Raw genomic sequence first — 57,671 nt, 5'->3', positions numbered from 1 at the left:
CGGGAGCACCTTGCGCATAATGGATCTCAGGAGCGGCTTGCCGCCCAGGAAAGCGTCGGGTAATTCGGGCCGCCACGGCGGCGTCCCCGGCACAACCAGTGAGGTCGGAAGAGGTGTGCACCGTATGAGTGGCGAGGAGCCTGCGACAAATCGCGGTTCGAATTCCGCGGCCGGTCGTGTTTCCGGTAGTGCATCCGGTCGCGGCCAGCGCTTCGCCCCGACCGAACACCTGGCCAGCGAGGCCATCGCCGCCTATGTCGACGGCGAGCTGCGCATGAATCCCTATCTGCGCGCCGCGGAGCATCTGGCCCGATGTTCCGAATGCGCGGCGGAGGTCGAGGCCCAGCAGCAGGCCCGCATTGCTTTGCGCCAGGCCGCCCAGAGCCATATTTCCGCACCGCACGATCTGCACGACACGCTGAGCCGGATTCCGCTCGCCGACCTCACCGGCAACAGCGTCGAGGATATGTCCCGCGGTGTGAGTTTCCTGGGCCTGCGGGCGGATTCGTTCCGTTTCGCCTCCCAGCCAGGCCGGGAATTGAGTTCCGACAGCAGACGATGGACCGGTTGGTGGCGGAAGTAGAGTTCTCCAGGTGACCACCGAATCGACGAACAGCGGATCACAATCCGAGGGTGAGCCCGCAGCCGGGTCTCCCGCGTCGGATTCGGCGGCCAATCGGGGGAACCTGAGGCCGTCGGATGCGCCGATACTGGGCCCGCGGCCGGTATACCGGCCCCACATCGATAAGCACACTGCGCGCGCCTTCCGCCGCCCCGGCGATCAGGCCGGATCGTTCGCCCCGCACACCCCCGGCGCCTCGCAGGCCCCGAAGGACGGGCCCGAGCTGATCAATCAGCCGCCCGCCGCGGTGCTGGCCGAGGCCTTCGGCCGTCCCGAGGGCTCGGACGAGCTGCTGCAGCGCGACCCGGACGCGACCACCGGCCCCGCGGCCGCCGCCGCGCCCGAGGATCCGTGGCGCAACCCGGACGCGGCCGCGCGGCTCGGCGCCCCCGCGGTGGGCACCCCCGCGGCCCCGCCGCTGCGCCCGGCCCCCAAGCTCACCGCCCGCGAGGTGCTGTTCGGCAGCCGGGTCGCCCCCGCCGCGCTGGCCATCCTCGGGGTGATCGCGCTGGTCATCGGCCTGGCGGGCGGTCTGGTCGGCCGGCTCACCGGCGAGGCCACCGACGTGCTCACCTCGAAGAAGGTCACGATCGGCCAGGACAACGGCGCGGGGAAGCCGCACAGCTCGGTGGCCAAGGTCGTCGACTCGGTGATGCCCTCGGTGGTCCAGATCCGCGAGACCGTGGGCGACAACGGCGCACTGGGCTCGGGCGTGATCATCGACGGCGGCGGGTACATCGTCACCAACAACCACGTGATCTCGATGGTCGCGATGGACAAGACCAACCGCGGCAAGATCCAGGTCACCTTCTCCGACGGCTCCGTCGTGCCCGGCGCGCTGGTCGGCCGCGATCCCAAGCGGGACCTGGCGGTGCTCAAGGTCGACAACGTCAAGAATCTCACCGTCGCCCAGCTGGGCAAGTCGGACGGTGTCCAGGTCGGCGACACCACGCTCGCGATCGGTTCGCCGCTGGGCCTGCAGAAGACCGTCACCGCGGGCATCGTCAGCGCCCTGCACCGCGCGATGGTCGAGACGCCCGAGGCCGGTGACGACACCGCCGGCGCCTTCGACGCCGTGCAGACCGACGCCGCGATCAACCACGGCAACTCCGGCGGTGCGCTGGTCGACGCCCAGGGCAGGCTCATCGGCATCAATACCGCCATCCGCAGTGAGAGCGGCGGATCGGTCGGCTTGGGCTTCGCGATCCCGGTCGACCTGGTGAAGCAGACCGCGGAGACGATCATCCACGGCGGCGTGATTGCCCATCCGTGGCTCGGGGTCAGCGCCAAGGACGGCACCGTCGAGAACGGCACGCTGAGCGGCGCGCAGATCGCCGACGTGGTGCCGGGCAGCCCGGCCGCCCGCGCGGGCCTGGCCGAGGGCGATGTGGTGGTGAAGGTGGGCGATCGCACGGTCACCGCCTCGGACGAGCTCACCGTCGCGGTGATGTCCCAGCAGATCGGCCAGTCCGTCGACTTCCAGGTGGTCCGCGGCGGCCGGCAGGTCACCATTCCGGTGACGCTGGGCTCCGATAAAGACGCACCCAAGCAACCCCAGTAGCCTGGTCTCATGTTCAATATCGGCTGGCCCGAGATGGTGATCCTGGTGGTCGCCGCCTTGATGATCCTCGGTCCGGAGCGTTTGCCGGGGGCGATCCGCTGGACCGCGCAGAGCCTGCGCCAGGTGCGCGACTATGCCAGCGGCGCTACCAGCCAGCTGCGCGGCGAACTCGGCCCCGAGCTGGATGAACTGCGTAAGCCGCTCGAAGAGCTGAACGAATTGCGCAAACCGCTGAGCGATTTGACCCGGCCGTTGAACGAGTTGCGAGGAATGACACCCCGTGGCATGGTGACAAAACATCTGCTCGGCGGCGACGATTCGGTGTTCTCCGGAAACTTCGACAAACCGACCAGTATGCCGTCGGAAGCCCAACCATCGGCCTATATGCCGCCGGAGCCACCGAAACCGCTGGCCCGCAACGAGAAACCCCCGATCGACTTCGACGCCACGTAACGATTTCGACTCCTGGAATCGGGCGCTTTTCGGCATTTCCGGAGGTAGGCGATGACTCCGGAGTTGCCAGGCGGAATTATTTCGTCAAGCGGTCTAGACGCATAAGGCTGTCGAGCTATCTAGACTGCGCTCATGTCGGCCGACGAGGTGGCACGGGTTTTCGCGATCGACGACAAGGTCGAGCGACTCAAGGCGGCCACCGACGGGGTCGCCCAGGCCCAGCAGACCATCAACGAACTCACGCGGATTCGGCGCGCGGTGATCCGGGACCTGCATGCCGAGGGCTGGACCTTTGCGAGAATCGGTGCGGCCGCGGGACTTTCGCGTGCACGCATCCACCAGGTGAGCACCCAGGGACCGGTGCCGGAGGGGTTGTTCTTCGGGCACGGCCCGCTCACCATCCTCACCCCGGATGTGCGCAGCACCACCCGCGCGGCGCCCCTGGTCGGCGCGCCCGACGCCGCGGCGCCGCATCGGCTGCAGGAACTGCTGCGGGAGTTGGGCTTCTCGGTCGGCGTGGAGCGCTTCCTGCCCGGTCGCGCGCTGGATCTGGACCGCGACGGGCTCATCGTCCTGGGCGGTGCGGAGCTGTCACCGAGCCTGCGTTATCTGTCCGCGGCCGATCCGCGGCTGCGCCGCACCGTCGCCCGCGCCGGACGGGTGCGCCGCGGCATCGAGGATCGCGCCGCGCGCCGGGTCTACCGGCCGGGCGGCACCGAACCCTACGACATCGCCTATCTGGCCCGCCTGCACCGCCCGGACAACCACGGCACGGTGCTCCTGATCGACGGCCTGCACCCGCCCGGCTCCCTGGGGGCCATCCGCCTGCTCGCCACCCGCCTGGCCACCCTGCACGAGCGTGCGGGCACCCATCCGTTCTCCGCCGTCGTCGGGGTCCGCTTCGACCGCAATACCGGCGAGCCGCTCGAGGCGGACCTGCTCACGCCCATCTACCGGCACGAAAGGTAGGCTCCCCCGCCTACCCCGCGACTTCAGCGTGCCGCTGCCTACCAGGAGACCTGCTCGTCGGGCCGGCGGATGACGGCCCGCTCCCGGTGGGCCCGTCCCGAGTTACCCATGTTCTTCCGAAATCAGTTGTCACGTACCGAAATCACACGAAGTCGGTCGTCGGGTACCGACGGCACGCAGCCGGTCGTCCGGCACCGACGATGGTCGATCGTCGAGCGCGCCAGTCGCGAACCGAACCAGCGAAACGGCGCTGTTTCAGGCGGCGACGATGGCGGGGCGGAGGGTGTTCATCGGGGGGCGGTCCTGGAGGGAGACGTCGGTGAGCAGGGCGGTGAACTCACCGCCGACCAGTGGGAATTGGGTCAGGGCCGCGCCGGAATCGCGGATTCCGCTGCGGCCGAGCATCGTTCCCATGATCTGACGGCTCATTACGCCCAGGTCCGACAGCGGGCGGTTGCGGTGGGTGCGCACGCCCAGGTTCACCTGGCCGATGGCGGACATGCCCAGCATGTCGTAGGTGTCCAGCAGCAGGCCGACCTCGACGCCGTAGCCGGGTGCGAAGGGCACTGCCGTCAGCAGCTCACGGGTGCCCGCGTACTCGCCGCCCAGCGGCTGCAGCACCCGGGACAGATCCGGGCAGAGCGCGGCCAGCAGCGGGCGCGCGACCAGCTCGGTCACGCGGCCGCCGCCGTTGTGGTCGACCGACTCCCCCTGCCGCAGCGGACGGCGGTAGTAGGCCTTCACCAGATGCATGCCCTCGACGGTCAGCAACGGGCCCAGCAGGCGGGGCACGAAGCCCGGATCCGGGTCGATCAGATCGGAATCGACGAAGGCGATCAGGTCACCGGAGGTGGCGGCCAGTGAACGCCACAGCACCTCCCCCTTGCCGGGGACCGGCTCGAGTTCCGGCACCGCCTGCTCGCGGGTGACCACGCGGGCTCCGGCCGCGCGGGCGCGCTCGGCGGTGGCGTCGGAGGATCCGGAATCCACCACCACCAGCTCGTCGACCAGCGTGCCGAGCAGCGGCAGGATGCTGGTCACCACGTCGGCGACGGTCTTCTCCTCGTTCAGGGCGGGCAGTACCACCGATACGGTGCGCCCGTCCTTGGCGGCGACGAGCTCGTCGACCGTCCATTCCGGGCGATCCCAAGTGTTGCTGGCCGCCCATAGTGTCGTATTGATCGGTTCGGGGTTGGTCGTCATGCCAGACCTCGCAGAGTTCGTGCGGGGGGACGGATGCCCTGAATCGCCGCGATCATGTCCACCACTCGCCGGGTCGCGGCGACCTCGTGGACTCGGAAAACCCGGGCGCCGGCCGCGGCGGCCCAGGCCGTTGCCGCCAGTGTGCCCTCCAATCGCTCGGATAGGCCGACACCAAGAGTCTCTCCGATGAAATCCTTATTGCTCAGCGCCATCAAGACCGGCCATCCGGTATTTACAAGAATGTCCACCGCGCGCAACAGTTCGAGCCCGTGGTACGTATTTTTTCCGAAATCGTGGGTCGGATCGATGAGTATCGAATCCTTTCCCACCCCGGCGGCCGCGGCATTTTCCGCCGCCAGCACCACCGTCTCGGTGACCTGCGCGACCACGTCGGAGTACCGGACGCGATGCGGGCGGGTGCGCGGCTGCGCCCCGCCGGTGTGGCTGCAGACGATGCCCGCTCCCAATTCGGCGGCCACTCCGGCCAGATCCGGATCCGCACCTGCCCAGGTGTCGTTGATCAGATCCGCGCCCTCGGCCACCGCGGCCCGCGCGACCTCGCCGCGCCAGGTGTCCACACTGATCAACAGCTCGGGGTAACGCTCCCGAATGGCCGCCACGAACGGCACCACCCGGCGGGACTCCTCGCGCGCGTCCACCTCGTCGCCGGGACCGGCCTTCACCCCGCCGATATCGACCAGGTCCGCACCCTGCGCGACCGCCCGGTCGACCGCCGCCAGCGCCGCGGTATCGGTGAAGGTGGCGCCTTGGTCGTAGAACGAATCCGGGGTGCGGTTCACGATCGCCATGACCAGGGCCCGATCGGTTGCCACCGATTTCCCGCACAACGTGGGCATCGGCGGCACAGCACTCATGCCCTCGACTCTACCGAGGGCACTCCCCGGCCTCCCCGCGCCGCTCCCCCGCCTCCCCGCGACTTCAGCGTGACGTTGCTTGCGACGCGGCCTGCTCGTCGGGCCGGCGGTTGATGGCCTGGTCAGGTTGGGCCCGTCCCCGATGGGTTACCCATGTACTCCCCCGCCTCCCCGCGACTTCAGCGTGACGTTGCTTGCGACGAGGCCTGCTCGTCGGGCCGACAGTTGATGGCCTGGTCAGGTTGGGCCCGTCCCCGATGAGTTACCCATGTTCATGCGAGATCAGTTGTTCCGGTGCCATCGCCTGGGAAAAGTGCCGCGACACTACGTCGGCGGCCGATTGTTGACAGCCGCTCGGCGTCAGGACCTGGGAACGCTGCCCGCCGCGACTTCGTCGGGATAGGCGGCGTAGAACGGGACGTAGCCCTCGGTGCGGCTCGCGAGCACGTAGAGGGTCGTGTCGGCGTCCGGGGTGTAGCCCTGCTTGCGGAGCTCGACCTTGCGGCTCTTGAAGGTGCTGGTGGTCTCCAGCTCCTCGACGACTCGCACCAGCAGGGGCACCGCATAGCCGGGTAGGCGGTCGTGCAGCCGGGCGGACAGAGCGCGGCCGTCGATGCTCGCGCCGGGGCGCAGCGTCACCGCGGCCATCCCGGCCTTGCCGTCGGCGCCGGGGATGTCCACGCCGTACACCACCGCCTGGGTGATCTCCTGCGCACCGTCGAAAGCGCCCTCGACCTCGGTGGTCGCTACGTTCTCGCCCTTCCAGCGGAAGGTGTCGCCGAGCCGGTCGACGAAGGCGATGTGATGCCAATGCTGGTCGCGCACCAGGTCTCCGGTGTCGAACCAGCAGTCGCCGTCGCGAAAGGCGTTGCGCACCAGCTTGGACTCGGTCGCGGACTTGTCGGTGTAACCGTCGAACGGCGCGCGGTCGGTCACCTTCGCCAGCAGCAGTCCGGTACCGCCCGAGGGCACCCGATGCGCCCGCCCGTCCGGGAAGCGGCGCGCGCGGCCCGTGACGTCGTCGACCTCCACGATCGCGTACGGCAGCGGGCCGAATCCGGCGGTGCGATCGACGCCGAAGGCGTTGATGAACGCGACGTTTCCCTCACTGGCGGCATAGAACTCGACGATCCGGCGGATGCCGAAGCGCTCCCGGAACTGGTCCCACAGCTCGGGCCGCAGCCCGTTGCCGACGGCCAGGCGCACGGAATGCTCTCGCTCGACGGACTTTTCGGGCTGATTGAGCAGATACCGGCAGAGCTCGCCGATGTAGATGAACGCGGTGGCCCGGGTCGCGACCACCTCGTTCCAGAAGCCCGAGGCCGAGAACTTCCGTCCCAGTGCGAAACTCGCCCGCGCGCCCAGCACCGAGCTCAGGGCCACCGTCAGCGCGTTGTTGTGGTACAGCGGCAGGCAGCAGTACAGGGTGTCGTCCTTGCGCAGGCGGACGCCGAGCCCACCGAGCCCGGCCATGCTCTTGGTCCAGCGCAGGTGCGTCATCACGCTGGCCTTGGGCAGGCCGGTGGTGCCCGAGGTGAAGATCAGGAAGGCCCGCTCGCGCGCGGTAACCTGTTCGCAGGCAGGCGGATTCGTGGTCGGCGCAGTACGCGCCAGCTCGGTCAGTTCCGCGGTGAACAGCAGGTTCACCGGGGGTTCGGGCAGCGAATCCAGCGCCTCGCGGCACTCCTCGCCGATCACGTTGACCGCGCTGCCGAGCAGCCCGAAACTGTGCGCGAGCACCCGATCGCGCTGGTGGTGATTGAGCAGCCCGACCGTCGCGCCCAGCTTCACCGTCGCCAGCACCACGAACAGCGTCTCGGGCCGGTTGGTCATCAGCACGCCGACCACGTCACCGCGGCCGGCACCGCGCTCGGCCAGGACCGAGGCATAGCGATTGACCTCTACGTTGGCCTCACCGTAGGTGTATTCGCGGCCCTCGAACCGCAGGAAGACGCGATCGGGCACGGCCGCGGCGGCCCGCTGGAAATGGAGCCCGACCGACACCTTGTCGTCGGGGCGCACCAGCATTCCGGCGGCGCCGCGCAGGAGTCCGGGCGCGTCTGCCGCCATTTCGGGCAGGTGACGGACCAGGTCCAGCAGGGACACGGTCGTCGAGGCGTTACTACTCACGGTCTCCTCCAGCGGAAGTCGCAGATCAGTCCGGCAGCCGGCGCAGCGCGTCGAACGCGTGCGCCAGATCGGCGGTCACGGTAACCCGGTCCAGGGCCGTTTTCCCGACGAACCCACCGGCGCGCAGTTCCCCGAGCCAGGCGAACAGCCCGCGGTAGTGGTCCATCGGATCCAGCACGACCAGCGGCTTGTTGTGCATGCCCAGATAGCCGCCGGTCCAGGTCTCGAAGAGCTCCTCCAGCGTGCCGATGCCGCCGGGCAGGGTCAGGAAGGCGTCGGCGCGGTCCTCCATGACCTGTTTGCGCTCGCGCATGGTGTCGGTGACGATCAGTTCGTCGGCGCCGACGTCGGCGACCTCGAGGTGCACGAGCTGTTTGGGAATGACCCCGATGGTGCGCGCCCCGCCGGCGCGGGCCGCGGTGGCGACCGCCCCCATCATCGACACGTGCCCGCCGCCGGAGACCAGGTGCCAACCCCGCCGGGCGATTTCGGTGCCGACCTGCGCGGCAAGCCGCAACTGCGCGCCGTCCTGGATGCTTGCCGAGCAGTAGACGCAGACCGCGTACGGACCGTTCGTCACCATTTGTCCTCCGTCCCGATGGCATCCTCGACGTGGCTCTCCGCCGCGTGCGCGACGATGTCGACAACCTCCTCCACACTGTCGGTGACGTGCAGCAGGCCCAGATCGGCGGGCGAGACCTTGCCCGAATCCAGCAGCGAATCGCGCAGCCAGTCCAGCAGGCCCGACCAGTAGCGGGTGCCGAACAGCACGATCGGGAACCGGGTGATCTTGTGCGTCTGCACCAGGGTCAGCGCCTCGAACAGCTCGTCGAGGGTGCCGAATCCGCCCGGTAGGCAGATGAACGCCTGCGAGTACTTCACGAACATCGTCTTGCGGGCGAAGAAGTAGCGGAAGTTGATGCCCAGATCCACCCACTCGTTCAGCCCCTGCTCCATCGGCAGTTCGATGCCCAGGCCGATCGAATACCCGCCCGCCTCGTGTGCGCCGCGATTGGCGGCCTCCATCACGCCGGGGCCGCCGCCGGTGATCACCGCGAATCCGGCACGCGAGAGCGCACCCCCGATTGCCCGCGCGGCCTGGTACTCGGGATGGTCGGCGGGGGTCCGAGCGGATCCGAAAACCGTGATGGCCCTCGGAATTTCGGCAAGCGCGCCGAAGCCCTCCACGAATTCGCTCTGAATGCGCAGCACTCGCCACGGATCGGTGTGCACCCAATCGGTGGGCTCGCGCCCGTCGAGCAGATGCTGATCGGTGGTTTCCGTGCCTCGCTTGCGATCCCCGCGCAGCATGATCGGGCCGCGGAACTTCGGCGTGGACTTCTGCACTCGGGACACTACGGGCTCGGCGTCGCTGGACATGCGCCCCACTGTAATGATCGACACTGAAGCATTTGCCTCCGCTTCGCTACGGCGGGTTGAAAACCTCTCGAGCTGTGGTCCTCACGCGCCCGTGAGGTACCCCCGCAGAATGTCGGTGACCGTGGTGATCTGGGCGGTGGGGACGTGTTCGTCGACGGTGTGGGCGAGGTTGGGGTCACCGGGGCCGAAGTTGACCGCCGGGATGCCACGGGCGGCGAAGCGGGAGACGTCGGTCCAGCCGTACTTGGCCCGCACACCGCCGCCACCGTGCGAATGCACCTGTTCGACAAGGCTTTTCGCAGCGGGCGCGGACAGGCCCGGCAGCGCGGCGGGCGCGCCGTCGGTGCGCTCGAACTTCAGGTCCAGGCCGGAAAACACCTGCCGCACATGCTCGGTCGCCTCGTCGAGCGAACGATCCGGTGCGAAGCGGAAATTCACGTCCACGGTGGCCTCGTCGGGCACGACGTTACCGGCCACGCCGCCGCCCACCCGCACCGCCGACAGGCCCTCGCGATAGACGCAGCCGTCGATGTCCACCTGGCGCGGGGTGTATTCACTCAGGCGCTCGAGCACCGGGGCCAGATCGTGAATCGCGTTCTCCCCCATCCAGGCTCGCGCGGTGTGCGCGCGGGTGCCGGACACCGTGAGCCGGACGCGCAGCGTGCCCTGACAGCCCGCCTCGATCCAGGCGCCCGACGGCTCGCCCAGGATGGCAAGGTCACCCTCGAGCCAGTCCGGCAGGTCGCGTTCGATGCGGCCCAGGCCGTTGAATTCGGCGGCGATCTCCTCGCAGTCGTAGAAGATCATCGTCAGGTCGCAGACCGGATCGGCGACCGTGGCGGCCAGATGCAGGAAGACCGCGTCGCCGGACTTCATGTCGACGCTGCCGCAGCCGCAGAGCATCTGCTCTCCCTCGCGCACCTCGTACCGGCTCGGCACGTTGCCCGCGATCGGCACCGTGTCCAGGTGCCCGGCCAGGATCACCCGGGTCGGCAGGCCGCGGTTGGTGCGCGCGAGCACGGTGTTACCGCTGCGCAGTACCTCGAAACCCGTCGTCTGCTCGCGCAGCGCCCCCGTCACCGCGTCGACTATCGCCGCCTCGTCCTTGGATTCGCTCGGGATGTCGACCAGAGCGGCGGTCAGGGAGATGGGGTCGGCGCGTAGATCGAGGGTCACCCGTACCACCCTAATTGTTTGTTTGGCTTACTTCCCTGTATCGAGCGGCCGGCTACTTTGGACGGACCCACGAATCCCCCGGACCAGCGGCGACCCATACACTCGGCGACGTGAGTACTCAGGGAGCATCCGCAGTTGGCCTGGCGACCGTGACCGTGAACGGCACCGTTCTCGACACCTGGTTTCCGTACCCGGAACTGGGCGAGTTCGAGACCACCGGCACCGAGAAGCTGAGCCCGGCCGATCCCGAATACGCGCATTTCGCCGAGCTGATCCGATACGACGAGGCGCGCCGTGTCGATGTCGTCGCGGTGCGCACCACGATCGCCGACCTGTCCGCCGCCCCCGCGGACGCGCACGAGGTGTACCTGCGGCTGCATCTGCTCTCGCACCGCCTCGTGGCCCCGCACGGCCTGAGCCTCGAGGGTCAGTTCGGGCTGCTCGCCAACGTCGTGTGGACCAACCACGGGCCGTGCGCGGTCGAGGAGTTCGAGCTGGTGCGCGCCAAGCTGCGCGCCCACGGCCAGGTCACCGTGTACAGCGTCGACAAGTTCCCGCGCATGGTCGACTACGTGCTGCCCGCGGGCGTGCGGATCGGCGATGCCGACCGGGTCCGCCTGGGCGCGCACCTGGCCGAGGGCACCACGGTCATGCACGAGGGCTTCGTCAACTTCAACGCCGGCACGCTCGGCGCATCGATGGTCGAGGGCCGCATCTCCGCCGGCGTCGTGGTGGGCAACGGCTCGGACGTCGGCGGCGGCGCCTCGATCATGGGCACCCTGTCCGGCGGCGGCAAGCAGGTCATCTCGATCGGCGAGCGCTGCCTGCTGGGCGCCAACGCGGGCCTGGGCATCTCCCTCGGCGACGACTGCATCGTCGAGGCGGGTCTGTACGTCACCGCGGGCACCAAGGTCGCCCTCCCCGACGGCCGCACCGCCAAGGCCTCGGAGCTGACCGGCCAGTCCAACCTGTTGTTCCGGCGGAACTCGCTCACGGGTGCGGTGGAGGTCGTGGGCCGCAAGGGCACCGGCGTCGAGCTGAACGCCGCCCTGCACGCGAACTGAGATCCCCCGCCCCGCACTGCATCCCAGTGGGATCCGCCGTGCGGGGCGTGGCTCGCTCGGTCAGCGTTGCGGGAATTGCGCCCACAGATCGGTCGGGTCTGCCGTGATCGGGCTTGTGGTCGCCCCCTGCACGACCCCGTCGTCGCGTCGCACGATCCAGTCGTTGCGTTCTATCTCCGGGCCGAGATCGCCGGCCAGCCAGCCGCAGTAGCCGGCGAAGATCCGGATTCCCTCTACAAGTGGGGTGATCCGCGCAGGGTCGGCATCCAGGTCGAGCAGGGCCAGGCGCCCGCCGAGGGAACGCAGCTCACCGTTGCCCTCGGCCCGAACACCGCTGCGGAGCACGGCAATGCACAGTGCCGCATCCCGTTTGACCGGGCCGCCCACGAAGAGCACCCCGGGCGCGGCGACCAGGTGATCCCAGTGCGGTAGAACGTCACACACGGCCGTATCGCTCGGCCGGTTGAGTTTGACGGCAAGGGTACCCGCGTCGTTGTGCTCGACGACGTAGAGAACGGTGCGCTCGAACTCGGGCTCGACGAGTCCCGGCGAGGCCACCAGCAGACATCCAGGCGCCACGCCGTGATCGCGCCCGGCCGCCGGTTCCGGTGGAGCCTCCGGTTCCGGTGGCCCGATGCCCGTGAAATACACCGTCTCTGCCCTCCCAAGCCGTCGGCGAAGATCATCGCGATGCTACACCGACGGAACCCGGTTGCGTGGCAGCCGATCTCGCGCCTATTCGATGCCGAAGGCGAGGATCCGCTCCGGGGTGATGCGGATCAGCTCCGGGGTGCCGCCGGGGATGTAGGACTCCACGCCGCGCAGAGGCTGTGCGGTGCCGCGGATTTCGAGGCAGCGGACCTGCCAGGGATCGAGGGATTTGATGTCGTCGACGACGAACGACACCCGCTCCTCCGATGCCAGGTTGCGGAACTTCTGCGAGGCGCCCATGTTGTGGCCCGCGATATCGATGGTGCCCAGCGCCTCGTTGTAGCGGAAGCCGACGGGATTGTTCTGGGGCGAGCCGTCGGGACGGATCGTGGCGAGCCGTCCGAGCCGTTGGCTGCGCAGATAGTCGATCTGGGCGGGCGACAGTCGTGCGATCATACGACAACCCTAGAAGCTGAACCGCACTCGAGGTCAAGCGGGATCCCCGACACGCCGGGCGGGAGTCAGGTGAGCAGCTTCTTCTGCACCTTGCCCATGGCATTGCGCGGGAGCGATGCCACGAGGCGGACCTCGCGCGGCCGCTTGTGGATCGAGAGCTGTTGCGCAACATGGTCGATCAACGCCGATTCGAGCGACTCATCGGAATCCGCGCGCGGCACCACGAACGCCACGATGCGCTGGCCCAGATCGTCGTCGGGCAGGCCTACCACCGCGACCTCGGCGACCGACGCATGGCCCAGCAGGCTGGTCTCGATCTCCCCCGCGCCGACCCGGAAGCCGCCGGACTTGATCAGGTCCACCGATTCCCGCCCGACGATCCGGTGGAAACCCTCGGCGTCGATGGCGGCGACATCGCCGGTGCGGAACCAGCCGTCCGCGGTCCAGCACTCGGCGGTCGCCTCGGGGCGATTCAGATAGCCGTCGAACAGCATCGGGCCGGTGATCTGCAGTCCCCCAATACTCTCCCCGTCGTGCGGGACCGGCTCGCCCGCCTCGTCGCGCAGGCGCGTCCGCACACCGGCGACCGGGGTTCCGACCCATCCGGGGCGGCGTTCGCCGTCGGCGCGGGTGGACAGCGTGATCATGGTCTCGCTCATGCCGTAACGCTCGATCGGCTCGTGCCCGGTCAGCTCGCGCAGCCGCTCGAACACCGGCACCGGCAGGGGCGCGCTGCCGGACACCAGCAGCCGGGCGTTCGCCAATTCCCGTGCGGCGGCGGCATCCTCGACGACCCGCGACCACACCGTCGGCACCCCGAAGTACATCGTGCCCTTGGCCGCGGCATAGGCGGCCGGGGTCGGCTTGCCGGTGTGCACCAGCGGGCTGCCCACCCGCAGCGGGCCCAGCACGCCCAGGATCAGGCCGTGCACGTGGAACAGCGGAAGCCCGTGCACCAGAACGTCATCGGCGGTCCACGCCCATGCCTGGATCAGCGCGTCCAGGCCCGCCGCGATCGCGCCGCGGGAGAGCAGCACACCCTTGGGCGCACCGGTGGTGCCGGAGGTGTAGAGAATGAAAGCCGTTGTGTCCGGGCGCGGTTCGGGATATCTGTGCCACGAGCGCGCATGCGTGCGCACCGGAATCACCGGCAGCGTCGCCGCCTCGGGCGCCGCGCCGACCCAAGCCTGCGCACCCGAATCGGCCAGGATGTGCGCGAGCTCGGCGGGACCCGAATCCGGCGGCACGGGCACCACGGTGACCCCGGCGATCAGGCATCCCACCATCGCCAGCACGGTCGTCATGGTCGGCCGGGCCAGCACCGCGACCCGTTCCGCCTGCGCGACCCGCTCGGCCACCGAGGTCGCCGCGCCGATCAGGTCGCTGCGCGAGAGGGTGTGCCCGTCGATCGTCACCGCATCGGGGATATCGTCCCCGGCGGCGACGGCGGCGGGATTCAACGACTGCAGCAGCGGCAAAGACCCTTGTGGCACGCAGCCCAACCTACCAAGCCCCGCAACCCTCCGGCCGCCACGAATCCGTGCCGCGGCCCGGTCCGGCCGGGGAAGGCTTCCGCCCGCGGCAATCAGGGGATCCGGAAGCCGGGTACCACGTGATCGCGGGCGAAGCGGCGCAGTGCGGCGTCGTCGTCCAGCGGGATCACCGTCTGCGGCGTCAGCGCCATCGACAGCGAATTGCGCGCGACCATCTCCGCCAGCGGCAGCGGATCATAGTGCGGCAGTTTGCCTTCGCGCTGCAGCCGGACAATGAACTCGGCCAGATAGTCTCGCCCGAGCTCGATGACCGGCGCGCCCCGCACCGTCAGGTACGGCAGCACGATCTCCGGCTCGGTCTTCAATAGCCGATCCAGCAGCCGATTGCCGCGCAGGCCGTGCACGAACGCCACGAACAGCTCCACGATCTGGTCCTCGGCGCTGGCATCGCTATCGATCTGCCGCTGCACGGCCGCGTCGACCTCATCGATGAAGCCGCGCGCCTGCCGCAGGCCGACGGCCTGGATGAGATCGGACTTCCCGGCGAAGCGCCGATAGAGCGTGGCCAGCGACAGCCCGCCGCGCCGCGCCACCTCCACCATGCTGGTGCGCTTGATGCCGAAGTCGAGGAAGGCCAGCAGGGCCGCATCGAGCACCGTGGTCTGGTTGCGATCCTCCGGGTCCGTGCCGCGCACCAGCGGTAACAACCCGGCCAGCTTGGGCCCACCCGTCGCCCGACCACCGCCCCTCATGGAATCGCTACGCGATACTGCGCTCATTGATCCCCTCTCACCTGCACGAGACGATGGCAGGAAAGTCATCGCACAACCGCAACTGTACGGCGGTGGCGTTTGACAGGTCCACCTCTCGATGAGAAAGTGAGATAGGAACTTTCTCACATTACTTCCGCCTCGCGGCGCGAGGAGGACCGAGGATTCGAGTCGACGATGACCGCCGCCGCCCCGCTACACCCCCAGCCCGAGCCCGCCCCGGTGGCACTTACCCCCGCGACGGTCCGCGAACACATGGACGGCATCGCGGCCTTCCTCGGCGGCGCCGCCAACGTGATCATGCAGCTGAGCCACCCGCCGGTCGGCTACGGCGTACTGGAGAGCCCGGTCGACAGCGGCAAGGTCACCCTGCATCCGCTCAAGCGGCTGCGCACCACGCTTACCTACCTCGCCGTCGCCTGGATGGGCACCGAGGCCGATCGTGCGGCCTACCGCGAGGCGGTCAACCGCTCGCACCGGCCGATCCATTCGAAGCCGGACGCGGCAATCAAGTACAACGCCTTCGACCCGGACCTGCAGCTGTGGGTGGCCGCCTGCCTGTACTGGGGCGTGGACGATCTCTACCAGCGCATGCGCGGCCCGATGGAACCCTCTCCGACCGAAGAGTTCTACCGCTACAGCGCCCGCCTGGGCACCACGCTGCAGATGCGCCCGGAGAGCTGGCCGCCGAACCGCGAGGCCTTCTACCGCTACTGGGACGAGAACCTGGCCAAGCGGACCATCGACCAGCCGATGCGCGACTACTTCAACGACCTCATCGACCTGCGCATGCTCCCGCGCCCACTCCAGGTGGCATTCAGCCGCTTTCACCGTTTCACGGTGACCGCGCTGCTGCCGCAGCACCTCCGCGACGAGATGGGCATGACCTGGACCGCGCGCGACGAGCGCCGCTTCCGGCTCGTCCTGCGCGCCATCTCGGCCGCGTGGACCCGGCTGCCACCGGTGCTGCGGGCGGCCCCGCTCAACACCTACCTCTGGGACATGCGCATGCGACGGCGGTTCGGACTGCCGCTGGTGTAGCGGGATCCCTTGTCTACCAGCACATTCCCGGACTCACCGGACGCAATCTCGAACCACCGGGCAGGATGGTCGGCATGCGCGTAGTCATTCAGCTTCGCCCCGCAACCGAATTGATCTCCGCCGTCATCAACCCCGCCACGCAGGTCGCCCCCCGCGACGTCGCCGGCGCACTGCCCGGATTCGCCCTCGACCACGACTATGCCCCGGTCGGCGTGCCGGGCCCGGGCCAGGCCGTCGAACCGGCCGGCTACCTGCTGCATCCGTCGGTCGCCTCCGTGCTGGTGCGCGGGGATGTCGCCGAGGACGCCCTCGCCCGGCTGTCCCAATCAGCCGATGTCACCGGGGTTTTCGCGGACCCGGTCATCGAGCCCGTGCTCACCTGCGGCGGCGATCCCGCCGTCGGCACCTGGAACGACGTCCAAAACCTGCTGCACACAACCGATCTCGCCGCGGACGGGCTCACCGGCCACGGGGTGGCCCTGGCCGTCGTCGACACCGGAATCAATGCCGCACAGGTGAACAAGGTGCGCGGCGGGACGTTCACGATCGACACCGCGCGCAGCTGGAATCCACAGGGTGTCACCGGATCCGCGGGCCAGTTCCCGGTCGACCACGGCAGCATGTGCGCATTCGACGCGCTGATCGCCGCGCCGCAGGCGTCCTATCTGGATCTTCCGGTCATGCGCAGTACCAAGCAGGGCGGCTCGACCATGGACGGACTGCTGTCCGATGCCGTGGCCGCCTATGCGCACCTGCGTACGGTGCTCAACGACCAGCCCGCCGCCTCCCGGGCGCTGGTGATCAGCAACAGTTGGGGTTCGTTCTCCCCGCAGTGGGATTTCCCGGTTGGCCAGCCCGGGAACTACTCCGACAACCCCAATCATCCGTTCAACGTCATTGTCGCCTCGCTGGACGCCGCGGGCGCGGACATCCTGTTCGCCGCAGGCAACTGCGGGCGCGATTGCCCGGACGCGCGCTGCGGCTTCACCGACCACCCGATCGGCGGCGCCAACTCGAGCCCCAGCGTGCTGAGCATCGGCGGCGTCGACACCCACAACCAGCGCGTCGGCTACTCCTCGCAGGGCCCCGGCCGCCTGTCCGACCGTAAGCCGGACGTCTGCACCTACACCCATTTCGCCGGCTCCACGGTCTTCGGCGCGAACGACCCCGATACCGGCACCTCCGCGGCCTGCCCGGTCGCCGCGGGCCTGATCGCCGCGATCCGCACCACCCACCCGGCCACCGCGCTGCCCCCGGCCCAGCTGCGAGACATGGTGCGGCGCACCGCGATCCATCACGATCCGTCGGGATTCGACTACGACTACGGCTACGGTGTCGTCGACGCGGCGGCGCTGCTGTCCGAGCTCCAGAAGGCGGCGGCCACCCGCACCTGAGGACGTCGAGGGCGCGGCCGATTCGCTCGTCTCCAGAGGCGATCCGGCCGCGTCGGGCGACGCGCCATGACGTCGACTCCAGTACAGGTACGGCGTCGTCGATGCGGCGGCTCACACAATTCGGCCGCGTCGTCCGGCAACGCGCATTACGACGGATGCCCGCCCGGCACCCGAGTACCGTTGGTTCCATGCCGATGCTGACCGTCCGGCTTCCGGAGGGCTCGACGCTCGAGGACGCCGTGCAGGTTCTGGGGCTGACCGAATCCGAGGTGGATGTCGATTACGGCCTCATCCCGCTGGACCCCACCACCGGGCTCTACGTACTGCGCGTCACCGACGGCGCCGCCGCACGAATGAGCGAATCCAACACCGACGCAACGGTATTCGCCGACCCACGCATCGAACCCGCCGACCCGGATCGGTCGGAGTAACTGCGAGAACCCGCCTTCCTCCGCGAGGTGGGCAGACCTGCACCTGCACGGTAATCCGGCATGCCCACAAGGGATTCGGTCGCGGACCGCTCACTTCAAGTGGACGGTGAAAGTGGCGATTACGGCATTGGTGCGGGAACGGAGAGCGGCGGCGAGGAAGGGTCCGCGGGGGTTGTGCAGGAGCTGTTGCCACCAGTGTGGCGTGTCCACCTGGGCCAGCAGGACGGTGACGCAACCGCCGTTCGAGCATTGTTTGCGGACATAGCCGACCAGCGTGGCCGTGAGGCTGCGGTTCGGGGCGGGCAGCACCTTCAGCGGGACACCGGGATCCCATTCCTTCCACAGCGCGCTCAGGCGCTTGGTGGAGGCGGGGTCGATTTCGGCCGCCACGGCGTGCACATCACCACCCATGCTCATGGCGGCCTCGAGGGCCTGCTCGGTGATGGAACTGACGGTCACCACCGGAACCACCACCACCCGGGTGCCCTCCGCCGACGGGCGCCGGGGAATCGTGCCCATGCCGAGTTGGGTTGCGACCCAACGGTAGTAGTGCTCGGTCCGCGCGAAGGACAGCAGCAGCAACGGGATGATGATCAGCAGCAGCCAGGCGCCCTCGGTGAATTTCTCGATCAACAGCACCACCCCGGCGATGGCGGTCAGGATCGCGCCGAAGCCGTTCAGCGCCACGCGCCACTGCCAGCCCGGACCGCGCTGGCGCCGCCAGTGTTTCACCAACCCGCTCTGGCTCAGCGTGAATCCGATGAACACGCCGATCGCGAACACCGGCAGCAGCCGGTGGGTGTCGGCGCGCACCACCAGCAGCACGATCGTGGATAGGACCGCCAGCGCCCCCACCCCGTACCGGAACACCGGGCGCTCCGAGCGCATGCCGAACATGTGCGGCACCCGGTGGTCCTTGGCCAGCAGGGACAGCAGCACCGGCAGGCCGCCGAAGCTCGTGTTCGCGGCCAGCACCAGCACCAGGGTGACCGCGACGTTGGTGACGTAGAAGGGCCACCCGGTGCCGAACGCGGCGGCGGTGAGCTGCGCGAGGATCGTGACGTCGCCGCGCGGCACGGTGTGGAACCGGCCGATCAGCACCGACAGTCCCAGCAGCATCACACCCAGGAGTACGCCCAGCGCCACCTCGGTGTGCTGGGCCCGCTTCACCGCGGGGGTGCGGAATGAGGGCACCGCATTGGCGATCGCCTCGACGCCGGTCAGCGACGAACATCCGTTGGCGAATGCGCGCAGCAGCAACAGGATTCCGACCGTATCGGTAATCGGGAACGTACCCTTGTCGGCGCCGATGACGGCGACCGGATGGGTGTGCGCCAAGCCGAATACGATCACCGCGAGCACCGCCACCACAAAGACGATGGTCGGCAGCATCAGCACCTTCGCCGATTCCGCCACGCCGATCAGATTGATCGCCGTCAGCACGGCCAGCCCGATCAGGGTCACCGCCAGCAAATGATGCGCGAGCACCGGGAAGGCACTGGCCAGGCTCGCCGCACCGGCCGCGAGACTGACGGCCACGGTCAGCACGTAGTCCACCACCAGGCTGGCCGCGGCCAGCAGGCTCGCGCCCGCGCCGAGATCCTGCTTCGCCACCGCATACGCGCCGCCGCCGTCCGGATGCGCGGCGATGACCTGCCGGTACGACAGCACCAGGACCACGAGCAGCGCGGTGATCACCAGCACGACGGGCAGCGTCCACGACACCGCCGAGGCGCCCGCCGCGACCAGCACCAGCACGATCGATTCGGGACCGTAGGCGACGCTGGTCAGCGCATCCAGCGAGAGCGCCGCCAACCCACCCAGCGCGGTGAGCCGGTACTTGTCCCCACGCTGCTGCCTGCGCAGCCGACGATCGGCAATCGGTCGTTCGCGAGTCTCGGGTTCGCGTGTGGAGACCATGCGCACCATTCAACGCGACCGAGATACATGACGCATCTATCGCCGCGAGTTGGCGTGTTTCGGCCGCCGGATCCATCGGCACGACGAACTCACGACAGGCCCGCTCGCTCCAGGGTCGGATGGCCGGATGGGAGCGGGCGGCACACTATCGGCGGCCCAGCCGGCCCGGCGTCACGGCGTCGATCAGTGCCCAGGCCTGTGCGAGTGGAACGTCGATCACCTCGTACCTCTTCTTGCCCGCCGCCGTCGCGGCGACCAGGGTGGCCAGCCCGGCACGGCGCTGGAAGAACGTCTGCCGAACGGTCCAGCCGATGATGCCCGGCGCCTCGAGACAGTCGCGGTCCCGATCCAGCGACCCGTGGCGCGTGATCAGCCAGGTCGGGACGGATGCGTCACCGGGGATGACCGCATGGCCCAGTCCCCGGTATCGGTCCTGCGCCAGCGCCACGGCCAGCACAGCGACGACACCGAGCACGACCCACGCCCATGGCGGAATCGACACGACCGCGAGGTCGATCACCACCATGACCAGCGCGATCACCAGCAGCGGATTCAGCGCCCGAGTAAATCGCCGCCGATGTGCACGAGGCCCGTGCCCAATCAGATCCACGATCGCCGGAGCCGCGGCGTCCATCGCCGGAGCCCCGCCGGGCGATCCGAATGCTGTTGCGACACTGCCGCTACCGATCGGGTCACTGCCGGGCTGCAACTCGCCCCGGCCGGCCGACGTCGCCGAGTTCTCGAAATCATCTGTGACACCGCGCAGTTCGCCGCGATCCCGGGCGATCGCGCCGTCGACCGACGACCCAACCGCACTGTCGCCTTCGGTGATGGGCGACTCCGGACTCGTTGCCGCACTACCGTGTTCCGCGACCTGAGCCTCCGTTGATCCGCCCGGCGGGACGCGGCCGGCGAGCAGCTGCGCCAGGGTGCGGTGGACGGCCGTCCGGGGCGCCTGCGGCAGGAGCTTCTGACGGGCGCTGGTGCCCGTCATGATGGCCTCGAGCTCGGCGCCGCCCGCAAGGCGCAGCAGCAGTGGCTCTTTCAGGGTCGCACCGCGCAGACGGGCCAGGTCCAGGGTGGTCTGGCGGGTGGTGAACAGGCCGTGGCGCAGGTGCAGGGTCTGGCCGTCGTCGATGACCCGCAGGCCGAAATACGTTGTCAGATACCGGAGGCAGTCGGCCAGGGTCACCACGACCACGAGCCCCACCAGCAGCACCGCGACGACGCCCGCGATGAACAGCACACCGCGGCTGCCGAGCCGGTCGACGACGTGCGAATTGAACAGCACCCCCGCGATACCGAATTTGAATCCCACACCGACGATCGGGCCGATGACGGCCAGCCCCTTCAGCGAGAGGGGCGCATACCGCACCCAGCCCGGCTGCCAGTGCCCGATCTCGGCTCCCGTGGCCTGCTGCGGCGTCGATGTCACGATATTCGGCTGCCCCGCAGGCGATTCCACCTCACGCAGCAGCAACGCGCGCAGTTCGGGTACCTGGCGGGCATCGACGCCGTCCAGATGGAAACGCTCCTCCTTGCTCACCCGCTGGCCGGTGCCGATCGCCAGCACGACCAGGCCGAGCAGCCGGTGCATCAGATCGGCGTGCACATCGACCGAGCGAATTCGCGAGCGCGGCACCGTGAGCGTCTTGCGCCGCAGCAGCCCGCGTCGCAATTGCACTGTCTCCGAACCGATCCGATAGGTGGTGGTGAACCACCGGGTCACCGCCAGCCCGACGATCAGTGCCAGCACGGCCAGGCCCCACCCCGGATTGTCGCTGCGGCTGCCCGCGATCAGCGTGACCACCAGCACCGGGATGTACCGCACCACCTCCCGGACCGGGTGCAGCAACAACATCCGGCGATCCAGCCGCCGCCACGGCGCCTCGGCCAGGCTCGGCTGAATCACTGCTCGCTCTCTCATGTCGCGTCCCCCCGATGCGCCGCCGCGACCACGGTCAGCCGTTCCACGGTCCGCTCCGCCACCGGCACATCCAGGGCCGGAATTCGCACCGCACCGGCCGAGGACGCCGTCGTGACGGTCACCGTCGCCAGCCCGAGCAGCCGCTCGAGCGGGCCGCGGTGGGTATCGACGGTCTGCACCCGGGTGATGGGCGCGACCCGGCTCTCCTGCGTGATCCACCCGGTGCGGGTGTAGACCGCCTCGTCGGTGATCTCCCAGCGATGTACCGCATACCGCCACAGCGGCACCACGCTCACATTCAGCGCGCCCAGCACGATCGTCGCCGCCACGATCACGAGCTGCCACACCCGCTGCGAGTCGTCCACGAATATCCAGATCAGCTCCCCGATCAGCACCGCCGCCCAGCCGAGCAGCGGCGCCAGCGCCCACAGCAGCTTGGCCCGCGGGCTCGGCCGCCACGCCGGCTCCGCGAGGATCGTCCGATCGAACGACCGGGCGCCGTCGAGCGCACTGTCCACCCCTCCGTCTGTCATACCGCCCATGGTGGCACGAACCACCGACGGCAGACGGCTCGGAACAAAAGCGGGCGGATCCGGAATAGCTTGCCGGGGCGCCGAGTTGTCTCACGTCACAGGCACCGAAGGGAGAACTGTCGGATGGTTGGCGCATGATCGAGGGCGTGACGGATCTACCTGAACCCGGCATCCCGCCCAGCGCACCCGCGGAATCGGCGATGCGCCGTGCCCTGCGGCGTGCGCGCGACGGGGCGACGCTCAATCTCGACGAGGCCGTGGTGCTGCTGCAGGCACGCGGAGCAGATCTGGCGGATCTGTGTACGTCGGCGGTCCGGGTCCGCGATGCGGGCCTACGCGAGACGTACCCGCACATCGCGGCGGGCGCCGCGTTACCGATCACCTATTCCCGCAAGGTCTTCATCCCCCTGACGAATCTGTGCCGGGACACCTGCCATTACTGCACCTTCGTCACCGTGCCCGGCAAGCTGCGCGCCGCGGGCAAAGGCATGTACCTGGAGCCCGACGAGGTGCTGGACATCGCCCGGCGCGGCGCCGAATTGGGCTGCAAGGAGGCGCTTTTCACCCTCGGCGATCGTCCGGAGGAGCGCTGGCCCGAGGCCCGGCAGTGGCTCGACGAGCGCGGCTACGATTCCACGCTCGACTACGTGCGCGCCATGTCCATCCGGGTGCTCGAGGAGACCGGCCTGCTGCCGCACCTGAATCCGGGGGTCATGAGCTGGGCGGAGCTGTCCCGGCTCAAGCCGGTCGCGCCCTCGATGGGCATGATGCTCGAGACCACCTCCGAGCGGCTGTTCACCCAGCGCGGCCAGGCCCACTACGGCAGCCCGGACAAGGATCCCGCGGTGCGCCTGCGCGCGCTCACCGACGCGGGCCGCCTGTCGGTGCCGTTCACCACCGGCATCCTGATCGGCATCGGCGAGACCATCACCGAGCGCGCCGAGTCGATCCTGGCCATCCGCCAGTCGCACAAGGCATTCGGGCACGTGCAGGAGGTGATCGTGCAGAACTTCCTGGCCAAGCACGACACCGCGATGCGCAACGCCCCCGACGCCGGTCTCGAGGAGTTCCGCGCCGCCATCGCGGTGACCAGGCTGCTGCTCGGTCCGAAGATGCGTATCCAGGCGCCGCCGAACCTGGTCGCGCTGGACGAATGCCGCGCGCTGATCGAGTCGGGCATCGACGACTGGGGCGGTGTGTCCCCGCTCACACCCGACCACGTGAATCCGGAACGGCCCTGGCCGAATCTGGAGACCCTGGCCCAGGTCACCGCGCAGGCCGGATACACGCTCACCGAGCGCCTCACCGCACACCCCAAGTATGTTCGGGCCGGGCATCCATGGATCGATCCGCGGGTGGCGGGACATGTTGCCGCCCTTGCCGATCCGGATACCGGGCTGGCGCGCGACATCTGTCCGGAGGGCCGCCCGTGGCAGGAGCCGGATCAGGACTGGTCCTCGGTCGGCCGCGTCGATCTCAACACCGCCATCGACACCGAGGGCCGCACCACGGTCTCGCGCAGCGATTCCGGGCTGGAGTCCGAATCCCTCGGCGCCTTCGGCGACTGGGACACGGTGCGCGAACAGGTGCTGTCGCTGTCGGCCCCGGTCAAGCTCGACACCGATGTGACCGCGGCCCTGCGGGCGGCCGAGCGCGATCCCGCGGGCCTGTCGGACGCGCAATACCTGGCCCTGGCCACCGCCGACGGGCCGGAACTGGACGCGATCGCCGCCTTCGCCGATCAGCTGCGCCGCGACGCGGTCGGTGACGACGTCACCTACATCGTCAACCGGAACATCAACTTCACCAACATCTGCTACACCGGCTGCCGGTTCTGCGCGTTCGCCCAGCGCAAGGGCGACGCCGACGCGTTCTCCCTGTCCGCGCAGGACGTCGCCGATCGTGCCTGGGAGGCCTACGTCGAGGGCGCCACCGAGGTCTGCATGCAGGGTGGCATCGATCCCGAGCTGCCGGTCACCGGCTACGCCGATCTGGTGCGGGCGGTGAAGCAGCGGGTGCCCTCGATGCATGTGCACGCGTTCAGCCCGATGGAGATCGTCAACGGCGCCTCCCGCGGCGGCGAGAGCATCCACGACTGGCTGGTGGCGTTGAAAGAGGCCGGGCTGGATACGATTCCGGGCACCGCGGCAGAGATCCTGGACGACGAGGTGCGCTGGGTGCTCACCAAGGGCAAGCTGCCCACCTCCGCGTGGATCGACGTGATCACCACCGCGCACCGGGTGGGCATCCGCTCGAGCTCGACGATGATGTACGGCCACGTCGACAACCCCCAGCACTGGGTCGGGCATCTGCGCGTGCTGCGCGGAATCCAGGACGAGACGGGCGGTTTCACCGAATTCGTGCTGCTGCCGTTCGTGCATCAGAGCGCGCCGCTGTATCTGGCCGGCGCCTCGCGCCCGGGGCCCACGATCCGCGACAACCGTGCCGCGCACGCGCTCTCGCGCATCATGCTGCACGGCCGGATCTCCAACATCCAGACCAGCTGGGTCAAGCTCGGCGTCGCGGGCACCCGGGTGATGCTCAACGGCGGCGCCAACGATCTGGGCGGCACCCTGATGGAGGAGACCATCTCGCGCATGGCCGGATCCGAGCACGGCTCGGCGAAGACCGTTGCCGAGCTGGAGGAGATCGCCGAGGGGATCGGCCGTCCGGCCCGCGAGCGGACCACGCTCTACGGCCGGCCCGGGCGCAAGTTCTCCGCGGTCCCGCTGTCGGTGGGCTGACGAGCCGGTGGAATCGGCTTACGGCGCCGTGGTGGCTAGGATGATCCCTTGGCCGCCGCGGCGTCGCGCGGTACCGAGTTAGGCAAGGCCGACCAGTAGTAATGTGAGGTGCCGGGATACCCTGGCGCGGGCGCGCGGAATAGGTATTTCGCAGGCAAGAACAGACTAGGAGAGCGGCAGTGCCGTACATCATCGCTGAACCGTGCGTTGACGTGAAGGACAAGGCGTGCATCGAGGAATGCCCCGTGGACTGCATCTACGAGGGCGGTCGCATGCTGTACATCCATCCGGACGAGTGCGTGGACTGTGGTGCGTGTGAGCCGGTGTGCCCGGTGGAGGCGATCTTCTACGAGGACGACACCCCGGACCAGTGGAGCGGGTACATCAACGCGAACGTCGATTTCTTCGACGATCTGGGGTCGCCGGGCGGCGCCACCAAGGTCGGCAAGGTCGATTTCGACCCATCGTTCATTGCCGCGCTGCCGCAGATGGCCAGCGAGTAACACCGTTGCGCCACCCCGTTAGCAGTCTGCTGCCCGATTTCCCTTGGGACACCATCGCTTCGGCGAAAGTGCGGGCAGCGGCCCATCCCGACGGCATCGTCGACCTGTCGGTCGGTACCCCCGTCGATCCCGTCGATCCGCTGATCCGCGCGGCCCTGGCCGAGGTCGCCGACGTGCCCGGCTATCCGGCCACGCACGGCACCCCGCAGCTGCGCGCCGCGGCGGTCGATGCGCTCGCGCGGCGGTACGGCGTCACGGACATCGCGCCGGATGCGGTGCTGCCCGCGATCGGCACCAAGGAACTGATCGCCGGGCTGCCACGGCTGCTGGGCCTGGGCGCGGCGGATCTCGTGGTCATCCCCGAAATCGCCTATCCCACCTACGAAGTGGGCGCGCTGCTGGCGGGCACCCGAACGCTGCGGGCGGACGGGGTCACGCGGCTGGGTCCGGAGTCACCGGCCCTGATCTTCCTGAATTCGCCGTCCAATCCGACGGGCAGGGTGCTCGGGGTCGAGCATCTGCGCAAGGTGGTGGAATTCGCCCGCGAACGCGGCGCGATCGTCGCCTCCGACGAGTGCTACCTGGGCCTGGCCTGGGACGAGCCCGCGGTGTCGATCCTGGATCCGCGGGTGTGCGACGGCGACCACACCGGCCTTCTGGCGATCCATTCGCTGTCCAAGACCTCGAATCTGGCCGGCTACCGCGCCGGATTCGTCACCGGCGATCCGGCGCTGGTGCGCGAGTTGCTCGAGGTGCGCAAGCACGCCGGCATGATCATGCCGTTCCCGGTGCAGTCCGCGATGACCGCCGCGCTGAGCGACGACGCGCACGAGGACGCCCAGCGCGAGCGCTACCGCGCCCGCCGCGAGGTGTTGCGAGAGGCCTTGCGGCAGGCGGGTTTCCGCGTCGATCATTCCGTCGCGGGCCTGTATCTGTGGTGCACCCGCGGCGAGAACGGGCGCGTCACCGTGGATTGGCTGGCCGAGTGCGGCATCCTGGCCGCCCCCGGCGACTTCTACGGCCCGACCGGCACCGACCACGTCCGGATCGCCCTCACCGCGACCGACGAGCGCATCGCCGCCGCGGCCAAGCGCCTGACCGCCGACTGATCCTGCTCCCGCCGCGCACCGTGGTCAGCGATCTTCCGCATGGAGGTTGGCCAGGCGAACGCTGCCACGGGCGACGAGCCTGCCCTCGCCATCGGTGATCGTCACTGTCCACAGCTGCTGGCTTCGGCCACGATGCACCGGCAGGGCCTCACCGTAGAGAATCCCGTCGCCTATGGCACGCAGGAAATCGGTACTGTTGTTCACGCCGACCACTCGTCCCTTGTCGCCATACCATTCGGACCCGCCGACGCTGGCCAACGCCTCCACCACCGCACAGTAAACACCGCCGTGCACGATGCCGTCGGGCTGATGCAAGGTGGGGTTGAGCACGAACTCGGCTGCCACTCGATCGCCGGTCACTTCCCTGTATTCGAGGCCCAGCACCTCGCCGAAACCCGCGTTGATGTCCGTTCTCACCATGTGCCCGGTGCTCTTTCTTCCGTACCGATCTCGTCAGGATTCATCTGTGGCCGAAGGCTGGGCTTTCGGCCGATTGACCCGGCGGCGATCCGGCTGATCGTCCAGCATGCGCAGGCTTTCGGTCAGTGCCTGGGAAATTCGAACGTCGTCGGACCACCACTTGGCCGACCGGATCGGCAGGCCGCGCGGCCGGTATTTGTTCATGATCTCGATGTGATACGGCAGTCCGATGAATTTCCCCAGGCCCTTGTCGTCGGTCCAGATCGAGATCGACCCGACGTGCCGGCGGCCGGGTTGGGCGTACGTCATCACACCGACCGCGCCGTCGATCTCGACCAACTGGTCGCCCAGCGCCTCCGACGCCCGCCAGATATCCACAACATCGGACAGGTGGCCCGGCGTGTACTGCGTGACACTGATCATGAACGGGCCTGGGGCCCCGGTCGCGGGCCCCGGTTTCCATCGACTGCTGATCACCAGGTCGGACAGGGGCGCGCCCGACCGACGATGACGCTTCCACAGCCGCCACACCATCCGCGCAGGCCCGACGACCAGTCGGACAACACGCTCGGCGCTGCCCATATCAGAACGCCGCCTCGTCGAGCTCCATGACATCGATCGAGACCTCGCACAGGATCGACCTGGTGGATGTCAAGCTCGGCAGGACGTTCTTGGCGAAGAACGATGCCGCCGCGACCTTGCCTTCATAAAATGGCTGATCGGCACCACCGGCCCCGCGCCGCAGCGCCTCGAGCGCGACCTCGGCGTTGTGCAGCAACCGCCAACCGATCAGCAGGTCGCCCACCGCCAGCAGGAAACGCACCGAGGCGAGACCGATCTTGTACAACTGCCGCGGATCCTGCTGGGCCCCGGCCATATAGCCGCTCATCGCCATCGTCATCTCGTGCACGTCCTCGAGGGCGGTCTTCAACAGCGCGCGTTCCGTCCCGAGCGTGTCCGGCGCGTTCTCGCTGTCGAGGAACGCGGTGATCCGACTGGTCAGATGCCGCAGTGCCACACCCTTGTCCCGAATGATCTTGCGGAAGAAGAAGTCCTGCGCCTGGATCGCGGTGGTGCCCTCGTACAGCGAGTCGATCTTCGCGTCGCGGATGTACTGCTCGATCGGATAGTCCTGCAGGAAGCCCGAGCCACCGAAGATCTGCAGCGAATCGGTCAGGTACTGGTACGCCCGCTCCGAGCCCACACCCTTGACGATCGGCAGCAGCAGATCGTTGACGCGAAACGCGATGTCGGAGTCGGCACCCGAAACCAACTGGGCCACATCATCATTCTGGTGCGCAGCCGTGTACAGGTAGATCGCTCGTAGACCCTCCGCGTAGGCCTTCTGCATCATCAAGCTGCGCCGGACATCCGGATGATGCGTGATGGTCACCCGCGGCGCGTCACCATCGGTCATCCGGGTCGGGTCGGCGCCCTGCACCCGGGTCTTGGCGTACTGCAGCGCGTTCAGGTAGCCGGTCGACAGCGTGCCGATGGCCTTGGTGCCCACCATCATTCGCGCATTCTCGATGACGTCGAACATCTGCGCGATGCCGTTGTGTACCTCGCCGACGAGCCAGCCCTGGGCCGGAACGCCGTGACCACCGAAGGTGAGTTCACACGTGGCCGAGGCCTTCAAACCCATCTTGTGTTCGACATTGGTGACGAACACGCCGTTGCGCTCACCCAGGGTGTCGGTGTCGAAGTCGAAGTGGAACTTGGGCACGTAGAACAGCGACAGCCCCTTGGTGCCCGGGCCCGCGCCCTCGGGTCGGGCCAGCACCAGGTGCATGATGTTCTCGAACAGGTCGTCGGAGTCACCCGAGGTGATGAAGCGCTTGACACCCTCGATGTGCCAGGAGCCGTCCTCCTGCCGAATCGCCCTGGTACGACCCGCGCCGACGTCGGAACCGGCGTCCGGCTCGGTCAGCACCATGGTGGCGCCCCAGTTGCGGTCGGCGATCTTCCGAGCCCACTTCTTCTGCTCATCGGTGCCGTTGTTGTAGAAGATGTTCGCGAACGCGGGCCCCGCGTTGTACAGGTGGGCGGCGGGTTGAGCGCTGACGATCATCTCGGTCAGCGCCCACGACACCGCCCGCGGCGCCGGTTGGCCACCGAGCTCCTCGGCGACACCGACAAGTGCCCAATCACCGGCCTGCAGCGCCCGAAAGGCCTTCTTGAACGGCTCAGGAAGGCTCACGGTATGAGTCTGCGGATCGAACGTCGGCGGGTGACGATCTGTCGCCGCGTACGATTCGCCCAGCGGCCCCTCGGCCAGACGCTTGACCTCCCGCAGCATGTCGCGCACGCCGACCGCGTCCAACTCGCCGTAGCCCCCTTGTTCCAGGACCGAATCCACCCCGAGCACCTCGAAGAGGTTGAACTCCAGGTCACGGACATTGCTCTTGTAATGACCCACCGATCGGGTCCTTTCTCAATCGATCAACCGCGCATCAGCGGCACACTCGACGCCGATCCTCGGCAACCAACCGAGACTTCGTATGCGCAGGCATATCATCTACATAGATACATCATCTGTCAATGCATACTATTGACGCCGAGCAGATCTACCCGAGGCAGCCGGTGGGCGACCGGAAGAAACCTCGACGCCAATGCCACGGACGGGCATGCCGCCATCAGGATGTAGTGCTCCTCGGGCAGGATCGGCTGGGCGATATCGTTCTGAAGACATCCACCGTGGCGGTGACCGATTCGCTGGGCACGCAGGCCAATTCGCCGATCCGATAACCACCGAGCTGATCGGCCGTCGAGCGGACCAGCGCGGCCCATTCGTCCCCGATGACCTCCCCGGTCAGCTCTTGCTGGACTTGCGCGCCGCCTCCCGGGCGGGCAACACAAACGCGCGCCGGAACAACACCCACCCGGCGGGAACGACGCCGCACGCCAGGAACAACGGAGTGGTCCAGCTGTCGGTGAGGATCACGTCCCCGCCCGGACCGGCGGACAGGCAGACGACGAACCCGATCAGCCAGGCCACCACCGGCAGCGCCATCGCGGCGGGCCGGGAGACGACGGTGCCCATACCCAGTACCAGCAGCACATTGCCCACGGCCGCGAAGGCCGCGCTGATCGGAAAGGGCGTCGAGCCGAGATAGGCCGGCAGGTACAGCACCTCGACGGCGAAACTCAGCAGACCCTCGAAGGCCAGCACGCCCGCCAGCAGCCCGCCGGCCAGCGCCCACCCGGGCGGGCGGGCCTCGGGCCGCGATCCGGTGCGATCGACCACGGGTGCGGTCACGGCACCGGCGGGAAGCCGAGCAGGGTCAGCAGGTGACTCTGCATGTCCACGAACGCGTAGAGCACCGACAGGTAGATGTCGTGCTGCGCCTGGAAGTTCGGCTTCTGACTCTGGACGAACGCCGCGATCGCGTCCTGCAGACTCCAGTTGTACATGCGTATCCCATGGTTGGAGGGCTGTCGCCCGGCTCGTCGTGCTGCCCATCACGCGTGCGCCTCGGCAGTGCTCATAACCCTAGCCTGCGAACGCCCCGGTGACAGCGCTACGCATGTTAGCGTCAACACCGCGAATGAGCAGTGAGCCTGCGGGGAGGGATTGTGCGGATCAGGCTGTCGGCGCTCGGTCCGCTCCAGATCGAACTGAACGGCTCGACGGCGCCGCCGTTGCGGGGCCGGGAACAGGCGACGCTGGCAATGCTCGCCTTCGCCCCGGGCCACACACTGTCCACCTCCGACCTGATCGACGGCGTGTGGGGCGAGCAGCGGCCCGCGTCGGCGCTCGCGGCGCTGCGCAATTATGTGTCGGCACTGCGCAAAGCACTCGGCCCGGCCGCGTCGGCGCTCGAATCCAGTGCGGGCCACTACCGCCTGCGCCCCGATACCCCCATCGAGATCGATACCGACCTGGTGGGCCGGTTGCTCGCCGAGGCGAACGACGTCCGGCGAATCGGCGACCCCGAGAAGGCATCCGGGTTGGTCCACTCCACGCTGGCACGCTGGCGCGGTGAGCCACTGGCCGGACTGCCCGGCCCCTGGGCGGCCGCGGAGCGCAGCCGTTTACGGCGGCTGCGGCAGACCCTGCGGGAGCTGGCGGTCACGCTGATGATCGACTGCGGCGACTACGACGGCGCGATCACCGAGCTCGAGGCCATGATCGCCGCACACCCACTCGATGAACCGCTCCGGGCGCTGATGATGACCGCACTCGAGCGCAGCGACCGGCGTGCCGCCGCGCTCGAGGTGTACCGGCAGATCAGCACGCTGCTCGCCGAGGAACTGGGCCTGGATCCGGGACCGGAATTGGTTGCGGCCCATACGCGTCTGCTCGCCGACCCGACGCCGGCGCCGACGCGAACGGCCCGGGACCGAGTGCCGCTACCCGCCCAGTTGCCGCCGGCCAATGCCGATTTCACCGGCCGCACCGCCCTGATGGACAAGCTGACCGGCGAGATGGCCGGTTCCTCGGCGACGGCGATCACCGCCATCGCGGGTATGGGCGGGATCGGCAAGACCACCCTCGCCGTGCGCGTCGCCCACCACATCAAGGATCGGTTCCCCGACGGCCAGCTGTTCGTCGACCTGCGCGGCGCCGACCCCGATCCGAGTGATCCGACAGTCGTCCTCGGCGAGTTTCTCCGGGCCCTGGGTGTTCCCGAAAGCGATGTGCCCAGCGGACTTTCCGCGCGTTCGGCGCTGTATCGTTCGGTACTCAGCGACCGCCGCGTGCTGGTGCTGCTCGACAACGCTCACGACAGCCGGCAGGTCGCTCCCCTGCTGCCCGGCACGGCCGGCTGCGCCACGGTGATCACCGCGCGCCGCGCGATCACCACGTCCGCGGGCGAGGCCGCCACGGCGCTGGGCCTACTCTCCCCGGACGAAGCCGTGGACATGTTCACCCGCATCATTGGTACCGAGCGCGCCGCCGCCGCACCCGAGGCGGTCGTCCGGATCGTCGAACTGTGCGGTCGGCTGCCCCTCGCGATCCGCACCGTCGCCGGCCGCATCGCGGCCCGGCCCCACTGGGACCTCACGTCCGAGGCCGACCGACTGGCGTCCGACCGAGCAGACCTGAGCAACTTCCAGTCCCCCGATATTTCCCTGGACCAGGCGTTCCGGTCCGGGTACGAACAGCTGGACGACGAACACGCCCGCGCCTTCCGAATGCTCGCCCACGCCGAGGTTCCGGAGCTTTCGCTGCCGGTCATCGCCGCGGTCCTGGACCGGGACGAGGACGAGGCCGAACGGCTCTGCGAGGATCTCGTCGATTGCGGCCTGCTGGAGACCGGTGGCCGCGGTCGCTACCACTACCACGACCTGATGCGGATCTTCGCCCGCGACCGCCGCGGCGACGACGCCGACACAGATGTGCTCGCATTGCTGCTCGACTTCTATCTGGCGAGCATGAAAAACCTGCTGGCCGTGCGCAATCCGGGTGGCGTCGTCCCGGCCCACCCGACCGGGTCGACCGGCGTGGCGTTCGCGGACATTCCCGCGACCGAACGCTTCCTCGACGCCGAGCGCCGGAATCTGGTGGCCCTCTACCGCCTCGCCGCACGCGGCACGCCGGCACACCAGTTGCTGGCGGCCGACCTCGCTTGGGGCGCGGCCCATTCGCTGGCCGCCTCCGACGTCACCGTCGATGTCGAGGCGGCACTGCGGGAATTCATAGCTGCCGCCGAGGGTACGGCGCCCGCGGCCTGCCGCCGGGCGAAGGTCACGCTCGGGCTGATTCTCGTGGCCGAACTCGGGCAGCCCGACCGCGGCCGGATTCTGCTGCGCGAGGCGATGGACGGCCTGGACCCGCACGAGAACGTCCGGCTGACCGCTACCGTGTACACCCTCTACGGGCAGGCCTCGCTGTACGAGGAGCAGTACGACCGCGCGGCCCGCGAATTCCGCACGGCCCTGGACTGGTGTCACGAATTCTCCAGCGCCTCACTGACCACGATCATTCACGCGCTGCTGACCACCGCTTACGCCGAATCGGCCCGCGACACCGAGGCGTTGGCCGCCGCCGCGGCCGCCACCGATTCGCGCTACGGGAATTCCGCACTGCGGCAGGTTGTCTGGGCCCGGTCCGAGGCGGCATGGATCCGGTGCCGCGGCGGGGACGACGTCGGCGGCCTCGCCGACTTCGCCGCGGTGCTGTCGATCGCACAGGCCAGCGGCGTGCCGCGCTACATCGCGGTCGCCAACCGCCGCATGGCCGAGGCACACCTGCTCGCGAACCGCCCGGGCGACGCGCTCGACTGTGCCGACGCGGCCATCACCGCCTGCGGCAACGGCCGCGCCAGATACATTCACGCCCGGGCGCTGGCCGCGCGCTGCGAGGCGCTGATCCGGCTCGGCCGAATCGCCGAGGCCGACGAGTGCCTGCGTAGCGCACAGGCACTCGTCCCCGGCCTGGTTCCGGCTACGGCTGGATCTGGAAACCACAGGACTTGAAGACGGTGTCCTCATGGTTGGACAGCGTCTGGTCCTTCATCGCATCCGACATATCGGCCGCGTTCTCGGCGCTCGCCGGCTTGTCCAGATCGCTCGCCAACTGATTCACCGCGGACGCGAACGCCGGGTCCGAGGCGCCGTTTCCGGCCGCCTTCAGCTTGTCGCGATAATTCTGCAACGCGGTCTTGGCGGTATCGAAATCCAGATCGGACCTGTTGAACTGATCCATCATGGCCTTGTCCGCCGTCTGGATGTCCGAGCACACCGAGGTCTTGTTCCATGCCTGTTTTGCCGCCGAGCACGCCGACGAACCGAACAACCCGATCGCGACCAGCAATCCGAAGGCGACCGCACGGTGGGAAGAAGTCATCTCGGGATCACCCCTCGTTGGTCAGATAGAGATCGTAGGTGCCATCGTGCTTCGGACGGCACACGTAGTGGGTCCAGCTCGGGTGCGCCGGCAGGTTGGCTCCCTCGGCCTTGCATCCCTGCTGGGAGCCGTAGTTCCCGACGTACTGCTCGTCGACTGCGCTGAAGACCGGAGCGGCCGCGGCGGTGGAGGCTCCGAGGATCACCGCACCGGCCGTCAGGACGAACGCGGCGGCAATACGCGGTACGCGCATGATGTTCTCGCTTTCTCTGGGAATGCCGACTATCGGCACCACCGCTAAGCTACGGCGCAGATTTCCTCGAAACAATGTCGACATCTCGACATTTCCGCTGGTCGGAGCGCCCACAGATCGGCGCATGATGCGGAATTGATGCCCGGGGCGCGAATCGACGACCGAGCGGTGGCCGAATTAGCGAACGTTTATCGGAAAATTATCGCGTTCTGATGAGCTGCCGGAGAAATCGGGAGGCCGCCGCCGGTAATGGGGCGCGAGTTTTTTGTGAAGAGGTTTGCCATGCTGTCTGTGTCCGTACTCGGAATCGTCGAGATCCGGGCCGGGGAGATCGAGATCGACCCGCTGCCGCCGAAACAACAGGCCGTGCTCGCGATGCTGGCCGCCGAACACGGCCGCACAGTGTCGGTCACCGAACTGCTGGACGGCATCTGGGGTCCGGAGCGACCGCCCGCGGCCCTGGGCGCATTGCGCAACTACGTCTGGTCCATTCGCCGATTGCTCGGCGGCACGGTGCTGCAGTCGTGCGGCGGCGGCTATCGCATCGACCCGTCCCTGCCCGTCGACCTCGACGTCCGCGTCATGGAACGACTGCGCGCGGAGTCCGAGACCGCTTACCACGCAGGCGATCTGGACACCGCCGACGCGGCGCTGCGACAGGCGGGGGGCCGCTGGCGCGGCGATCCGCTCACCGGCGTGCCCGGGCCGTGGGCCGAGGCCGAACGCGCCCGGCTGCGCGCCATCCGGCGGGCCATGCGCCTGACCGCGATCTCGGTCGATCTCGACCGGGGCCGCATCGATCACGCCGTCGCCGAGCTGGAAACGCTGGTCGCGCTGGATCCGCACAGCGAGCACTCGCGCAGCCTGCTGATGACCGCGTTGCACCGCGCGGGCCGCCGGGTGGACGCCCTGCGGGTGTTCCACGACACCCGGCGGCAGTTCATCGAACTGGGCCTCGAGCCGAGCCAGGCGCTGACCGACCTGCACCAGCGCATATTGACCGACACCGTGCCCGATCCCGCGGCGGTCGCGCAGGCCCGCCCACCCGCTCAATTGCCCCCGGACACAGCGGATTTCACCGGCCGCGAGACGCTCGTCGGGCAGCTGTGCGCGATGACGACCGACCGGCCCGCGGGCGCGACCCCGGTGGCCGCGCTCTACGGAATGGGCGGAATCGGCAAGACCACACTGGCCCTGCACGTGGCACACCGTGTGCGACAACACTTTCCCGACGGTCAGCTGTTTGCCGATCTGCGCGACACCACCCCGCAGGCGGCGCTGGCTCACTTCCTGCGCGCACTGGGAGTGCCCGAGCCCGAGGTGCCCGCCGACACTGCGGCCCGGGCGGCGCTGTTCCGCTCGGTGCTGTCCGGTCGGCGGGTCCTGGTCGTGCTCGACAATGCCGCCGATGCCGATCAGTGCGCCCTGCTGCTGCCGGGCAATGCGGACTGCGCGGTGATCATCACCGGTCGGCGGCCGATGACCACACTGCCTGGTGCGCAGTCGTTTCGGCTGGACCTGTTCGAACCGGACGAGGCGGTGGCGCTGTTCGGCCGGATCGTGGGTCCCGAGCGCGTCGCGCGCGAGACCACCGCGGTCCATCGGATCGTCGAGCTGTGCGGCCTGCTGCCGCTTGCCATTCGAATCGTCGCCGGGCGGATCGCCACCCGGCCGCGGTGGTCCCTCGGCGCCGAGGCGGAGCGCATGACGGCCGAACGCCACCGCCTCGACCACTTCCGCACCACGGAGATGGCGCTGGACCAGACCTTCCGGCGCAGTCTCGACTGCCTCAGCCTCGAACAGATCCGCGCGTTCCGGCTGCTCGCCGACACCGACGACAACTACCTCTCGCCCACGGCCGCGGCGGCGGTGCTCGACCGGCCCCGCTTTCATGTCGAACGACTGTGTGAGGAACTGGTCGACTTCGGTTTGCTCGAATCCACCGGCCACATCCGCTACGGCTACCACGACCTGGTGCGGGTATTCGCCCGGACCTGCTGACCCCGCCGGCGCCGGTAAAGTGGACCGGTTATGTTGCGCGTGTCGTTGCTGGGTCCGATCCGGATATGGGCGGGGCCACAGGAGATTTCCGGTCTGCCACCCAAACCGGCTGCGGTGCTGGCGATCCTGGCTGCCCGGCACGGACGGATCGTGACGATCGTGGACCTGCTGGCCGCCGTCTGGGGCGAGGATCGGCCCGCATCCGCCGTGCCGGCGCTGCGCAACTACGTCTCGGTGCTGCGCCGGCTGGCGGCGGGCGAGGTGGCGATCGAGTCGGTGGCCGAGGGCTATCGGTTGTCCGGCGGCATCGATCTCGATATCGACCGATTCACCGAGGCGCACGCCGAGGCCGCGGCGTTGTGCGCGGGCCCGCACCGGGGGGACGCCGACCGTGTCGCCCGCACGGCGCTGGACCTGTGGCGCGGCGCCCCGCTCGAGGGCGTGCCGGGCGGGTGGGCCGCGACCGAGCGCGTCAGGTTGCGCGAGATCCACCTCGCGCTCCAGTCGATCGCCCTGGAGGTCGAGCTGGAGCGAGGCGATCCGCTGCGCGCGATAGTCGAACTGGGCCCCCTGGTCCAGGACAATCCGCACGACGAGCGGTTACCCGCGCTGCTGATGACGGCCCTGCATCGTGCGGGCCGCCGCGCCGAGGCGCTCGAGTTGTACCGGAAGGTCCACCGCGGGCTGACCGACGAGTTCGGGGTGGAGCCGGGCCCCGGCCTGACCGCGGTGCATCGAAGCATCCTGGCCGACGATCCGGCGCCCGAACTCCCGTCCGCGGCACAACTCCCCGCCGACGACGGCGATTTCACAGGCCGCACAGCGGTTCTGACCGCGATCATCGACAACATCGACCGCGCGACCGGCACGGTGGTCGAGACCATCACCGGCATGGGCGGCGTGGGCAAGACCATGGTCGCGGTCCGGATCGGGCACCTGCTGGCGGACCGATTCCCGGACGGCCGGCTCTTCGCGGATCTGCACGGTTCCGGCGGCATGCGGCCGCGGGCCGCCGCGGCGGTGCTCGGCGAATTCCTTCGGGCACTGGGCGTTCCGGACGCGCAGATCCCGGACGGTCCGGAAGAACGGACCGCGCTGTACCGATCGGTGCTCAGTGGACGCCGCGTGCTGATCATCCTCGACAATGCCCTCGACGCCGGCCAGGTGTCGCCGCTGTTGCCCGGCGCCGCCGGATGCGCGACGATCCTCACCGCCCGGCGGCCGATCGACACGTGCGCAGGTGGTCGCGTGCACCACCTGCCGATGTTCGACGACGCGGAGGCCACCGAGCTGGTTCGGCGCGTCGTCGGCCCGGCCAGGGTCCAGGCGGAGCCGGGGGCGTGCGCGAATCTCGTTGCGCGCTGCGGACATCTGCCCCTGGCAATTCATATCGCCGCCACCCGCATCGCCGCCCGGCCCACCCGAACCCTCGCCGCGCAGGTCGCCGAGCTGACCGGACGCGACGGCCTAGCCCGGCTCCGCGCCGGCGGGCGAGCGGTCGACACGCTGTTCCGGGCGGGCTACGACGAACTGCCCGAACGGGAACGGCGACTGTTCCGGCTGTGCGCACACCTGGAGATTCCGGACATCACCTCGGAGGTCGCCGCCGCGGTACTGCGGGTGAGCCCCGCCGCGGCGGAGGACCTGTGTGAATCACTGGTCGATTCCGGCATGTTGCAGTCCTGGCAGCGCGGCCGGTTTCGCTACCACGACCTGATGCGCGCCTTCGCCCTGACGCTCGCCCCGGACGAACGGGACGACCTGGACCCCGCCACCCTCGCTCAGGCCTGCTCGGCCAGCACCTCGTCGATATAACCGCTCAGGATCATCGCGATCGGCGCCTCGAGATTCTCATCGACACGCTGCCGGTTGCCGTCCACGCCAGGCAGCAGCGTGTAGATCCGCGCGGCCTCCCGGAACACCTGCTGCGCGGCATCCGCCTTGCCGGCGGCGTTTCGAATAATGCCCAAGAGCACCAACAACTTTCCATAGGGCATCGGACCGGCGGTCTCCGCCTGCAGCCGCGCGGCCATGGCGGCCGCCTCCTCCGCAGCCGCCAACCGGCCCGCAAGCAGATGCACCTGCGCGAGCCTGCCCAGCGCCCAGGCCTCGTTGACCCGGGTGCCGCATTCGCGTGCCAGCGACACCGCGCGCTCGCACAGTTCCAGCGCGCGCTCGTGCTCGCCCTGGAACGAGGCGATGGCGGCCCGCTCGTGGTACCCGGTCGCCTCCGTGGCCCGGTGCCCGATGGCGTGGGCGAGCCGGGTGCCCTCCTCGGCGCTGGCCGCGGCGTCGTCGTAGCGGCCGGCGTCGCCCAGCACCTTGGCCGCACTGCAGTGCACATATGCGGACAGGCCCTGGTCGCCGACCTGCTCGGCCAGCCTGCGGGCCAGCTCGAAGTACTCGATCGTGGCCTGGGGCTCGCCGGTGCTGCAGAACGTGGCCACCGATGCGGCGAAGCCCGCGAGCCGGGCATCGTCTCCCCCGCCGTCCAGCACCTGCCGCAACTGCCCCAGCGCCTCGGACACGTGCCCGATCCCGAAGACGAGCACCGCACCCAGGGCGGCACGGATCCGCAGTTCCCCGCGCCGATGTCCCACGGCAACGGCGCCATCGAGCAGTGCACGCAACGCCGCGGCCAATTCCTGCGAATACGGCCCGTTGTCGATCAACTCGGCCATGGCCCACGCCAAATCCGCTGCCAGCTCGATCGTTTCGCGCGTCGGCGCGGCGGCGATCTGCCGATAGATGCGGATGATGTTCGGATGCTCGGCATTGAGCCACCGGTAGGCGGCCGTGACGTCCGGCAGTGCCCGGTCGGCGGCATGCGGCCGGGCCACATACTCGCGCAGCCGCGATGTCGGCTGTGCGGCCCGGATCAGCTCGAGCACCGCGGCGAGATAGAAGTCGAGCACCCGCCGGATGGGTTCGACGTCGCCGGCGTCCGCACGACGCCGGCCGAACAGTCGGGTGAGATCGTGCAGGCGGTATCGGCCGGGGTGCCAGCTCTCCAGCAGACTCAGATCGACCAGCGACCGGCACAGCCGTTCCGCCTCGACCGGACCGCATCCCAGGATCGCCGCGGCCGCCGGAATCGACACCTCGCCGACGTCGGGCACCGCCAGCAGGCCGAGCGCGGTGGCCTGAGCGGGATCCAATTGGTCGTAACTCATCCGGAAGCAGGTATCGATCGCCATCTCACCGGTGCGCAGCTCGGACAGGACGCGCCGCTCGTCCGCGAGCCTGTCGACGATGTCGGCCAGCAGCCAGGCCGGCCGCGCGGCGAGCCGAGCGCCGAGGATGCGCAGCGCGAGCGGATGCTGCCCGCTCGCCTCCACCAGCCGGTCGGCCGCGGCCGGCTCGGCGGCGACGCGCCGCTCGCCGACCAGCACGGTGAACAGCTCACGGGCCTCCGCGACCGTCATCATCGCCAGCCTGGTCAGCCGCGCGCCGGGCACATCGACCATCGCCGACCGGCTGGTGATCAGTACGGCGCTGCCGGGAGTGTCCGGCACGAGCGGCGCCACCTGTGCGGCGTCGCGGGCGTTGTCCAGGACCAGCAGTACCCGCCGGCCCGCCAGCCGCCCGCGCAATCGCGCCGCGCGCTGCACCGCGGCGGCCGGAATCTGTCCCTCGACCTCGCCCAGCGCCCGCAGCAGATCGCCCAGCACCTCGGCCGGGTCGGCCGGTAGTGACGAATCGCCCCGCAGGTCGACATAGAGCTGCCCGTCGGTGAAGTGCTCGCGGACCGCGTGGGCGACCCGCACCGCCACGGCACTCTTGCCAATGCCGCCCATGCCGCTGATCACCGCGACGGGTGCACCGGCACCGGGGTCCCCGATCAGATGGCCGGTAATCTCCGCCACCGGGCCGGCACGTCCCACGAAGCGACCGATGTCGGCGGGCAGCTGCGCCGGAACGACGGCCTCCCCGGACGCCGAGGCGGGCCCCTGGCCGCGCAGGATGCCGGCGTGTAACGCGCGGAGTCGTTCACCTGGCTCGAGCCCCAGTTCGTCGACCAGCAGCCGCCTGGTCGCGGCGTATGCTTCCAACCCCTCGGCTCGGCGCCCGGCCCGATGCAGCGCCTCGATATGCAGCACCCGGAACCGCTCCCGGTGCGGATACTCCGCGACCAACTCGGACAGCTCGGGCAGGATCTCCAGGTGCCGGCCCAGCGCCATGTCCGCCGCCAGCCGTTTCTCCAGGACCGCCAGCCGCAGCTCGATGAACCGCCCGCGCTGGCCGGCCGCGAACGGGCCGGGCACCCCGGACAGCGGCGTACCGGTCCACAACCGCAGTGCCGCAGACAATTCGCACCGAGCCGCCTCCGGATCGCGGGCGTGTGCCTCCGCGGCGGCGAGGTGCTCGTAGGCGAGCTCCACATCCACCGCGCCGAGCGGCGCACGCAGCCGGTAGCCGCCCGCGGTGCTGGTCAGCAGTTCGGCCGGACCCACGCGGCGCAGCAGCGCGACGTGGTTGCGCAGCGCACCCACGGCCGAAGCGGTCGGCTCGTCACCCCACACCGCATCCACCAGCTGCTCCACCGTCGCGGTTCGTCCGGCATGCAACAGCAGTGCGGCCAGCACCGCCCGCCGTTGCGGCGGGCCGAGCTCCAGCTCGGTGTCCGCGGACCGCGCGCGCAACTCACCCAGCACCGTGAATCTCAGCATCCGCGCAGCGTAACCGGCGCAATTCGCCCGTGACGCAGCGCACTTTCGAGAAGCGAGCGGACCCCGCCGACGGAATGCCCCGGCCTGGCACACGACACCGCCGCAGCCGGTGTGGCGCCGGAATGGGAAGGGCCCCAGGCGCCGACACCGATCACGACCATCGCCGCGGCGAATGCGGCGGCACGGTGAGATCGGCGCAATCGAATCTTCCTCGCCGAGTACATACCTCGCCACGCTAGATTCCCCGGCTCACGACGAGATCAAGAGCGCATCAGGTCCACCGCCGTGCTGGAGCCCCGACGACGACGCCCGTCGCCGTAGCTTACCGAAAGCTCGCGGCGCTCAGCGGGTTACGAGGTCGCCGGGAACCGCCAGTCCCGAGAACAGGTCGTGCTCGCGCCCGTCCGGCCCCCGCACCCCCGGCACGCCGCGCACCAGGATGTAGTGCTCCTCGGGCAGGATCGGCTGGGCGATATCGTTCGACAGGGCGAATTCCCGGCCCGAGGGCGCCACGCTCACCTGGGTCGCGTGGGCGCGCAGCGCGGCCCGCTTGGCGGCGAGCACGTCGGAGACATCCACCGTGGCGGTGACCGATTCGCTGGGCACACAGGCCAATTCGCCCTCGGCGGGCAGTTGCCAGCCCGCGGGCAGCGCGCCGGGCAACCGGTCGACGGTGCGCCGGGCCAGGGCCTCGGTGTGCAGGCGCAGCACGGTGGCGTCGGTGACGGTCCAGTACAGTTTCGGTACGTCCCAGCCGATCTCGGCCGCGCGATCCACCGCATCCATCGTGATCCGGTGTGCCCGAAGGTGATCCGGATGTCCGTATCCGCCGTGCGGGTCGTAGCAGATCACCACGGCGGGTCGAACCTCGAGCAGGATCTCCACCAGCGCGTCGACCGCGGCGTCGCCGGATTTCACGAAGGCGCGCGGATGCAGCGCGTCGACCTCCTGCGGTGCGGCGGTAGTGCCCGCCATCCCGGAGTCGCGCCAGCGCCCCGCACCGCCCAGGAATCGCGGCGGACCGGCGCCCAATTCGGCCAGCGCCCTGGACAATTCGCCGATCCGATAGCCGCCGAGCTGATCGGCCGCGGAGCTGACCAGCGCGGCCCATTCATCGCCGATGACCTCCCCCTCCTCGCCGAGGGTGCAGGTCACCACAGTCACCGGAATGCCGCGGCGGCGGTAGTGCGCGATGGTGCCGCCGGTCGTGATGCTCTCGTCGTCCGGATGGGCATGAACCAGCAGCAGCCCACCGCTATGTCCTCCGCGTCGCTCGCTCACTACGACAACCGCCGCCAGTTCGCCGCGCCGCCGAAGATCCCCACCTGAATCGCGCCGGTCAACGAGACGCCGTCCATGTGCGGTCCGGCCGCGGCGACCCCGTTGTCCTGCACGATCGGCAGCACGGTGGCCAGGTCCCACAGCCGCGGTTCGGCATCGCCGATCGCCTTGGGCACGTCCGCGCCGCGCAGCGCCGCATCGATCTGGGCCTGCAGCGCCGGATCACAGACCCCGGCAACGTTGCTGGGCGCCTTGCGGATCGCCTCGCTCTGGGTGGTGTCGATCTGCCCGGGCGGCGTCACCGGCGGGCAGCCGTAGCGCGAGGCCAGCACGGTGGCCGGATCCCCGCCCGACTGCTCCCAGCCGACGATCGCGTCGACCGTGCCGTCCAGCAGATCCTTGCCGTAGAGCTCCTCGGCGGGCAGGTTGGTGACGGTGGCATCGATTCCGGCGCTGCGCAATTGGTCGGCCGCGGTATTGGCGACGGCGAGGGTCGTGGTGTCCTTGTCGACCGCGCCGATGTGGATGGTCAGTGTCTTGCCGTTCTTCGCGAGCTGGCGCGGCTGCGGCGCCGGGGAGGTCGTGGAATTGCTCGGCGGGGTCTCCGGTGCCCGCGCAAAACCCGCCTCGGCCAGCAACCCGAACGCCTGGTCGGGCGTCATCCGCGCCGGCTCGGTCGGTACGTATCCGGGATCGGACGGCGAAAGCACCTGTGCGCGAGCGGGATCCACCCAGCCGCCGGTCTGCGCGCCGACCGAGGCCAGCAGGTTCGGATCCAGCAGCGCCAGCACCGCGCGGCGGACCCGCACATCGCTCAGATCCCCGGAGCGGCCGTTGAGCGCCAGCTGCATCACCCGCGCCTGCGGCGCGATCCCCGTGCGCACCGACGGCACCGCGGCGAGCTGGGCCTGCGTCGCCGCGCTGCCGTGCACCAGCGCCATCTGCGCGTCGCCGGCCCGAAGCGACTCGGCGGCCTCGGCGGTGGTACCGCCGCGCCGCAACAGGATCTGATCCGGCACCGCCGGTGTGCCCCAATAGCGGTCGTTGCGCTCGAGCAGAATCTCCTGGCGTCCGGCGTCGGCCTGCTTGACCCGGAACTGCCCGCCGGAGATCGGATTCTGGTCGATCAGGCCGCGGTCCAGGGTCAGTGCCCGCTCGAATCCACCGGGCGCATCCTTGAGCAGATGCGAGGGCAGCAGATCGGTGAACAGCGACCGCCACGCCGGGTACGGGCCGTTCATCGTGACCGTCACCGTCTTGCCGCCCTGCGAGGAGCCGACATCGGTGATCATCCGATAGCCTGCCGGGTCCACCACCCCGGGATCGATCGTCATCTGCTGCCACAGGTAGCGGAAGTCCTCCGCGGCGATCGGCGCACCGTCCGACCACGAGGCCTGATCCTGGATCTTGTAGGTGATCGTGAACGGCTCCTGCGCGGTGACATCGGCCGACACCATCAGCGCCTTGTCCGGCACCCAGTCGGTGGCCCCGGGCACCGCCGTCGAGGGCACCGGCCGGAAGGGGCTCGGAAACACCATCGAGGCAACGGCATTCGTGGCCGGCGACTGGTTCGACCGCAGGTGCGGATTGAAGCCGATACCGATGTCGTCCACCGCCACCACCACCGTGCTCCTGGTCGGCGTGGCGGGCAGAGTCTTGGGACTGTCGGTGCTCTCGATCGGCGGCGGCGGATTCGCCGTGCAACCGGACAGCAGAGACACCGACGTCGCCAGCATCAACACCAGCGCACGCAGCAGCACCGTGGTGCGCCGCGTCGCGCGCGTTCTAGCCCCCGACATCACGACGGGCACTCTACAGGTCGGAACTACGCGTTCTGCGCGGCCCGGTCGCGGGCCTTGCGCCGCGAAGCCTCGCGCCCGCGCTCGGTGGCGCCGAGGATCACCTTGCGCACCCGGACGATCTGGGGAGTGACCTCCACGCACTCGTCGGCGGCGCAGAACTCCATCGCCCCTTCGAGATCCAGCTGCAGCGGCTTGGCCAGGGTCTCGAACACATCGGCGGTGGCCGAGCGCATATTGGTCAGCTTCTTCTCGCGCGTGACGTTGATGTCCAGGTCCTCCGCACGCGGGTTGATGCCCACGACGTGGCCCTCGTAGGTGTCCGCGCCGGGCTCGACGAAGAACTGGCCGCGGTCGGCGAGCTGGATCATCGCGAACGGGGTCACCGAACCGGCGCGGTCGGACACCAGCGAGCCGGTGTGGCGGGCGCGGATCTCACCGGCCCACGGCGCGTAACCGTCGAAGACGGCGTTGGCGATGCCGGTGCCGCGGGTCTCGGTGAGGAAGTCGGTGCGGAAGCCGATGAGGCCGCGCGAGGGAACAATGAACTCCATGCGCACCCACTCCGCGGAGTGGTTGTTCATCTGCACCATCTTGCCCTTGCGGGCGGCCAGCAGCTGGGTGACCGCACCCAGGTACTCCTGCGGGCAGTCGATGGTCAGCTCCTCGAAGGGCTCGTGCACCTTGCCGTCGACCTGCTTGGTGACCACCTGCGGCTTGCCGACGGTCAGCTCGAAGCCCTCGCGGCGCATCTGCTCGACCAGGATGGCCAGCGCCAGCTCGCCGCGGCCCTGCACCTCCCAGGCGTCGGGGCGGCCGATGTCCAGCACGCGCAGCGAGACGTTGCCGACCAGCTCGGTGTCCAGGCGCGCCTTGACCATGCGGGCGGTGAGCTTGTGGCCCTGCACCCGGCCGACCAGCGGCGAGGTGTTGGTGCCGATGGTCACCGAGATGGCGGGCTCGTCGACGGTGATGCGCGGCAGCGCCACCGGGTTCTCGAGGTCGGCCAACGTGTCGCCGATCATGATGTCCGCGATGCCCGCGATGGCGACGATGTCGCCCGCGACGGCCTCCTCGGCGGGAGTGCGCTCGACACCGACGGTCTGCAGCAGCTCGGTGATCTTGACGGACTTGACGCCCTCGCCGTGCATCCAGGCCACGTTCTGACCCTTGCGCAGGGTGCCGTTGTGGATGCGGACCAGGCCGATACGGCCGAGGAACGGGGAGGCGTCGAGGTTCGTGACGTGGGCCTGCAGCGGGGCAGTGGCATCACCCTTGGGCGCGGGCACGTACTTCAGCAGGACGTCGAAGAGCTCGTCGAGGTTCTCCGCATCCGGCACGTTGCCGTTCTCCGGGCGAGTGGTGGATGCCACACCGGCGCGGCCCGACGCATAGAGCACCGGCAGGTCCAGGGCGAGCTCGGCGGCCTCGGAGGCCTCGTCGTCCAGGTCGGAGGCCAGGTCGAGCAGCAGGTCGTGGCTCTCCTCGACGACCTCCTCGATGCGGGCATCGGGGCGGTCGGTCTTGTTGACCACCAGGATCACCGGCAGCGACGCGGCCAGGGCCTTGCGCAGCACGAACCGGGTCTGGGGCAGCGGGCCCTCGGACGCGTCGACCAGCAGCACGACGCCGTCGACCATGGACAGGCCGCGCTCGACCTCACCGCCGAAGTCGGCGTGGCCGGGGGTGTCGATCACGTTGATCACGGTCACGCTGCCGTCGGCGTGATGCCGGTGCACGGCGGTGTTCTTGGCGAGAATGGTGATGCCCTTCTCGCGCTCGAGATCGTTGGAGTCCATGACGCGGTCGACGTCCTCGCCGCGCTGGGCCAGGGCCCCGGACTGCTTGAGCATGGCGTCGACCAGCGTCGTCTTGCCGTGGTCAACGTGCGCAACGATTGCCACGTTCCGAAACTCGACCGACGACACGTTGAATCCTCCTGGCTGAAGTAATGGGGTGGCCGACCCTCGTCTGTGAAGGTTGCTAGCAGGACAGGTGCGGTCCGAAAAAGGAACCATCGACGACTCACCGGGCATGCGGCCAGCTACAGAGTACCGAAATGGGTACGAGGTTCCCGATTCAGCCGGGTTGGAACGATCGGAACCTGCCGGAACGGCGGCAACGAGAGTAGAACGAGGACATGAGTACACCCCTGCTCACCGACGACGAAATCACCTCGGCCCTAACGGGCCTGCCGGACTGGACGCGCGCCGGCGACTCCATCACCCGCACCGTCCAGGCCGCGACCTTCCCGGCCGGGATCGAGCTGGTGCGCCGCGTGGCCGTCGCGGCCGAGGAGGCCGACCACCATCCCGATATCGACATTCGATGGCGCCGGGTCACCTTCACGCTGTCCACGCACTCCGCGGGCGGGCTCACCCGGCTGGATATGGAGCTGGCAGGCCGGATCGATCAGCTGGCACAGCAGAGCTAGACCGATCCCCCGGATCGGCCGCGCGCACGCGTGCCCAGATCACCCAGCCGAAGAACCCCAGCACCCCGATCGCGTCCACCGCACCGAGCCAGGCCAGGTACCACGGTCGCGGGATCGTCCAGATCGTCGGCTGCGCGAACGAGAGCACCCAGGGCACCCCGATCAGCGCGTTCACCAGCCAGTACGCGGCGATCACCCGGGCGCCGGCGACCTCGCGCAGCGGCCCGTAGGTCAGCCAGAGCAGCAGCGGCAGCAGCCACACCCAGTGGTGTGACCAGGAGATCGGCGAGGCCATCAGGCCGAACAGCTGCACCACCAGCAGCGCCCCCAGCCGGTCGTCGGACCGCAGCGACCGCCAGGCCAGCATCGCCAGCACCGCGACGACCGCCACCCACAGCATCCACCAGGGCCCGAACGGGATTCGATGCCCGGCCAGCTGCCACGGCGCGCCCGCGTCGTGGCCCAGAATGCGACTCAGCGCTCCGCGCAGCGACTGATTCCACACCGAGCCGACCGGGCCGATGCGATTGGCGTCGCCGATGAGCGGGCCGAAATAGGTGCGGGTCTCGCCCGGTGAGAGTGCGAAGCTCAGGCCGATCGTCGCGGCGAAACCCAGCGCGGTCGCGACGGCGGCGGCCCACCGTCGCTGCGCCAGGAAGTACAGCCCGGTGACCGCCGGGGTCAGCTTGATGCCCGCGGCGATCCCGACGAGCAGGCCGGACCACCACCAGCGCGACGAGCGCACCGCCACCATCACCAGCAGCACCAGGAACACGTTGACCTGGCCGTAGTCGATGGTGGTACGCACCGGCTCGAGCCACATGCCCAGAGCCGTCCAGCCCAGGGCCGCGGTGCGCCAGCGGCTCTCGCGCGCGGCGTCGCCGAGCAGGAGCTCGAGGCTGATCCGCACGACCGCGTACAGCGCGGCCGCGATCAGCAGCAACCACAGCACCGCGATGAGCCCGAACGGCAGGAAGTGCAACGGCCAGAACACCACCGCGGCGAAGGTCGGATAGGTGAACGGCAGCGGAAAGTCGGGCGTCTTGTCCGCGTAGGTGAAGTCGTAGAGATGGCCGGTACCCAGCGAGGCCGCGCCGTAGACGTAGACGTGCAGATCGACCAGGTTCAAACCATTGGGCGCCAGGAACATCCACAGCAGCCGGGCCAGTACCGACAGGCCCAGCGCCGAGGCGGCGATGCTGCGGCCGCGAGCGAAGGGGCCGAGGCGCGGCCGGTCGCTGCCGCCCCCAGCGGCCGATCGGAGCTCTCGGTTCACTGCTCGCAACTTTCGGGTCGGGTTGGCGGGCCGGGTCAAGATTAATCACACCGCCCACGCGCGACGCGCGGCCCCGAGGGCCCAGGACACAACTTGGACACGCCGAGCACCATTCACCTCACCAATCCCACCGACAACACTGGTCACGCGCTATGTTCCGTTGATGCATCAAATACCGTTTTGTTAGATGCAGGCAAAATCACTGCTGCGCTGTACAACACGGCGCTCCACTCCCTAGAGTGGCACGGCGTACGCGATGCGCCACGCATCGCACTTTGACGTACCCGAGGGTAAGGACGGCTACACCAGTGCTTCGCACCAGAGGAACGCGGTTCGCATTGTCGGTGTTGGCCATCGCGGCCGGCGCGACCGTTACCGCTTCGACGACGGCCGTCGCGGCCCCCGCACCGAAGCCACAGAGCCCTGCGAGCACACCCCTGGTGCCCGAGGGCGTCCCAGTCGACGCGCTCGTCTCGCTGGCTCCGGCCATCATCGGCGCGGCGGCGGTGGGCGACATCTCCTCCCCCGCGCACCAGTCCCTGCTGGGCCAGGCACAGCAGGTGCTGAACTCGGCGGGGCTGCCGCCGCAGGTCAAGACGACCCTCTCGGCCCTGATCGCCTTCCTGGACGGCAGCAATGGCGGCGGCCCGGACATCCCGAAGAACGGCCCGGTCATCGCGCAGTTCCTCTACCCGTCCATCGGCAAGGACTGCATCGGTCCGGGCTCGGATTCGGTCGGCACCGCGCTGGCCGTGCCCGGTCCCGCCGAGCTGCCGCCCCCGGGCCCGCGCGCCGGGCAGGCGGGTTTCGTCTTCACCGCGCTGGGCACCAAGGGCCTGACGCCGCACCAGGCCACGCCGATGACGGTGCAGTGGCTCAACCTGGACACCCAGCGGGGCGGCACGCTGCCGCTGACCGACGCCGCGCACATCAACCCCGGCGGCCCGGCCACCCTGTCCGCGATCGCCAACACCGGATCGGGCCGCATCGTCGCGACCGTCTCGGGGTCGCTTACCACCAAGCCCGCCGCGGACAAGGCCCCGATCACCTGCTCGTTCCTGCCCACCCTCGGCTTCTTCGTGGTGCCCTCCACCACATCCGCACCCGCGGAGGCGCAGTCCGGCACGGCGAAGTCCCCGGATCAGGCCGCGGAGCCGCAGACCCAGGCCACGGTCGAGCCGAAGGCCAAGGCCCCGGCCCAGCCGCAGGTCGCGCCCGAGAACCGCGCCAAGGCGCACGTCCCGGCCTAGTTCCGGCATCCGCCGCCGTCGTCCCCGCAGTCTTCGCCGGGACCACGGCGGCGGTTCCGTCTATGCGGGATGACACGTGGGCGCGCGTGTGATCAGGCGAAACGGCGGGGAATCGACGCAATACGACCACTGTCTGTGGTAGACCGCTTACATGGCGACTGTCGATCGGCTCGTACGGTCCGCATCATCCGCCCCCGCCGATTCCGCCGGGGCTCGCTCCCGGCATTCGGTCATGTCCCGCAAGTCCTTCCGGTCGGTGCTGTCCACCCGGTCGCACCGGTCGATCCTGTCGTTCCGCTCCGAGGGCTCGATTCTGTCCATCGGCTCGGCCTATTCGGTGCTGTCCATCGGCAGCGTCGGATCGGTGCTGTCGATCGGATCGGTCGGGTCCTTCTTCAGCCTCGGCTCGGCGTTCTCCGGGTTGTCGCGCTTCTCGCTGCTGTGCTGGATGGGCGACCGCGAGGTGCCCGAGGCCCGGCCGATGCTGCGCGTGGTTCCCGACGAACCCGACCTGTGCCTGGACCCGACCTGCCACTGCCAGACCTAGTCGATCACCACTGGCCGTAGCGCGGGGTGAGGATCGCGTTCAGATCCACACTGATGCCGTCGATCCTGGTCCTCTTGATCTCGAACTGGTGCAGGTTCGCGGCGGGGTGGACGAATCCGGCCGGCGTGCCCCAATTGTGCTGCCAGAAGTACGAACCCAGCCCGGCGGAGTGGGCGAGTTCGATGGTGGGCGCGTTGGCGTAGACGCCGAGGCGCTGGCTGCCGACCACCGACTGCCAACCCAACAGGTAGGGGCCGATCATCTCGGCGAATTCGGCCGCGCTCGGGTTGTCGTCGATGGAGGCGTAGATCGGCGCGGCGTCCGGCCCGCCGGCGGCGCGATGGAGTTGCAGGCCGCGGTCGGCGCACCGCTTGCCGGCCTCGAGCCCGCCCCGCCAATCCGCGGTCGGCCCCTTGCCGAACTGGTAGTTGGACACGATCGTCAACCCGGCCGCGCGCAGCGCCTCGACCTCGCTCGCCCGCAGCGGCTTGCCGGTCATGAATTCCGCGCCGGGACGACGGTCCGAGACGTAGCGAATCGCACCCGCGTGCCCGGCGGCCCGGATCGACTCGGCCGCGGGTACGCCCACCGAATAGTCCACGAGCGTCCCCAGGCGGTCGGCGGAGGCGGTGGGCGCGAATGCGGCGGTGGCCGCGGCGGTCACCGCGGTGACCCCGGCATAGCCGAGGAGGGTGCGGCGGGAAATCGGAACTGCACGCATCGACGAAGCTCCTTCGGGTCATCGGCACGAACGGCCGGGCCGGCAACGGAACACGCCCGCCTGAGGCCCCCGGCCATGCCAGCACGCCGACGGAATTGCGGAACCGCCCGGCACGGCCGGTCGAACCGCCGGCGCACCCGGCGCACCTTCCCCGATCTCTGTGCGCGCCGGGCACCCCGAACGTGCACTAATTTCACCACACTCACATAAGAACCGCCATGCTCATTGGACACATCAACCACACGCGTCCCAGAACATGCCCGGCCGATCAGGACATGGCCGCCGTGATCCGCTCGCCGACGTTGATGGTGCGGATCGACGGATCGGCCAGTTCCTTTCTGACGAACCGCGCGACCTGGGCGGCGATCTGGTGCTGGATGCTACCCAGGCTGCCCAGGGCCTTCGCACGCCATCGGTCGGGTTGCAGGCGAACCACGACGTCGCGCGCATGGGGCGGGGCCACATCGATGACGATGAGCAGCGGATCCGCCGCGCGGGCCACGAGTACCAGGGGAACCTCCACGTCGGCCCGATAGTGATGCACCCCGAGTACGGCGACGGTGATATCGAGGGTCACCGGGACGACCAGATCGAACGTCACCGGGTCCGGAGCCGCCGGTTCCTGGACCTCGGTGATCGACATCGCGTCGGACGTGGCCATGACCTCGGCGGCTCGACCGGCGGCCTCCGCGTGGTCAGCGGCACGACTCGTATCGGCACTTGGTTCCGGCTCGCCCGGCGCGGGACGTTCGGCCAGGATCGGCGTGCCGACCACGCCGCGGACATCGACCCTGGCCATCCGGCGCGGTCCGGTACGGATCGGCCCGACCACGATGTCCCGCCCGGCCAATGTCTCGGCCACCTCGCGCACGCGGTCGACGGTGACGATGCGCGGAAAGAAGCGGTGCCCGAACTCGTCGTAGCCGATCCATTCGAATCGATCTCGCGAACGATGCGGCGATCGTTCGCGGTTCAGGATCGCCTCGACGTCGAAGACTCTCGCGCGCACCGCGGCCCGATCGGCCAGCATGGCGTTGACCCGGTTCGCCACCTCCCGCTGCACCAGCGTCGCGATCGGGTCCAGCAGCAGTTCGATGGCGCTGCCGATGGCCTGGGCGCGCAGCACGAAGCTGACGTCACGGGTCCGCAGGGGCGGGATGTCGATGACGATGAGCAGTGGATCGGCCGTGCGGGCGTGCAGCGTCAGGTCGATCTCGACCACGGCCTCGAGCCGCAGCCGCTGCCCGCCCAGTGTGACGGTGAGATGCAGCGTGACCGGCAGGCTGACCTCGAAGGTGACATGTGGGCCGCTGCGCACGATGTGCGGCTTGCCCACGCTGCCCTCGGCGACGAATCCGGCCAGGCCGGCGGGGCCGATCGAGAACGGGCCCAGGGCTATCCCCTGTCCGGCCATCCCGGAGACCGCGGCCTCGATCCGCGCCGGGGTGACCGCCTGTGCGACGAAGCGCTCGCCGAATTCGGCGTAGTCGATCCAGTGCGGCGGGTCCGAAGCAGGCTGCCGGCGTAACCGCGCTGGGCCCCCGGAAGCTCGCTCACTCACCGCGGGATGGCCGTGCTCGCTGGACTGTCGCATGTATTACCGAAACCTCGCTGTGCCGGATGGTGCGCCTGCCGTTCGCAATCCCACGCCTGAGCGTACCTACCGTCCAGTTGTCCATCCGAATACAACGGGTCGACGGAGACGGCTGGGGCTCGATCTCAGAGCGAGCGACGGAGAGTGACGCACCCCGCAAAGTACGGGAGGGAGCGGCCGGCCCACGATGGCATTCAGTACCGCCCCGAGTTGCAGGTCCCCGTCCTGCCGATGAGGGGGCAGCAGGACAGGGACCGCGACGACGGCGCTGCCGGGCACCGCCGGGTCCATAGTAGGGCCAGGCACACGCGGATACCTCCCCCGAGTGGTCAGAATTCACCTTTTAAGAGCATATTCACAGCTGACCGAAGAAGACATTACCCGGCCGGTGGGCCCGCGCGGAACGGTGAATTCTCACTGTGGGCGAGTCGATGCCATGCAGGCGGTCGGCGTCGAGACGTCCGCGCGGGCACCTGATGCCGTCGCCGAACGGGTAGCGCGGCAGATTCCCGTGGCAGCCCTGCCCGGACCGGCACTGCCCTACCCAGTGGACGACCGTCCCACACGCGAGGAACGAATGTGGCTCAGTTACGCCATGTTTCGCTATGAAGCCGCGGAATCCCCGGTAGCACCGGCCAATTGGCGCCCTGCCCCGTGAAAGACCACCGAAATCCCGCTTATCCGGCAAACCGGTGGATACACTTTCCCCGCGGACGCCCGGCCATCGGAAGGGGTGACATCCTGCACGCGCTGTGGACTTACGTCGTCGATCATCACACCCAGTTGCTGACCGATTCCTATCTGCACGTCTCCGCGGTCGTGCAGTCGGTGCTCATCGCCACCGTGGTCGCGGTGCTGATCGGCATCGCCGTGCACCGCAGCCCGTGGGGCTCGGCGCTGGCCACTGCGGCGGCCAGCATCATCCTCACGGTGCCGTCGTTCGCGCTGCTGGGCCTGCTCATTCCGGTGCTGGGCCTGGGCGTGCGCCCCACGGTGACCGCGCTGGTGCTGTACGCGCTGCTGCCGATTCTGCGCAATACGATCGTGGGGCTGGCCGAGGTCGACCCGGCGGTCTCCGATGCGGCGCGCGGGGTCGGCATGGACCGGCGGCGCGTGCTGACCGGCATCGAACTGCCCCTGGCCTGGCCCGCGATCCTGGCGGGCATGCGGGTCAGCACGATGATGTCGATGGGCATCCTGGCCATGGCCGCCTACGCCAAGGGCCCGGGCCTGGGCAACATCATCTTCTCGGGCCTGGCCCGCCTCGGCAGCCCGACCGCGGTACCGATGGCCCTGACCGGCACGGTGTCCATCATCGTGCTGGCGCTGCTGCTGGATGCGCTGCTCGCCCTCATCGGCCGCCTCACCACACCGAGGGGAATCCGTGACTGAATCCGCCACCGGCACAGCCGAATCCGGCACCCGCACGCACGGCGCCGAGATCATCCTCGATGCGGTGACCAAACACTATCCGGGACAACGGGATCCGGCCGTAGAGGAGTTCTCGATCACGATCCCCGCGGGCGAGGTCGTGGTCTTCGTCGGCCCCTCGGGCTGCGGGAAGACCACCACCATGCGGATGATCAACCGGCTCATCGAACCGAGTTCGGGGACCATCACCATCGACGGCCGCGATGTCGCCGGGATCGACGCGGATCGCCTGCGCCGCGGCATCGGTTACTCGATCCAGCAGGCCGGGCTGTTCCCGCATCTGACCGTCGCGCGCAATATCGCCACCGTGCCCGGGCTACTCGGCTGGAACCGCAAGCGGATCAACGCCCGCGTCGACGAGATGCTGGAGCTGGTCGGCCTGGATCCCGGCACCTTCCGCCGCCGGTATCCCCGTCAGCTCTCGGGCGGCCAGCAGCAGCGCGTGGGCGTCGCGCGGGCACTGGCCGCCGATCCGCCCGTGCTGCTGATGGACGAGCCCTTCGGGGCGGTCGATCCGATCACCCGCGGACTGCTGCAGGACGAATTGATCCGGCTGCAGGCCGAATTGCACAAGACCATCGTCTTCGTGACGCACGACTTCAACGAGGCGGTCAAGCTGGGCGATCGAATCGCGGTGCTGGGCAACAGATCCAGCATTCTGCAGTACGACACCCCGGCCGCGATACTGGCCGAACCCGCCGACGAGACCGTCGCCGGATTCGTCGGCGCGGACGCACCGCTCAAGCAGCTCACCCTCACCCGGGTCTCCGACGTCGAGCTCGGGCAGTGCCCGACGGCCCTGGAATCCGATGAGCCACAGGCGATCCGGGCCGCGCTGGCCGAGCGGGAATGGAAGTGGGGACTGATCCTCGATGCCCAGCGCCGCCCGCAGCGGTGGGTCTCGGCCGGTCAGCTCGCACACGCGTCCTCACTGCGGGAGGCCGGGCAGCCGATCACCGACACGGTGTCGCTGCGATCCACCCTGCAGGAGGCCCTGGGCACGCTGCTGGCCGACAGCACCGCCAACGCGGTCGTCACCGGGCGGCGTGGCGAGTACTCGGGGCTGATCACCATCGATACCCTTGTCGCCCATCTGTCGGCAATGCGTTCGGAACATGGTGGTGCCGCGCCGGATTCGGTCGGCGCCGACACTGCAGGCGCGAGCGCCGCCGGGGCCGCGCCGCACGCGGACATCCCCGATTCGGCCGATGCGGGTGCAGCAGATACAGCTGCGGCGGAAGCGGATTCGGCGGGCACAGGGTCAGCCAGCACGCGATCGGCCGGCGTCGACTCGACGGACCAGGGGTCCGCCAGCGCGGGATCAGCTGGCATCGTCTCGAATGCAGGCGAGGCCGATGTGGGTGCAGCAGATACGATCACGGCGCAAGCAGATTCGGCTAGCCCAGAGTCGTCCGGCACCCGACCGGCCGACGTCGACGCGGCTGACACAGGGGCCGCCGGCACGGGATCAGCTGGCATCGAATCGGATTCAAGCGGGACCGATGCGGGTGGGGCGCAGTCGTGAGCCCGGTCGATCGACGCCCCGAGCGGCGGGCGGAGCTCATCCGACTGGCGGCGCAACCGATCCTGGCGCTCGCGCTGGCCGTCGGCGTGCTGCTGTGGGCGTTCGACCGGAAGCTCACGGTGACGCAGCAGGCGAGCATCACCGGCACCAATATCCTGACCGTCGTCCGCCAGCACGTCCTGATCACGCTCACGGTCGTGGTGATCGTTGTCGTCATCGCGGTGCCGCTCGGCACGCTGCTCACCCGGCCCGGATATCGCAGGCTCGCACCGGTTTTCGTCGGCATCGCCAATGTCGGGGCCGCGGCGCCCGCAATCGGGCTGATCGTGCTGTACTACCTGCTCACCGAGCAGACCGGATTCTGGGTCGGGGTCGCGCCGATCGCGTTCTATGCGCTGCTCCCTGTGCTGCGCAATACGATCCTGGGCTACGACCAGGTCGATCCGGCACTGGTCGACGCGGGTCGCGGGCAGGGAATGTCGGCCGCAGCGGTGTTGCGGCGCATCGAATTTCCGCTCGCAGTGCCGTACATCCTGGCCGGGCTGCGCACCTCGCTGGTGCTGGCGGTGGGCACGGCCACGCTGTCGTTCCTGGTCAGCGCGGGCGGGCTCGGTATCCTGATCGACACCGGATACAAGCTGCGCGACAACGTGACCCTGTGGGTCGGCGCGTTACTCGCGGTCGCGCTGGCGCTGCTGGTCGACTGGCTCGGCGCGCTCGCCGAGCAGTTCCTCGGACCCCGGGGGCTGCGGTGAGCGCGCGGGCGGCGAGGGCCGAAATGTCACTCACCACAACCGTCCACACTCCGTGCCGGTCGGGACGCACTGCGCGATCCGCCGCACTGCGGGCATTGCTGAGCGTCGCCGCAACGGCGCTATGCCTGGTGCTGGTCAGCGCGTGTGGACTGGAGGCCGGTAGTGCCGTCCCGTTGCAGGTCGGGCCGGGCTCCATCGAGCCGGTGCCGGAGCTGAAGGGGGTCCGGATCATCGTGGGCTCCAAGGACTTCACCGAACAACTCATCATCGGCTACATCATCGAATTCGCCCTGACCGCGGCCGGGGCGCAGGTGCGCGACCTGACCGACATCACCGGATCCAACAGCCTGCGCGATGCCCAGCTGCACGGACAGGTCGACATCGCCTACGACTACACCGGCACCGGCTGGATCAACTATCTCGGCAACGAGCAGCCGATCCCCGACTCGCAGCAGCAGTTCGAGGCGGTGCGCGCCCAGGATCTGGCGAAGAACGGGATGGTGTGGACCGACCTGGCGCCGATGAACAACACCTACGCCATGGTGAGCAATTCCGCGGCCGCGCAGAAGTCCGGCGCAACCACACTGTCGGATTACGCGCGGCTGGTGAACACCGACCCGAGCGTCGGCGCGACCTGCCTGGGCACGGAATTCAGTGTGCGCCAGGACGGATTCCCCGGCATGGCGCACAAGTACGGCATGGATCTCGGCAAGGTGAACAAGAAGATCATGCAGGACGCACTGGTGTATCCGGCGACGGCGAACAATACCTGCGAGTTCGGTTCGGTGGACACCACCGACGGCCGCATCAAGGCGCTGCACCTGAAGCTCCTCGACGACGATCTCGGCTTCTTCCCGAAATACAATGCGGCACTGGTGATGCGCAAGTCGTTCGCCGACGCGCATCCCCAGATCGCCCAGGTGCTGGCACCGATATCGAAGGTGCTGACCAACGATACGATCACCGGGCTCAACGGCCTGGTCGACCTCCAGGGCCGTGAGCCCGCCACCGTCGCGCGCGACTGGATGGTCTCACAGGGATTCGTCACGGCGAAATGACGAGAGCGCGGCTCATGCGTTGAGCAACGGCTCGCTCCCGGCGCCGAGTTCGCGGGTGATGGTGTTGCGCACCGCCGGCCACTCGTCGTGCAGGATCGAATAGAACGCGGTGCTACGAACCTCGCCGTCCATGCCGCGCGAGTGCGCCCGCCGCACGCCGTCGCTGGTGGCGCCCAATCGCTCGATGGCGGTGCGGGAGCGGGTATTCCGCACATCCGCCCGCAGCGCGATGCGGCGCACCTGCCATACCTCGAAGGCATGGGAAAGCAGCAGCAGCTTGGATTCCAGGTTGATCCCGGTACCGCGCGCCCGCGCCGAGAGCCAGGTGTTGCCGATCTCCGCGGCGTCCGGAATGGCCAGCAGCGGATCCCCGGTCGGCCGCCCGTGCACGATCGGCCACACCATTGGCCCCTGCCAGTAGTCGAAGCGGGTGAATCTGGTCGAGCCCAGCACGCCGCCGTCGGCGGTGGCGACGACCGCGAACGCCAGCCCGGTGCCCGCGGCGTGCGCGGCCACGGCCTGGGCGACGTAGTCGGCGGCCTCCTCCAGCCCGTGCGGCACGGGTGTGTAGGCGAATGCCTCGCGATTCTCGGCGCCCGCGGCAGCCAAACCCGCAACATGGTGCGGCGCAAGGGGTTCCAGTCGCACCAGGCGACCGGTGAGAGCAACGAGTGCAGGCACGTTTCCCTCATTCTTTCGGACGGTCTCCGGCCCGCATCGGACAGGTAACGCCGCACCGGACCGCTCCCGGGTCGACGAACCAGCCCTGGCACGCCAGCAGCAGCATTGAATAGTGAAGTGAACGATAACGGAACACCGGCCGACCGCGCCGCAGGTGGCATGTAAATTCACGGCCTCGATTTGCGTGTCGCCCGGCGGGTCGCAAACCCGCTGTGTGCGGGCGGTTTCCGAGCATTCCACCGCACCGAAATCGACTGTCCGTTAATTCCGATTTCAGGCCGCCCGGGCACGTCGCCCCCCGAGGGGCGCCGGCGTGCCCGGGCGGCCGCCGGCACCGATCGCGTCAGGCCGGAACCACGCCCCGGCCCAAATGCCGGGCGAACAGCCGACCCGAGTTGTCACCCATGTACTCGGGCACCTCGTGATGCCCGCCGGGGAACGCGTGCAACACCTTCTCCGTGGAGGCGAAGGCGTCGAACAGATCGAGCCCGTGCTGCCGGGGGATCTCCGCATCGTCCCACGGGAGCAGGAATTCGATCGGAATGGTCACCTGTTTCGCCGCCTCGATCAGGGCGGGATACATGAAGACCCCGCCGAAGATCGCCGCGGTGATGCGCGGTTCGACCGCCACCAGCGGCAGCCCGATCGCACTGGCGAGCGTCATGCCGGTGTAGCCGATCGGCGCGCCGGCCCCGATCTCCGGCAGTGCCTGCAGTTCGTCGATGACCGCACGCCATTCCGGCACCGCGCGCTCGGCCAGGGAGCCGTTGTACTCGG

At 69.1% G+C, this 57,671-nt stretch carries 49 protein-coding genes and 3 pseudogenes (2 of these 52 running past the window's edge); 22 read left to right on the top strand and 30 right to left on the bottom strand.

What is annotated here, in order from left to right:
* From sigE to ABH933_RS13940, 5 genes are all read left to right on the top strand, one after another.
* A protein-coding gene (gene sigE, locus ABH933_RS13960; protein WP_215918434.1) for an RNA polymerase sigma factor SigE crosses the window boundary here: on the top strand, window positions 1–63 show its 3' end. 576 nt of this gene lie to the left of the window's left edge; the window shows 63 of its 639 coding nt (coding positions 577–639); its start codon lies off the left edge, out of view; its stop codon occupies window positions 61–63.
* 61 nt (window positions 64–124) lie between these two features.
* On the top strand, window positions 125–583 hold the full coding sequence (locus ABH933_RS13955) for a zf-HC2 domain-containing protein (RefSeq protein WP_429422904.1): 459 nt from the start codon (window positions 125–127) through the stop codon (window positions 581–583).
* A 10-nt stretch (window positions 584–593) separates the two neighbouring features.
* Window positions 594–2,183 (top strand): S1C family serine protease, encoded by a 1,590-nt coding sequence (locus ABH933_RS13950; RefSeq protein WP_429422906.1) that lies wholly within the window; start codon window positions 594–596, stop codon window positions 2,181–2,183.
* 9 nt (window positions 2,184–2,192) lie between these two features.
* Window positions 2,193–2,636: a Sec-independent protein translocase protein TatB gene (gene tatB, locus ABH933_RS13945; protein ID WP_429422908.1), complete on the top strand. Its 444-nt coding sequence runs from the start codon at window positions 2,193–2,195 to the stop codon at window positions 2,634–2,636.
* 132 nt (window positions 2,637–2,768) lie between these two features.
* Entirely contained in the window at window positions 2,769–3,605 is an 837-nt protein-coding gene (locus tag ABH933_RS13940) for a hypothetical protein (protein WP_429422910.1), read from the top strand.
* A 255-nt stretch (window positions 3,606–3,860) separates the two neighbouring features.
* Here the strand turns inward: ABH933_RS13940 and ABH933_RS13935 are convergent, their stop codons facing one another.
* The 6 genes from ABH933_RS13935 to dapE all read right to left on the bottom strand — a co-directional run bounded on the left by ABH933_RS13935 (window position 3,861) and on the right by dapE (window position 10,369).
* Complete coding sequence (locus ABH933_RS13935) at window positions 3,861–4,808, bottom strand: glucosyl-3-phosphoglycerate synthase (RefSeq protein ID WP_429422912.1); 948 nt, start codon at window positions 4,806–4,808, stop codon at window positions 3,861–3,863.
* The gene (folP, locus tag ABH933_RS13930) at window positions 4,805–5,683 is read right to left on the bottom strand and encodes a dihydropteroate synthase (RefSeq protein ID WP_215918212.1); all 879 of its coding nucleotides are present in this window, start codon (window positions 5,681–5,683) and stop codon (window positions 4,805–4,807) included. Before folP ends, ABH933_RS13935 begins: the two co-directional genes overlap by 4 nt.
* Before the next feature lie 360 nt (window positions 5,684–6,043).
* Window positions 6,044–7,813, bottom strand: coding sequence for a long-chain-acyl-CoA synthetase (locus ABH933_RS13925; protein ID WP_429455033.1), 1,770 nt, complete (start codon window positions 7,811–7,813; stop codon window positions 6,044–6,046).
* Between the two features lie 25 nt (window positions 7,814–7,838).
* Window positions 7,839–8,396: a TIGR00730 family Rossman fold protein gene (locus ABH933_RS13920; RefSeq protein WP_429422916.1), complete on the bottom strand. Its 558-nt coding sequence runs from the start codon at window positions 8,394–8,396 to the stop codon at window positions 7,839–7,841.
* Complete coding sequence (locus tag ABH933_RS13915; RefSeq protein ID WP_429422918.1) at window positions 8,390–9,193, bottom strand: TIGR00730 family Rossman fold protein; 804 nt, start codon at window positions 9,191–9,193, stop codon at window positions 8,390–8,392. Before ABH933_RS13915 ends, ABH933_RS13920 begins: the two co-directional genes overlap by 7 nt.
* A gap of 81 nt (window positions 9,194–9,274) precedes the next feature.
* Window positions 9,275–10,369 carry a succinyl-diaminopimelate desuccinylase gene (gene dapE, locus ABH933_RS13910; protein WP_429422921.1) on the bottom strand — a complete coding sequence of 365 codons (1,095 nt, stop codon included), beginning with the start codon at window positions 10,367–10,369 and terminating at the stop codon, window positions 9,275–9,277.
* Between the two features lie 110 nt (window positions 10,370–10,479).
* Between dapE and dapD the strand changes: the two genes are divergently transcribed.
* Window positions 10,480–11,433 (top strand): 2,3,4,5-tetrahydropyridine-2,6-dicarboxylate N-succinyltransferase, encoded by a 954-nt coding sequence (gene dapD, locus ABH933_RS13905; RefSeq protein WP_429422923.1) that lies wholly within the window; start codon window positions 10,480–10,482, stop codon window positions 11,431–11,433.
* Window positions 11,434–11,493: 60 nt separating this feature from the next.
* Here dapD and ABH933_RS13900 read toward each other — a convergent pair whose 3' ends face one another.
* The 4 genes from ABH933_RS13900 to ABH933_RS13885 form a co-directional block, all read right to left on the bottom strand.
* Window positions 11,494–12,069, bottom strand: a complete 576-nt coding sequence (locus tag ABH933_RS13900; protein WP_429423208.1) for a YqgE/AlgH family protein — start codon at window positions 12,067–12,069, stop codon at window positions 11,494–11,496.
* Between the two features lie 99 nt (window positions 12,070–12,168).
* Window positions 12,169–12,540, bottom strand: coding sequence for a PPOX class F420-dependent oxidoreductase (locus ABH933_RS13895; protein ID WP_429422925.1), 372 nt, complete (start codon window positions 12,538–12,540; stop codon window positions 12,169–12,171).
* A 65-nt stretch (window positions 12,541–12,605) separates the two neighbouring features.
* Window positions 12,606–14,033 (bottom strand): acyl-CoA synthetase, encoded by a 1,428-nt coding sequence (locus ABH933_RS13890; protein WP_429422927.1) that lies wholly within the window; start codon window positions 14,031–14,033, stop codon window positions 12,606–12,608.
* Between the two features lie 92 nt (window positions 14,034–14,125).
* Window positions 14,126–14,812, bottom strand: coding sequence for a TetR/AcrR family transcriptional regulator (locus ABH933_RS13885; RefSeq protein ID WP_429422929.1), 687 nt, complete (start codon window positions 14,810–14,812; stop codon window positions 14,126–14,128).
* Between the two features lie 168 nt (window positions 14,813–14,980).
* Between ABH933_RS13885 and ABH933_RS13880 the strand changes: the two genes are divergently transcribed.
* From ABH933_RS13880 to ABH933_RS13870, 3 genes are all read left to right on the top strand, one after another.
* On the top strand, window positions 14,981–15,844 hold the full coding sequence (locus ABH933_RS13880) for an oxygenase MpaB family protein (protein WP_429422931.1): 864 nt from the start codon (window positions 14,981–14,983) through the stop codon (window positions 15,842–15,844).
* Between the two features lie 74 nt (window positions 15,845–15,918).
* Window positions 15,919–17,238: a S8 family serine peptidase gene (locus tag ABH933_RS13875; RefSeq protein ID WP_429422933.1), complete on the top strand. Its 1,320-nt coding sequence runs from the start codon at window positions 15,919–15,921 to the stop codon at window positions 17,236–17,238.
* Window positions 17,239–17,426: 188 nt separating this feature from the next.
* Window positions 17,427–17,669 carry a hypothetical protein gene (locus ABH933_RS13870; RefSeq protein ID WP_429422935.1) on the top strand — a complete coding sequence of 81 codons (243 nt, stop codon included), beginning with the start codon at window positions 17,427–17,429 and terminating at the stop codon, window positions 17,667–17,669.
* 90 nt (window positions 17,670–17,759) lie between these two features.
* On the opposite strand, the gene ABH933_RS13865 is transcribed toward ABH933_RS13870, so the two are convergent.
* The 3 genes from ABH933_RS13865 to ABH933_RS13855 all read right to left on the bottom strand — a co-directional run bounded on the left by ABH933_RS13865 (window position 17,760) and on the right by ABH933_RS13855 (window position 22,049).
* Window positions 17,760–19,589 carry an APC family permease gene (locus tag ABH933_RS13865; protein ID WP_429422937.1) on the bottom strand — a complete coding sequence of 610 codons (1,830 nt, stop codon included), beginning with the start codon at window positions 19,587–19,589 and terminating at the stop codon, window positions 17,760–17,762.
* Between the two features lie 145 nt (window positions 19,590–19,734).
* A complete protein-coding gene (locus tag ABH933_RS13860; RefSeq protein ID WP_429422939.1) occupies window positions 19,735–21,516 on the bottom strand; it encodes a PH domain-containing protein in 1,782 nt (593 codons plus the stop codon).
* A complete protein-coding gene (locus ABH933_RS13855) occupies window positions 21,513–22,049 on the bottom strand; it encodes a PH domain-containing protein (protein WP_429422941.1) in 537 nt (178 codons plus the stop codon). Before ABH933_RS13855 ends, ABH933_RS13860 begins: the two co-directional genes overlap by 4 nt.
* A gap of 134 nt (window positions 22,050–22,183) precedes the next feature.
* Here ABH933_RS13855 and ABH933_RS13850 point away from each other — a divergent pair, with 134 nt between their 5' ends.
* From ABH933_RS13850 to dapC, 3 genes are all read left to right on the top strand, one after another.
* Window positions 22,184–24,793, top strand: coding sequence for a bifunctional FO biosynthesis protein CofGH (locus ABH933_RS13850; RefSeq protein WP_429422943.1), 2,610 nt, complete (start codon window positions 22,184–22,186; stop codon window positions 24,791–24,793).
* Between the two features lie 179 nt (window positions 24,794–24,972).
* Window positions 24,973–25,296 (top strand): ferredoxin, encoded by a 324-nt coding sequence (gene fdxA / locus ABH933_RS13845; protein WP_215918197.1) that lies wholly within the window; start codon window positions 24,973–24,975, stop codon window positions 25,294–25,296.
* Between the two features lie 5 nt (window positions 25,297–25,301).
* Window positions 25,302–26,405: a succinyldiaminopimelate transaminase gene (gene dapC / locus ABH933_RS13840; RefSeq protein ID WP_429422945.1), complete on the top strand. Its 1,104-nt coding sequence runs from the start codon at window positions 25,302–25,304 to the stop codon at window positions 26,403–26,405.
* Between the two features lie 24 nt (window positions 26,406–26,429).
* On the opposite strand, the gene ABH933_RS13835 is transcribed toward dapC, so the two are convergent.
* From ABH933_RS13835 to ABH933_RS13810, 6 genes and pseudogenes are all read right to left on the bottom strand, one after another.
* Complete coding sequence (locus tag ABH933_RS13835; protein WP_215918195.1) at window positions 26,430–26,825, bottom strand: PaaI family thioesterase; 396 nt, start codon at window positions 26,823–26,825, stop codon at window positions 26,430–26,432.
* 33 nt (window positions 26,826–26,858) lie between these two features.
* Entirely contained in the window at window positions 26,859–27,248 is a 390-nt protein-coding gene (locus tag ABH933_RS13830; protein ID WP_215918194.1) for a hypothetical protein, read from the bottom strand.
* A 160-nt stretch (window positions 27,249–27,408) separates the two neighbouring features.
* Window positions 27,409–29,244 (bottom strand): acyl-CoA dehydrogenase, encoded by a 1,836-nt coding sequence (locus ABH933_RS13825; protein WP_429422947.1) that lies wholly within the window; start codon window positions 29,242–29,244, stop codon window positions 27,409–27,411.
* 310 nt (window positions 29,245–29,554) lie between these two features.
* Window positions 29,555–29,635: pseudogene (locus tag ABH933_RS13820) on the bottom strand (hypothetical protein); the annotation flags it as partial.
* Between the two features lie 2 nt (window positions 29,636–29,637).
* Complete coding sequence (locus ABH933_RS13815; RefSeq protein WP_429422949.1) at window positions 29,638–30,084, bottom strand: hypothetical protein; 447 nt, start codon at window positions 30,082–30,084, stop codon at window positions 29,638–29,640.
* Window positions 30,081–30,239, bottom strand: coding sequence for a hypothetical protein (locus tag ABH933_RS13810; RefSeq protein WP_215918191.1), 159 nt, complete (start codon window positions 30,237–30,239; stop codon window positions 30,081–30,083). Before ABH933_RS13810 ends, ABH933_RS13815 begins: the two co-directional genes overlap by 4 nt.
* Window positions 30,240–30,401: 162 nt before the next feature.
* On the opposite strand from ABH933_RS13810, the gene ABH933_RS13805 reads away from it, so the two are divergent.
* Window positions 30,402–33,248, top strand: coding sequence for an AfsR/SARP family transcriptional regulator (locus tag ABH933_RS13805; RefSeq protein WP_429422951.1), 2,847 nt, complete (start codon window positions 30,402–30,404; stop codon window positions 33,246–33,248).
* Here the strand turns inward: ABH933_RS13805 and ABH933_RS13800 are convergent.
* Both ABH933_RS13800 and ABH933_RS13795 read right to left on the bottom strand, forming a co-directional pair.
* On the bottom strand, window positions 33,217–33,618 hold the full coding sequence (locus ABH933_RS13800) for a hypothetical protein (protein WP_429422953.1): 402 nt from the start codon (window positions 33,616–33,618) through the stop codon (window positions 33,217–33,219). The genes ABH933_RS13805 and ABH933_RS13800 overlap by 32 nt on opposite strands.
* Before the next feature lie 7 nt (window positions 33,619–33,625).
* Entirely contained in the window at window positions 33,626–33,871 is a 246-nt protein-coding gene (locus tag ABH933_RS13795; RefSeq protein ID WP_429422954.1) for a hypothetical protein, read from the bottom strand.
* Window positions 33,872–34,153: 282 nt separating this feature from the next.
* On the opposite strand from ABH933_RS13795, the gene ABH933_RS13790 reads away from it, so the two are divergent.
* Together ABH933_RS13790 and ABH933_RS13785 are read left to right on the top strand one after the other, a co-directional pair.
* The gene (locus ABH933_RS13790) at window positions 34,154–35,872 is read left to right on the top strand and encodes a BTAD domain-containing putative transcriptional regulator (protein ID WP_429422956.1); all 1,719 of its coding nucleotides are present in this window, start codon (window positions 34,154–34,156) and stop codon (window positions 35,870–35,872) included.
* A gap of 39 nt (window positions 35,873–35,911) precedes the next feature.
* Window positions 35,912–37,687: a BTAD domain-containing putative transcriptional regulator gene (locus ABH933_RS13785; protein ID WP_429455032.1), complete on the top strand. Its 1,776-nt coding sequence runs from the start codon at window positions 35,912–35,914 to the stop codon at window positions 37,685–37,687.
* Here the strand turns inward: ABH933_RS13785 and ABH933_RS13780 are convergent.
* The 4 genes from ABH933_RS13780 to typA form a co-directional block, all read right to left on the bottom strand.
* Complete coding sequence (locus ABH933_RS13780; protein WP_429422960.1) at window positions 37,654–40,542, bottom strand: BTAD domain-containing putative transcriptional regulator; 2,889 nt, start codon at window positions 40,540–40,542, stop codon at window positions 37,654–37,656. The two genes, ABH933_RS13785 and ABH933_RS13780, sit on opposite strands and share 34 nt — an antisense overlap.
* A 342-nt stretch (window positions 40,543–40,884) precedes the next feature.
* A complete protein-coding gene (gene mshB / locus ABH933_RS13775; RefSeq protein ID WP_429422962.1) occupies window positions 40,885–41,823 on the bottom strand; it encodes an N-acetyl-1-D-myo-inositol-2-amino-2-deoxy-alpha-D-glucopyranoside deacetylase in 939 nt (312 codons plus the stop codon).
* Entirely contained in the window at window positions 41,823–43,622 is a 1,800-nt protein-coding gene (locus ABH933_RS13770; protein ID WP_429423209.1) for an ABC transporter family substrate-binding protein, read from the bottom strand. The genes mshB and ABH933_RS13770 overlap by 1 nt, the downstream gene beginning before the upstream one ends.
* A gap of 26 nt (window positions 43,623–43,648) precedes the next feature.
* Window positions 43,649–45,550: a translational GTPase TypA gene (typA, locus tag ABH933_RS13765; protein ID WP_429422964.1), complete on the bottom strand. Its 1,902-nt coding sequence runs from the start codon at window positions 45,548–45,550 to the stop codon at window positions 43,649–43,651.
* Window positions 45,551–45,762: 212 nt separating this feature from the next.
* Between typA and ABH933_RS13760 the strand changes: the two genes are divergently transcribed.
* Window positions 45,763–46,056, top strand: a complete 294-nt coding sequence (locus ABH933_RS13760; protein WP_429422965.1) for a 4a-hydroxytetrahydrobiopterin dehydratase — start codon at window positions 45,763–45,765, stop codon at window positions 46,054–46,056.
* Here the strand turns inward: ABH933_RS13760 and ABH933_RS13755 are convergent.
* Complete coding sequence (locus tag ABH933_RS13755) at window positions 45,998–47,332, bottom strand: mannosyltransferase (RefSeq protein ID WP_429422967.1); 1,335 nt, start codon at window positions 47,330–47,332, stop codon at window positions 45,998–46,000. The genes ABH933_RS13760 and ABH933_RS13755 overlap by 59 nt on opposite strands.
* A gap of 308 nt (window positions 47,333–47,640) precedes the next feature.
* Here ABH933_RS13755 and ABH933_RS13750 point away from each other — a divergent pair.
* Both ABH933_RS13750 and ABH933_RS13745 read left to right on the top strand, forming a co-directional pair.
* A pseudogene (locus ABH933_RS13750) lies at window positions 47,641–48,417 on the top strand (Rv1157c family protein); the annotation flags it as partial.
* A gap of 397 nt (window positions 48,418–48,814) precedes the next feature.
* Complete coding sequence (locus tag ABH933_RS13745; protein WP_215918429.1) at window positions 48,815–49,129, top strand: hypothetical protein; 315 nt, start codon at window positions 48,815–48,817, stop codon at window positions 49,127–49,129.
* A 4-nt stretch (window positions 49,130–49,133) separates the two neighbouring features.
* Here the strand turns inward: ABH933_RS13745 and ABH933_RS13740 are convergent, their stop codons facing one another.
* Window positions 49,134–49,850, bottom strand: coding sequence for a DUF1906 domain-containing protein (locus tag ABH933_RS13740; RefSeq protein ID WP_429422969.1), 717 nt, complete (start codon window positions 49,848–49,850; stop codon window positions 49,134–49,136).
* Between the two features lie 268 nt (window positions 49,851–50,118).
* A complete protein-coding gene (locus ABH933_RS13735) occupies window positions 50,119–51,444 on the bottom strand; it encodes a hypothetical protein (protein WP_429422970.1) in 1,326 nt (441 codons plus the stop codon).
* A gap of 741 nt (window positions 51,445–52,185) precedes the next feature.
* Between ABH933_RS13735 and ABH933_RS13730 the strand changes: the two genes are divergently transcribed.
* The 4 genes and pseudogenes from ABH933_RS13730 (at window position 52,186) to ABH933_RS13715 (ending at window position 56,213) form a co-directional block, all read left to right on the top strand.
* On the top strand, window positions 52,186–52,836 hold the full coding sequence (locus ABH933_RS13730) for an ABC transporter permease (RefSeq protein ID WP_429423210.1): 651 nt from the start codon (window positions 52,186–52,188) through the stop codon (window positions 52,834–52,836).
* Window positions 52,829–54,058: pseudogene (locus ABH933_RS13725) on the top strand (ABC transporter ATP-binding protein); the annotation flags it as partial. The gene ABH933_RS13730 and the pseudogene ABH933_RS13725, both read left to right, overlap by 8 nt.
* A 338-nt stretch (window positions 54,059–54,396) precedes the next feature.
* The gene (locus tag ABH933_RS13720; protein ID WP_429422972.1) at window positions 54,397–55,155 is read left to right on the top strand and encodes an ABC transporter permease; all 759 of its coding nucleotides are present in this window, start codon (window positions 54,397–54,399) and stop codon (window positions 55,153–55,155) included.
* 23 nt (window positions 55,156–55,178) lie between these two features.
* On the top strand, window positions 55,179–56,213 hold the full coding sequence (locus tag ABH933_RS13715; RefSeq protein ID WP_429422974.1) for a glycine betaine ABC transporter substrate-binding protein: 1,035 nt from the start codon (window positions 55,179–55,181) through the stop codon (window positions 56,211–56,213).
* 12 nt (window positions 56,214–56,225) lie between these two features.
* Here the strand turns inward: ABH933_RS13715 and ABH933_RS13710 are convergent, their stop codons facing one another.
* Both ABH933_RS13710 and ABH933_RS13705 read right to left on the bottom strand, forming a co-directional pair.
* On the bottom strand, window positions 56,226–56,894 hold the full coding sequence (locus ABH933_RS13710; RefSeq protein ID WP_429422975.1) for a GNAT family N-acetyltransferase: 669 nt from the start codon (window positions 56,892–56,894) through the stop codon (window positions 56,226–56,228).
* A 343-nt stretch (window positions 56,895–57,237) separates the two neighbouring features.
* Window positions 57,238–57,671 carry the 3' portion of an alpha/beta hydrolase gene (locus tag ABH933_RS13705; protein ID WP_429422976.1) on the bottom strand. 322 nt of this gene lie beyond the right edge of the window, so only the last 434 of its 756 coding nucleotides appear in the window; its start codon lies beyond the right edge, outside the window; the stop codon is at window positions 57,238–57,240.

This window comes from Nocardia sp. GP40 (assembly GCF_050434125.1).
Classification (GTDB): domain Bacteria; phylum Actinomycetota; class Actinomycetes; order Mycobacteriales; family Mycobacteriaceae; genus Nocardia; species Nocardia albiluteola.
The sequence above is the reverse complement of the archived record's forward strand: the minus strand, read 5'-3'. Positions and strand labels throughout refer to the sequence as shown.

Coding starts and splice junctions, on each gene's coding strand:
- ABH933_RS13955 (WP_429422904.1), top strand. CDS start 125: ATGAGTGGCGAGGAGCCTGCGACAAATCGCGGTTCGAATTCCGCGGCC.
- tatB (WP_429422908.1), top strand. CDS start 2,193: ATGTTCAATATCGGCTGGCCCGAGATGGTGATCCTGGTGGTCGCCGCC.
- ABH933_RS13940 (WP_429422910.1), top strand. CDS start 2,769: ATGTCGGCCGACGAGGTGGCACGGGTTTTCGCGATCGACGACAAGGTC.
- ABH933_RS13935 (WP_429422912.1), bottom strand. CDS start 4,808: ATGACGACCAACCCCGAACCGATCAATACGACACTATGGGCGGCCAGC.
- folP (WP_215918212.1), bottom strand. CDS start 5,683: ATGAGTGCTGTGCCGCCGATGCCCACGTTGTGCGGGAAATCGGTGGCA.
- ABH933_RS13920 (WP_429422916.1), bottom strand. CDS start 8,396: ATGGTGACGAACGGTCCGTACGCGGTCTGCGTCTACTGCTCGGCAAGC.
- ABH933_RS13915 (WP_429422918.1), bottom strand. CDS start 9,193: ATGTCCAGCGACGCCGAGCCCGTAGTGTCCCGAGTGCAGAAGTCCACG.
- ABH933_RS13895 (WP_429422925.1), bottom strand. CDS start 12,540: ATGATCGCACGACTGTCGCCCGCCCAGATCGACTATCTGCGCAGCCAA.
- ABH933_RS13885 (WP_429422929.1), bottom strand. CDS start 14,812: ATGAGCGCAGTATCGCGTAGCGATTCCATGAGGGGCGGTGGTCGGGCG.
- ABH933_RS13880 (WP_429422931.1), top strand. CDS start 14,981: ATGACCGCCGCCGCCCCGCTACACCCCCAGCCCGAGCCCGCCCCGGTG.
- ABH933_RS13875 (WP_429422933.1), top strand. CDS start 15,919: ATGCGCGTAGTCATTCAGCTTCGCCCCGCAACCGAATTGATCTCCGCC.
- ABH933_RS13870 (WP_429422935.1), top strand. CDS start 17,427: ATGCCGATGCTGACCGTCCGGCTTCCGGAGGGCTCGACGCTCGAGGAC.
- ABH933_RS13865 (WP_429422937.1), bottom strand. CDS start 19,589: ATGGTCTCCACACGCGAACCCGAGACTCGCGAACGACCGATTGCCGAT.
- ABH933_RS13860 (WP_429422939.1), bottom strand. CDS start 21,516: ATGAGAGAGCGAGCAGTGATTCAGCCGAGCCTGGCCGAGGCGCCGTGG.
- ABH933_RS13855 (WP_429422941.1), bottom strand. CDS start 22,049: ATGACAGACGGAGGGGTGGACAGTGCGCTCGACGGCGCCCGGTCGTTC.
- ABH933_RS13850 (WP_429422943.1), top strand. CDS start 22,184: ATGATCGAGGGCGTGACGGATCTACCTGAACCCGGCATCCCGCCCAGC.
- ABH933_RS13835 (WP_215918195.1), bottom strand. CDS start 26,825: ATGGTGAGAACGGACATCAACGCGGGTTTCGGCGAGGTGCTGGGCCTC.
- ABH933_RS13830 (WP_215918194.1), bottom strand. CDS start 27,248: ATGATCAGTGTCACGCAGTACACGCCGGGCCACCTGTCCGATGTTGTG.
- ABH933_RS13810 (WP_215918191.1), bottom strand. CDS start 30,239: ATGTACAACTGGAGTCTGCAGGACGCGATCGCGGCGTTCGTCCAGAGT.
- ABH933_RS13800 (WP_429422953.1), bottom strand. CDS start 33,618: ATGACTTCTTCCCACCGTGCGGTCGCCTTCGGATTGCTGGTCGCGATC.
- ABH933_RS13795 (WP_429422954.1), bottom strand. CDS start 33,871: ATGCGCGTACCGCGTATTGCCGCCGCGTTCGTCCTGACGGCCGGTGCG.
- ABH933_RS13790 (WP_429422956.1), top strand. CDS start 34,154: ATGCTGTCTGTGTCCGTACTCGGAATCGTCGAGATCCGGGCCGGGGAG.
- ABH933_RS13780 (WP_429422960.1), bottom strand. CDS start 40,542: ATGCTGAGATTCACGGTGCTGGGTGAGTTGCGCGCGCGGTCCGCGGAC.
- ABH933_RS13770 (WP_429423209.1), bottom strand. CDS start 43,622: ATGTCGGGGGCTAGAACGCGCGCGACGCGGCGCACCACGGTGCTGCTG.
- ABH933_RS13760 (WP_429422965.1), top strand. CDS start 45,763: ATGAGTACACCCCTGCTCACCGACGACGAAATCACCTCGGCCCTAACG.
- ABH933_RS13745 (WP_215918429.1), top strand. CDS start 48,815: ATGTCCCGCAAGTCCTTCCGGTCGGTGCTGTCCACCCGGTCGCACCGG.
- ABH933_RS13740 (WP_429422969.1), bottom strand. CDS start 49,850: ATGCGTGCAGTTCCGATTTCCCGCCGCACCCTCCTCGGCTATGCCGGG.
- ABH933_RS13735 (WP_429422970.1), bottom strand. CDS start 51,444: ATGCGACAGTCCAGCGAGCACGGCCATCCCGCGGTGAGTGAGCGAGCT.
- ABH933_RS13715 (WP_429422974.1), top strand. CDS start 55,179: ATGTCACTCACCACAACCGTCCACACTCCGTGCCGGTCGGGACGCACT.